Genomic DNA, 55394 nt, shown 5'->3' with positions numbered 1-55394 from the left:
GCTCGGGCACGGTCGACATCGTCTTTGCCAATGAGAGCGAGGCGCTGGCGCTGTACGAGACCGAAGACCTCGCCTTGGCCCTGCAGCGGATCGGCGAGGATTCCAAGCGCCTGGCCGCGGTCACCCGCAGCGAGAAGGGCTGCGTGATCGTCGAGGGCGGGAAGACGACGGAGGTCGCGGCAGCGCCCCTGGCGCGGCTGCTCGACACCACCGGCGCCGGCGACCTCTTCGCCGCCGGCTTCCTGCGCGGCTACACCGCCGGGCTGCCGCACCAGCAGAGCGCGATCCTCGGGACGATCGCCGCCAGCCACATCATCGAGCAGATCGGCCCGCGCCCGCAGCAGCAGCTGCAGCGCCTGCCGGCCGCCCGCGCGATCCTCGACACCATAGCGCCGGCATAAAGCCGGGATCACGATAGCGCCAGAACGCTTGGCATCGGCCGTGACCGGACAGAGGTAGGAAGGACCAGCCCCTTTCAGGAGACCTCGATGACCCGGTTCCTTCTCCTCGCCCTCGGTGCCACCGCGCTGTCCGCTGTCCCGGCCGCTGCCGTCGACCGCTCGGTCGACAGTGCTGCGGGAACCCTGCGGGTTACCACGCTGACCGAAGGCTTGACGTCGCCCTGGGGCATGGAGTTTCTGCCCGGCGGCACGCTTCTGGTGACCGAAAAGGGCGGGGCTCTGCGCCTGGTCTCGCAGGAGGGAGCCGTCGGCGAGCCGATCGGCGGCCTGCCAGAGATCGATGCGGGCGGTCAGGGCGGGCTTCTCGACGTCGCCCTGGATCCAGACTTCGCTGACAACCGCTTGGTCTATCTCAGCTATTCCGAAGCGGGCGACGGCGGCAACTCGACCGCGGCCGGCCGCGGCACGCTGTCTACGGACGGCACCCGGATCGAGAACTTCCAGAAAATCTTCACCCAGCTGCCGAAATACGAGGGCAGCAAGCATTTTGGCTCGCGCATCGTCTTCGGTCCCGAGGGCCACCTCTTTCTCGGCCTCGGCGAACGGTCCGACACGCCAATCCGCGAGGGGGCACAGAGGCTCGACAACCATCTCGGCAAGGTGGTGCGGATCAACCGCGACGGCACGGTGCCAAATGACAACCCGTTCGTCGCAACCGAGGGTGCCCTGCCAGAGATCTGGTCCTACGGGCAGCGCAACATCCAGGGCGGCGCCCGCCATCCCGAGACCGGGGCCATCTGGTTTTCCGAGCACGGCCCGAAGGGCGGCGACGAGGTGAACGTCGTGGAGCCCGGCCGGAATTACGGCTGGCCGGTCGTCTCCTACGGCGTCAACTACAACGGCACGCCCGTCGGCTCCGGCCAGGCGACCGGCGAAGGCTTCACTCCGCCCATCCACCAATGGACCCCGGTGATCGGCGCGTCCGGCATGGAATTCTACACCGCCGACACGATCCCGGCCTGGAAAGGCAGCGCCTTCTTCGGGGGCCTCGCGAGCACCGACCTGGTGCGCCTCGGGCTCGACGGCACGACCGTGACGGGCGAGGAGCGCCTGTTGAAGGAACTGGGCCTGCGCATTCGCGATGTGAAGCAGGGTCCGGACGGTGCGCTTTACGTGCTGGCCGAGGACAGCGGCGAAATCCTGCGCATTGCGCCGGAGAACGCTGGCTAGCCCGGCAAGGGACCGTGTCCCGGGATGTCGGCAGGAGGATAACGCAGCCTCTCCCTGCCGGCGCCGGGCAATGGTTGACGCCGGTGTTCCGGCCCGCTGATCGATAAAAAGCTTCGTATTCGTAGGGCTTTCACCATTGTGGCAAGAGGGTGGCGGCACGATACGCTGCTTTAATATCGGGAAGGCAAAAAGGGCAGGTTCGCTGCTCAGGACCCCGATCCCATGCCCTCCCCGATCAATGCCATCGTCGCAGATCTCAGTCCCTCCGACCTCCTCGGCGCGCTCAGCCACGCGCTCGATCTGACGGAGGGTCAGCCGATCGGCCACTGCGTTCGCGCGACGTGGATCGGCATGAACGTCGGGCGGGAGATGGGATTGTTGGAAGCCGAGCTCTGGGAACTCTACTACGCCGTTATGCTGAAGGACCTCGGGTGCTCGTCGAACGCGGCGCGCATCTGCGAACTCTATCTCGCCGACGATATCGGCTTCAAGCGCGACTTCAAAACGGTCAGCGACAGCCTGCCAAAAGTCCTTGGCTTCGTCTTTTCGCATACGGGCCTGAATGCTGGTTTGACCGAGAGGCTGCGGACCATTCTGAGGATCATGAAAGGCGGCGGCGAGATCGCCAACCGACTGATCGAGACCCGCTGCCAGCGCGGTGCGGAGATCGCGGCGCAGTTGCGCTTTCCCGAGCCCGTGTGCCGGGCGATCCACTCGCTCGACGAACACTGGAACGGGGCGGGCCGTCCGGATCATCTGGCCGGCGATGCGATCCCGGTCTATGCGCGGATCGCCCTCCTCGCCCAGGTCGTCGACGTCTTCCACCGCTCCGACAGCCGGGCGGCGGCGATCGCCGAGGTCACGGCACGCACCGGCACCTGGTTTGATCCCACGGTGGCCGCCGCCTTTGCCCGGGTCTCCCGTTCGGAGGACTTCTGGGCCATGCTGGACGCGCCCGACGTCGATGCAGCGGTCCGCCGGCTGGAGCCGCGCCGGGCGGTGATCGTCGTCGACGAGGACTATCTCGACGACATCGCCCGCGCTTTCGCGCAGGTGATCGACGCCAAAAGTCCCTTCACGTCGGGGCATTCCGAGCGGGTCGCCGTCTATGCCGACATGATTGCCACCGAGATGGGCAAGCCTGCCGGCGAGCGGCGCTGGCTGAAGCGAGCGGCGCTTCTGCACGACATCGGCAAGCTCGGCGTCTCCAACGCGATCCTCGACAAGAAGGGCCCGCTCGACGAAGCCGAGTGGCGGTCGATGCGAGACCATGCCGCCATGTCCGAGAACATCCTGCAACGGGTTCCCGCCTTCGCCGCGATGGCGCGGATCGGCGGCGCCCACCACGAGCGTCTCGACGGCAAGGGTTACCCCCGCGGCCTTGCTGGCGCCGAGATCGATATCGAGACCCGGATCGTCAGCGTCGCCGACGTCTTCGACGCCCTGACGGCGCACCGCCCCTACCGCGCGGCGATGGCGATCGACGCCGCGCTCGCGTTGATGCGCCGCGACGTCGGCACCGCCTTCGACCCGGTCTGCTTCGCCTTGCTCGAACGCGCCCTGGCCGGCATCGAGAACGATCTGGCGCGCGCTGCCTGAGCTGGGGGCAAACGCTGTCGCACTCGTGCCAGCATTTCGGTCGGTCCAAGCGATAAAGGCTGCAGGGCTGTTTTTGCTGGTGCGTCCGACGTCTCTCGCGTAGCGCGGGTAGGACACACCGCCGCTCACGCTGCCGCCCTCAGCCGTTCGCCGGCAACGCGGTAGGAGATCGCCTCGGCGAGGTGCACGCGGCGCACGGTTTCGTCGCCATCGAGATCGGCAAGCGTCCGGGCGACTTTCAGGATGCGGTGATAGGCGCGGGCCGAGAACTTCATCTGCTCGGCCGCATCGCGCAACAGACGGGCACCCGGCTCGTCCGGCGCGGCGACGGTCTCGATGAGCGCCGCCGAACAGGTTGCGTTCACGGTGGCGGCGGCCATTCCGAGCCCCTCGTATCGCTCCCTCTGGATCAGGCGGGCGGCTTCGACGCGCGCCTTCACGGTCGCCGAATTTTCCGCTGGCGCAGGGCGGATCAGATCGAAGGCGGTGACCGCCGGCACATCGACGCGCAGGTCGATCCGGTCGAGCAGCGGCCCGGAGAGGCGCGCCTGGTAGTCCGCCGCGCAGCGCGGGCCGCGGGCGCAGGAATGTCCGGGCTCCCCCGCCATGCCGCAGCGGCAAGGGTTCATCGCCGCCACCAGCTGGAAATGGGCGGGATAGGTGACGCGGTGATTGGCCCGGGCGATGACGCTCTCGCCGCCCTCGAGCGGCTGGCGCAGCGAATCCAGCACCACCGGCGAGAACTCCGGCAGCTCGTCGAGGAAGAGCACGCCGCGGTGCGCCATCGACACCTCGCCCGGCCGCGCCCGCAGCCCGCCGCCGACCATGGCGGCCATCGAGGCTGAATGGTGCGGCGCGCGGAACGGCCTACGGTCCGACAGCTTGCCGCCGGCAAGCTCGCCGGCGATCGAGGCGATCATCGACACTTCCAGGAGTTCGCGCGGCGTCAGCGCCGGCAGGATAGACGGCAGGCGCTGCGCCAGCATCGACTTGCCAGAGCCCGGGGGCCCGATCATCAAGAGGTTGTGGCCGCCGGCGGCGGCGATCTCCAGCGCCCGCTTGGCGACGATCTGCCCCTTGATCTCGCAGAGGTCGGCGAGATTGTCCGGCGCGGCGCGGATCGCCGGCGCCGGCCGCGATAGAACCTGGGTACCCCGGAAATGATTGGCGAGCTGGATCAGGCTGCGCGGCGCGAGGATCGCCATGTCGGCGCTGGCCCAGGCCGCCTCCGAACCGCAGGCGGCCGGACAGATCAGCCCGAGACCGAGGGCATTCGCCCCCATCGCCGCCGGCAGCACGCCGGCGACCGTCGCGATCATACCGTCCAGCGAGAGTTCGCCGAGCACCATGAAGTCCGCCAGCGCATCGGACGGGATGGCGCCGAGCGCCGCCATAAGCCCGAGCGCGATCGGCAGGTCGTAGTGCGAGCCCTCCTTCGGCAGGTCGGCCGGCGCCAAGTTGACGGTGACCTTCTTCGGCGGCATCGAGAGGCCCGAGGCGTGCAGTGCTGCCTGCACACGCTCGCGGCTTTCGGCCACCGCCTTGTCCGCGAGCCCGACGATCTGGATGCCGACCTTGCCGGGCGCGATCATCACCTGGACGTCGATCGGGATCGCCTCGACACCCTGGAATGCCACCGTCCTGACCCGAGAGACCATGCCGCGCCCCACCGGAAAGGCGCCGGCCGAGGTTACAACCCGCCGCGATCACCACAACCCGAACGCTAGCTGAGATCTACCAACGCAACAAGAACAGGAAGGGAACAAAGACGGTGGCCGGCCACCGAGATCGCATAGGCCTCGGTGGTACGCATGTCGCCTGCCCTGATCCGGCGCGCGGGCGCTCAGCTTCGGGTGGCGGAAACCTTGGTCTCGATCGCGTCCCAGAGGAGGCTGGCGATATCCGCTCCCCCAAAAGCCTTCACCTCGCGGATGCCGGTCGGCGAGGTGACGTTGATCTCGGTCAGATAGTCGCCGATCACGTCGATGCCGACGAAGAGCAGGCCGCGCTCCTTCAGCGACGGTCCGATCCGCGCGCAGATCTCGCGCTCGCGTTCCGTCAGTTCGGTCGCCTCGGCTCTTCCGCCGACATGCATGTTGGAACGCGCATCGCTCTCGGACGGCACGCGGTTGATCGCGCCAGCAAACTCGCCATCGACCAGAATGATGCGCTTGTCGCCCTTGCGCACGTCTTTCAGGTAGCGCTGGACGATGAAGGGCTCGCGGAACAGGAGGCCGAAGGTCTCCATGAAGGAGGTGAGGTTGCGGTCCTCCTTGGTGATGTGGAAGACGCCGGCGCCGCCATTGCCATAGAGCGGCTTCATCACGATCTCGCCGAACTCGGCGCGGAACGCGGCGACCTCGAGCGGATCCTTGGTGATCAGCGTTTCCGGCATCAGGTCCGGGAATTCGGTGACGAAGATCTTCTCCGGCGCATTGCGCACCGAGGCGGGATCGTTGACCACCAGCGTCTTCGGGTGCACCCGCTCGAGGATATGGGTCGAGGTGATGTAGGCCATGTCGAAGGGCGGGTCCTGGCGCAGCAGCACCACGTCGGTGTCGGCGAGGTCGATGCGCTCGACCGGCCCGAGGGTGAAGTGATTGCCCTCCTCCTCGCGCAGTTCCATCCGCTCGGCGCGCGCCGTCGCCCGGCCGTCGCGCATCGACAGGCGCTCTGGCGTGTAGTGGTAGAGGCTATGGCCGCGCCGCTGCGCTTCCAAGGACAGCGCAAACGTGCTGTCTCCCTTGATCGAGATCGACGAGACATGGTCCATCTGGACCGCGACGGTAAGGGCCATGGGGCACTCCTTCGGGCATGGTTCGCAGCGGAGGTAGCGGGGAAGCGGCCCGCTGGCAATCGCGGCAGCGGTGAACAGGCCGGGATGTGCTACACTGGCCCCGTCCGCGGCAAGGAGTCGAGATCATGGACTGGCGCATTGAAGATGCCGAGAACCAGCTTGGAACGGTCATCGACCGTGCCCTCAGCGAGGGACCGCAGACGATCCGGCGGGAAGACGCGGCGGTGGTGGTGGTCAGCGCCGCGGAATACCAACGGCTGTCGGAGAAGAGATCCCCCATCAAACGGGTCTTGTTCGAAGGCCCATCACTCGAAGGTCTTGATCTCAGCCGGGACAAGTCGCTGCCACGGGATATCGACTTCGGCACCCGATAATGGCTTGTATCCTCCTCGATACGTGCGTGTTGTCGGAAATTCGGCATCCCCAAGGCAATTCCGGTGTGAAGTCGTCGGTCGAGCAGATCGTCGACAGCGATATCTTCGTCAGCGTCATCAGTTTCGAGGAAATTCGCAGAGGCATCCTATTGATGCCGGCGGGACGCCAAAGTGCAGAACTTGCCGATTGGCTAGCCGATCTCGAAGCGACGCTCGCACGGCAAACTTTATCGGTCGACCTCTACGTTGCCAGGAGATGGGCCGAACTGACGGTTTCATGCCGGAAGAAAGGACGCCAAATCGCCACGGCGGACGGGCTCATTGCTGCAACTGCGCTCGAAAACGGCCTAACCGTCATGACCCGCAACGTCCGCGACTTCGAGCCGACGGGGGTCGCGCTCGTCAACCCCTGGCTTCCGACGCCCGGCTGATCCTCACCGCCCTCGCCAGGCATCCTTCACGTGCACCGGCCAGCGCCGCGGCAGCACGGCGACGATGTCGAAGCGCAGGCTGAGGCGGGCGTGGTCGCGCTGGCGGGCGAGCCAGAGGTCGGCGGCGGCCTCGATGCGGCGCTGGGCGGCGGGCCCGACCGAGTCCATCGCGGCCGTGAGGGTCGCGCGGGCCTTCACCTCGACGATGGCGATCAAGTCGCCGCGGCGGGCGATGAGGTCGATCTCGCCGAGCGGCGTGCGGTGGCGGACGGCGAGGATGCGGAAACCCTTGAGCCGGAGTGCCCAGGCCGCCAGCCACTCGCCGCGATGGCCCTTGCGGAACCGTTGCCGCCGCTCGCCCTTGCCCGGCGACGCAGGCGCAGGCGCGGGCGAGCGACGGCCGGCGGGCGGGACGGGTTTCATCCCGGCGTCTTCAGCTGCAAAGCGCGGGCGTAGAGGTCGCGGCGGGACAGGCCGGTCAGACGGGCCGCTTCCTGCGCCGCCTTGGCCGGCTTCATCTCCGCCATCAGCCCGGCGAGGATGGTGTCGGCGTCGGCCTCGCTTGCTGCCGCCTCCGCGGCCGGCGGGGCGATGCAGACGACGATCTCGCCGCGCACCCGCTCCATCGACTCGAAATCGGCGGCCAACTGTGAGAGCGCCCCGCGGTAGATCGTCTCGAAGGTTTTCGTCAGCTCTCGGCAGACCGCCGCCTGGCGCTCAGCACCGAAGACCATGGCCATGTCGGCGAGGCTGTCGGCGATGCGGTGCGGCGCCTCGAAGAGCACGATCGTGCCGGGAATGCGCGTCAGCTCCTCCAGCCGCGCGCGACGGGCCCCCTGCTTCTGGGGCGGGAAGCCGGCGAAGAAAAAGGCATCGGACGGCAAGCCCGAGGCGAGCAGCGCCGACAGCACGGCGGACGCGCCGGGGATCGGGATCACCGGAATGCCGGCCTCGATCGCCTGGCCGACGAGCCGGAAGCCGGGGTCGGACACCAGCGGCGTGCCGGCATCGGAGACCAGCGCGACGCTCTGCCCGGCCTGGAGGTCGGCGAGCAAGGCCGCGCCGGACTCCTCGGCATTGTGCTCGTGATAGGCGAACATCCGCCGCTTGATGCCGTAGCGCGACAGCAGCGTCGCCGTGACGCGGGTGTCCTCGCAGGCGAGACGGTCGGCGCCGGCGATGATCTCCAGTGCCCGCAGCGTGATGTCGCCGAGGTTGCCGATCGGCGTCGCCACGAGATAGAGGCCGGGCTCAGGCTTCTGGCCGGCAAACCGGTGGTCGCGGACGCTGAAACCGCGCTCCGGCGTATGGTCGGGATCGATGCTCATTGCCGGAGCCTAGCAGAGATCGGCGACGACGGCGTCGAGCACCAGCATTCCGGCCGGCGTCGCGCGCAGCCGGTCGGGCCCGAGCCGCTCGACCATGCCGTGGGCGCGGAGGTCCGCCTCGCTGACCGGGTCGATGTCGCGGCCGGTGAGCCGGCGCCAGCGCTTGAGGTCGATGCCCTCGGTGAGGCGCAGGCCCATCAGCAGCAATTCGTCGGCCTCCTCGCTGGGCGTCAGGAGGTCGTCGGTGACGACGCCGGAATCCCAGTCCTCGACCATCTTCAGCCAGGTCTCGGGGTGCCGCTCGGTCGCTACCGCGTACCGGCCACCCTCGCCCATCAGCCGTCCGTGCGCGCCCGGCCCGACGCCGGCATAGAGGCCATAGCGCCAGTAGGTCAGGTTGTGCCGGGACTCAGCGCCGGGCACCGCATGGTTGGAGATCTCGTAGGCCGGCAGGCCGCGTGCGGCGGTCAGCTGCTGGGTCGCTTCGTAGAGCGCCGCCGACAGCTCGCCGTCCGGCACCGGCAGCTTGCCGGCCTTGCGCAGGGCGTGGAAGGGCGTGCCTTCCTCGATGGTCAGCTGGTAGAGCGAGAGGTGGTCGGCGGCGAGGTCGATCGCCTCGGTCAGCTCGGCCTCCCAGCCCTCGACCGTCTGGCCCGGCCGGGCATAGATCAGGTCGAAGGACAGCCGCGGAAAGATCTCGCGGGCGAGTGAGATCGCTCCCTTGGCCTGGTCGACATTGTGCAGCCGGCCGAGGAATTTGAGATCGCGGTCGTTCAGCGCCTGGACGCCGAGCGAGACGCGGTTGACGCCCGCCGCGCGGTAGCCGCGGAACCGCTCGGCCTCGACGCTCGACGGGTTGGCCTCGATGGTGATCTCGGCGTTCGCGTCGACCGGCCAGGCCTTGGCGATGGCATCGAGGATCGCGCCGACGGTCTGTGGGCGCATCAGCGACGGCGTGCCGCCGCCGAGGAAGATCGAGGTGACGCGCTCACCGGACGAGCGCCTCGCCATCTCGGCGATCTCGCGGACGAAGGCGGCGGTGTAGCGCTCCTGGTCGATCGCCTGGTGACGGACATGGCTGTTGAAGTCGCAATAGGGGCATTTGGCGGCACAGAACGGCCAGTGCACGTAGACGCCGAAGCCCGGCTCGCGTGCTACCGGCGGAAACGTCCGGACGTTCCCCATCGCCAGCCATTCGGTCATTCGGCAGGCTCTCCCGCCGGCCGGACGCCTTCCGGAAACGCCTCGGCGACGAGCTTCTGCACCGAACGCGCGCGGTGCGAGAGCGGGCCGGGCGCCGTCCAGATCGAGCCGTGCTTCTCCTCGGCGTTCATCTCGCCGAAGGTCTGCGTGCTGCCGTCCGGCATGAACACCGGATCGTAGCCATAGGCGATCTCGCCGCGGCGGCCGGGCCAGACGAGGGTCCCCTCGCACTCGCCGAGATATTCCTGGGTATGGCCATCCGGCCAAGCGAGGCAGAGCAGCGAGACGAACTTCGCCCGGCGCTGGGCCGGCTCCAGCGCGCCTTTCTGCTGTAGCTTCTCCTCGACGAGGCGCATCGCCATGTCCCAGTCGCGGTCCGGGCCGGACCAGTCGGCGGTGTAGACGCCCGGCTCCCCGCCCAGCGCTTCGACGCAGAGGCCGGAATCATCGGCGAGCGCCACTTCGCCGGCTGATGTCGCCGAGGCAAGGGCCTTGATGCGGGCGTTCTCGACGAAGGTCGTGCCGGTTTCGTCCGGCTCGGGCAGGCCGAGTTCGCCAGCCGTCACCAGTTCGATCGGAAGGCCGCCGAGCAGGAAGTCGAGCTCGCGGATCTTGCCCTTGTTGTGGCTGGCGACGAGCAGGCGCCTGCCGTCGATCCTGCGCATCCCGGTGCTCATCGCCGTCTCCCTTACGCGATCGCCTGGCGCTGCAGCTCGACGAGCGTCGCGATGCCGGATTTCGCCAGGCCGAGGAGGCTCGCCAGTTCAGCCTCGCTGAACGGCTCCTTCTCGGCCGTGCCTTGGATCTCGACGATGCCGCCGCGGCCGGTCATGACGAAGTTGGCGTCGGTGTCGGCGGCGGAATCCTCGAGATAGTCGAGGTCGAGCACCGGCTCGCCCTTGTAGATGCCGCAGGAGATCGCCGCGATGTGGTCCTTCAGGACCTTGGAGCGCTCGACCATGCCGCGGCCCTCCATCCAGGCGAGGCAGTCGTTCAGCGCGACGAAGGCGCCGGTGATGCCGGCGGTGCGGGTTCCGCCATCGGCCTGGATGACGTCGCAGTCGATGGTGATCTGCCGCTCGCCGAGCGCGCCGAGGTCGACGATGGCGCGCATCGAGCGACCGATCAGGCGCTGGATCTCCTGGGTGCGGCCGGACTGCTTGCCGCTCGCGGCCTCGCGCCGCATCCGGTCGCCGGTGGCGCGCGGCAGCATGCCGTACTCCGCGGTGACCCAGCCCTTGCCGGAATTCTTGAGGAAGGGCGGCACCCGCTCCTCAAGGCTGGCGGTGCAGAGGACATGGGTGTTGCCGAACTTGACGAGGCAGGAGCCCTCCGCATGGAGGGAGACGCCGCGTTCGAGCGAGACGGCGCGCAACTGGTCATTGGCGCGTTTGGAAGGCCGCATGGGTAAATCCTGTCATGGGATGTGTCGCAGATGCGCCGAAGCGCGACTGGCGTTAACCGGCTTTTAACCGGCGAGGGGGCGGGGCGCAAAATAATTCCTGCGAGGAGCCGCGCGATCCCCGACCATCGCCCCTCCGGAAGCGACCAGAGAACGTGCAAAGAGCTGCCTTCGACGCTTGATAGAGGCGCTTGGCCCTTATGCTTCATGGCCTTATACTCCGCAGCCGATGCAGAGAGAACGTGCGATGAACGACTTCAGACAGCCGGCACCGGAATTCCCCGGCATGCTCGACGAGCGGTCGCGCGACATTTTCAAGCTGCTGGTCGAATCCTATCTCGACATCGGCGAGCCGGTCGGCTCCCGCGTGCTGTCGAAGCTGCTGACGACCTCGCTGTCGCCGGCCTCGGTGCGCAACGTGATGAGCGATCTGGAAGCGCTCGGGCTGATCTATTCGCCGCACATCTCCGCTGGGCGGATGCCGACCGAACTCGGCCTGCGCTTCTTCGTCGACGCTTTCCTCGAGGTCGGCGACCTGCCGCAGCGCGAGCGCGAGGCGATCGAGGCGAAGGTGCAGGCGACCGGCGACCTTCGGCCGATGGGCACGCTGCTGACCGAGGCGAGCCAGTTGCTCTCCGGCTTGTCGCGCGGCGCCGGCCTGGTACTGACGGCGAAGTCCGATCTCCGGCTGAAGCACATCGAGTTCATCCGGCTGGAGGCGACCAAGGCGCTGGCGGTGCTGGTCGGCGAGAACGGCGACGTCGAGAACCGCGTCGTCGACCTGCCGTCGGGCGTCACCGCCTCGCAGATCGTCGAGGCCTCGAACTTCCTCAACGCCCACATCGTCGGCCGAACCCTCGGTGAGGCGCGCGACCGCGTGCAGGCGCTGAAGGACGAGACCTCGACGGCGCTCGATCTCCTCAGCCAGGGGCTCGTCGAGGAGGGTCTCGCGGTGTGGTCGGGAGCGGCGATAGGCCAGCCGGCGCGGCTGATCGTGCGCGGCCGCGCCAACCTCCTCGAAAACGTCACGGCGTCCGAGGACCTCGAGCGGCTGCGCATGCTGTTCGACGATCTCGAGAGCAAGAGCGGCATCATCGAGTTGCTGGACCTTGCCGAGACCGGCAATGGCGTGCGGATCTTCATCGGCTCGGAGAACAAGCTGTTCTCGCTGTCGGGCTCTTCTCTCGTCGTCGCGCCCTATAGCGACGGCGACCAGAAGGTCATCGGCGCGGTCGGCGTGATCGGCCCGACGCGGCTCAACTACCGGCGCATCGTGCCGATGGTCGACTATACCGCGAGGCTGGTATCGCGTCTCCTGACGCAAGGCTCGGTCGGCCGGCGATCTTGATTTTCGCGGCCCGGCATTCGATATGCGGGCGACATCTACATTCACGTACCGGTGACCGCCGGGCTTCGGCCTGGCACGACCGGCGCGCCGGCGGATTGAAAGAGGAATGATGAGCGACACCGACAAGCGCGACGCCGAGATCGACGAGACCCTGGAGAACGAGGCCGAAGCCTCTCCGTTCGCCCGCGGGGACTATTCCGACGCCGACGCCGAGGCCTTCATCGCGCGCGCCGCCGCCGAGCGGATTGCCGATCTCGAGGCCGAGACCGCCGAGGTCAAGGACCGCATGATGCGGCTCGCCGCCGACATGGAGAACCTGCGCCGCCGCACCGAGCGCGAGGTCAAGGACGCCCGCACCTATGCGGTGACCAATTTCGCCCGCGAGATGCTGTCGGTGATGGACAATCTGCGCCGCACCGTCGCGGCCGTCCCCGCTGATTCCCGCGAGAATGGCGATGCCGGTCTTGCTGCCCTGATCGACGGCGTCGAGTTGACCGAGCGCGGCATGCTGGCGACGCTGGAGAAGTTCGGCGTCAAGAAGCTGGAGCCCGAGGGCCAGCGCTTCGACCCGAACTTCCACCAGGCTATGTTCGAGGTCCCGAACACCGAGGTCACTAACAACACCGTCGTCCAGGTCGTCCAGGACGGATACGCCATCGGCGACCGCGTGCTGCGCCCGGCCATGGTCGGCGTCTCCAAGGGTGGCCCGAAGGTCGCCGCGGAGCCGAAGCCGGCGGAGACCGAGGGCGGCGAGGGCTGAGGCGCTCAACTCGATTCTTGGCTCAGCCTATGGCATGCTCCGCGGAAGATACTCTGAGGAGCATGCCATGGGTACTCAAGTCGAAATCGACGAAGCCCTGCTCCGGGAAGCGATGGCCGCGACCGGCTTGACATCTGGTCCCGCCACCGTCGCGGAAGCGCTTCGATACGTTATCGAGAACAGAAAACTTCGAGCAGCCCTCGGTGAAATCAGCGGGATGGGCTGGGAAGGCGACTTGGACGCCATGCGTCTGGACCATGTCTACGAGCGGACGTGATCGTCGTCGACAGCTCCGTCTGGATCGACAGCGTTCGAGGCGCCTCGACACCTGAGGTAGCCCAACTGCACAGGAGTTTCAGGGCGGACGAGATTCTGGTTGGCGATCTCGTGATGCTGGAGGTGCTGAGGGGCGCCCGGCATGACAGGGACGCTCAGCGGCTGGAGCGGACCCTGCGCCAGTTCGCCATCGTCCCGATGATGAACGAGACCATCGCGCAGGAAGCCGCCCGCATCTACCGCACCCTCCGCGCCGACGGCATCACCATCCGCAAGACGGTCGACCTCATCATCGCGACCTTCTGCCTGTTGGGCGACCATCATCTCCTGCACAGCGACCGCGACTTCACCCCGATCGCTGAGCGCTTCGGGCTCAGGCTGGCCTGACCGGCCCGATCAGAACCGCGGCGGCTTCATTCCCGCGTGCCGATAGGCCGAGACCGCCGTGTTCGCCATCAGCAGCGCGATCGTCATCGGGCCGACGCCGCCGGGCACCGGCGTGACCGCTGCGGCGACGGCTGCGACTTCTTCATACGCCACGTCGCCGACAAGCCGCGTCTTGCCCTCGCCCTTCTCCGGCGCGTCGATGCGGTTGATGCCGACGTCGATGACCACGGCACCCGGCTTCACCCAGTCGCCGCGGACCATTTCCGACCGGCCGACCGCCGCCACCAAAATGTCGGCGGTGCGGCATACCGCCGGCAGATCCGCCGTACGCGAATGGGCGATGGTCACCGTCGCGTTGGCGGAGAGCAGCAGCTGCGCCATTGGCTTGCCGACGATATTGGAGCGGCCGACGACCACCGCGGTCTTGCCCGACAGGTCGTCGCCAAGGATTTTCCGGATCAGCAGCATCGAGCCGGCCGGGGTGCAGGGCACGAAGGCCTCGTCCACCGCGCCGGTGCCGAGCCGGCCGACATTGAGGAGGTTGAAGCCGTCGACATCCTTGTCGGCCGAGATCGCGTGGATCACCCGGTTGGCGTCGATCTGCGGGGGCAGCGGCAGCTGCACCAGAATGCCGTGGATCGAGACGTCCGCATTGAGGTCGTGGATGAGGTCGAGCAGCGCGGCCTGCGATGCGTCGGCGCCGAGCACGTGCTTGACCGACTTGAAGCCGCACTCCTCGGCCATCCGCGCCTTGGAGGCGACGTAGACCTGGCTGGCCGGGTCTTCGCCGACGATCACGACGGCAAGCCCCGGAGCAATGCCCGCCCGTTCCAGCAAGGCCGCGCTCGCCGCCTTCACCGCGCCGATGATGTCGGCAGCCGCCGCCTTGCCGTCGATCCTGATCGCTTCGCTCATCTCATCTCCAGCACGCCGGTCCTTGCCCGCCGTCTTTCTATCGCGCTGGAAAGCGGACGGAAAGGCCGGCGGGCGTCAGGCGACGTCAGGCGACGTCGCGCGCCAAGGCTGGCACGCGGCGGGCAGCGGCGTTGGCGAGACGCGAAAGTCGATCAGGCGGCGAGGCCAAGCTCCTTCAGGAGTGAGGAGACGCGCGTCTGTTCCGCAGCGAGGAAGGTCGCGAACTCGGCCGACGGCATATAGAGGTTCTGCCAGCCGCGGTTCTCGCAGATCTTGTTCCACTCGTCGCTCTTGGCCATCGCGCCAAAGGCCTCGTCCATCGCCGCGAGGTCTTCGTCCGTCAGCTTCGCGGTGCCGACGAGGCCGCGCCAGTTGACCAGCTCGGTATCGACGCCTTGCTCGCGGAAGGTCGGCACGTCGATGCCCTTCAGCCGCTCCGGCGAAGAGATGCCGAGCGCCCGCAGCTTGCCGGTAGTGATCATATCGGCAAACTCGTTGTAGCCGCCGGTGGCGACCGTCACCTGGTTCGACAGCACCATCGGCAGCATTTCCGAGCCGGCGCCGACGACGATGTAGTTCATTTCCTTGACGTCGCCGCCGGTCGCCTTGACCACCTGCCCGGCCAGAAGATGGTCGGGGCTGCCGAGGCCGAAGCCGGCCCAGGACACCGCGCCCGGCTCGGCCTTATAGGCCTTCACCAGATCGTCGAGCGACTTGATCGGCGATTCGGCGGCGACCACCAGCGGCTGGTATTCGCCCTGCAAGCGGGCGACGGGCTTTGCCTGCGCCAGCGAGACCGGCGACTTGTTGATGATGACGGCGCCGACCATGCCAAGGCCCGCGGTGAGGAGCGTCGAGCGCTTGCCGCCGCCGATCAGCTGGGCGAGGCCGATCGTGCCGCCGGCGCCGGGAACGTTCATCACCTCGACATTGCCGACCAGCTTCTCGTTCTGCAGCAGCATCTGTGCCGTACGCGCCAGGGTGTCGTAGCCGCCGCCGGTGCTGGCTGCCGCAATGATCGTCAGCTCTTCGAGCGCGGCGGCTTCTGCCGGCGACGTCCGCAGCAGCGGCAGCGCAGCGCCGCCTGCGAGCGCTGCGAGGGCCATGGAAAAGTCGCGCCGGTTGATGGTCATGGTGTGTTCCTCCCGAACATGATGACGCCTGCCATTCTCCCGACGGCAAACGAAACGGGAGGCTACCGCCCGGTGGCTGTCGAAAACCTGTCGCGCCGGTTGCACGGCGTCGCCATTACGCCCTCGCGTTGGCACGATCACCGCGCCTTCCGGCACCACGAACGTCACTGAATCCACACGGCGAGCCATAATCCATTTGGTTGCATCGCCCGGAAAAATTCCCTCACAAGTACGGGCTTCTTAATTTTCGGAAGGCATACGGTAGCTTGCTAAGCTTCTGAAGCGGTGGTTCGCCGCTCAGCCTTTTCGCTCGGAGATTTCCCCTCGCTCGGCCGACCCCCGGACCGATCGCAAAAAAACAGGTGCCCCCATGTTTCGCACGTTTTCCCTGCACGCCAAGGTCTGGATGATGGTGATGGCGAGCCTCGCCGTGCTGACGGTGTCGTTCGGTATCGCCAACGAGATCGTCCTCCGCGAGGACGGAGTCCTCCGCGCAGCCGAGAGGCAGGAGAGCAACATGCGCGTTGCCTGGGAAGTGCTGGACAGGCTCGGCCCGATGCGGCGCGACGGCGACGCCCTCTATGCCGGCAGCCAGCAGCTGAACGGCTTCTTCGGTCCGGTCGACCGCATCAAGGACCTCGTCGGCGGCACGGCGACGATCTTCATGGGCGACCTGCGCATTGCCACCAACGTCAAGAAGCCGGACGGCAGCCGCGCGGTCGGGACGAAACTTGCCGCCGGCCCGGCCTATACCGAGGTCTTCGCCGGCAAGCCATATCGCGGCGAGGCCGATATTCTCGGAACCCCCTTCTTCACCGCCTACGACCCGATCAAGGACGCAGCCGGCAAGACCATCGGCGTCCTCTATGTCGGCGTTCCCAAGGCCGACTTCTTCTCCTCGATCAACAGCCTGCAGATCCGGCTTGGCCTCTTGTCGGTCCTGGCGGCCGCAATCCTCGGCATGCTGGTGCTCTGGATCTCCAAGCGGATGTTCGCCCCGCTGCGTGATCTCACCGAAACCGTCGCCGAGGTGGCCGACGGCAAGACCGACCGGACGGTGGTCGGCACCGACCGGCAGGACGAAATTGGCCGGATGGCCGGCTCGGTCGAGCATCTGCGCCATGCGATGATCGAGCAGAAGCGCCTTAAATCGGAGTCTGCCGAGGCAGCGGCAGAGCGGGAGGCCGGCCGCCGCCGGCAGGCCGAGACCAGCGCGGACACCGCCGAGGCGCAAGCCTTCTTCGCCACCGAGGTGGAGGCGGGCTTCGAGCGGCTGGCCAACGGCGACCTGACGGTGCGGCTCGAGCAGCCGTTCGCGACCGAATACGAAGGCGTGCGCGGGCTGTTCAACCAGAGCGTCGCGCGGCTGGAGGAGGCGATGGCACAGGTCATCCGCTCGACCAGCGCGCTCCGGACCGGCCTCAGCGAGATCGCGGTCGCGTCCGGCGACCTCGCCCAGCGCACCGAACAGCAGGCCGCGAGCCTCGAGGAGACCGTCGCGGCACTCGGCGAGGTGACCTCCGCCGTCGCGAGGACCGCCGACGGCGCCGCCAACGCCCAGCGCGCGGCCGTCGCGGCCCAGACCAATGCCGAACGCGGCGGCGAGATCGTTGGCCGGGCAGTGACCGCCATGGCGGCGATCGAGCAGTCCTCGGACAAGATCGGCAAGATCATCGGCGTCATCGACGAGATCGCCTTCCAGACCAACCTCCTGGCCCTCAACGCCGGCGTCGAGGCGGCGCGGGCGGGCGAAGCGGGCCGTGGCTTTGCCGTCGTCGCCCAGGAGGTGCGCGGCCTGGCCCAGCGCTCGGCCGAGGCGGCGAAGGAGATCAAGGAACTGATCTCGACCTCGTCGGCACAGGTCGGCGAGGGCGTCGATCTCGTCACGGCGTCCGGCAAGTCGCTGGAGGAAATCGTCACGCAGGTCGCCGACATGAGCGTCATCGTCGGCAAGATCGCCAGCAGCGCCCGCGAGCAGGCGACAAGCCTCAAGGGCGTATCGGCCGCGGCCGACCAGATGGACAAGGTCACCCAGCAGAACGCCGCGATGGTCGAGGAAACCACGGCGGCAGCGCAGACCCTGTCGACCGAGACGGCGGAACTGGCGGGGCTCGTCGGCCGCTTCCGCACCGCGGACGGAGCCGCGCCGCATGCCGCCAGCCGCCCTGCCGCAAGCCTTCCTGCCACGGGCCGCCCTGCCGCGGGCCGCGCGGTGGTCCAGATGCGCAGCACCGGCCGCGGCGGCGCGGCGATGAAGCCGGAAACCGACGGCTGGTCGGAGTTCTGAGCGCCCGCTCCGTGAACCATCCCCCCTCTGTGACAGGCCGGCCCAGTTGCCGGCCTGTTGCGTTTCAGTGCGCCCCTGCGGAATAGTCGGCACCGATCGCCGCTGTGTCGGCCCGTGGGAGCACTGCCCGTGAAACTTCAGAACAACGTCGCCGTCATCACCGGCGCGGGCTCCGGCATCGGCCGCGAGATCGCGCTGGCCTTCGTGCGCGAGGGCGCCCGGATCGCCGTCTGCGACATCGACCGGCCCGCCGCCGAGGCGAGCGTCGCTGAGATCGAGGCGGCCGGCGGCGAGGCGCTGGCGATCGAGATGGACGTCTCGGACGAGGCCGCGGTCGAGGCCGGCGTCGCAGCAGCAGCAGCACGCTTCGGGCGGATCGACACGATGATCGCCAATGCCGGCATCCAGATCGTCCACCCGGTCGAGGATTTTCCCTATGCCGAGTTCCAGAAGGTGGTGAACGTCCACCTCGGCGGCGGCTTCCTCCTGACCAAGGCCTGCATCAAGGTGATGTACCCGCAGAAGTCGGGATCGCTGATCTATATGGGCTCGGCGCACAGTCATGAGGCGTCGCCCTTGAAGAGCGCCTATGTCGCCGCCAAGCATGGGCTGCTGGGCCTCGGAAGGGTGATGGCCAAGGAAGGCGCACAGCATGGCGTGCGGTCCAACGTGATCTGCCCCGGTTTCGTGAAGACCCCTCTGGTGGCCAAGCAGATCCCCGAGCAGGCCGAGCGGCTCGGCATTTCGGAAGACGAGGTCGTCAACCGCGTGATGCTCGGCAATACCGTCGACCAGGAGTTCACGACCATCGAGGACGTCGCCGACGTCGCCGTGTTCCTGGCGGGCTTTCGCTCGAACGCGTTGACCGGCCAGTCGATCACCGTCAGTCATGGCTGGCACATGTCCTGATTCCCCGGACGGATAACTCGGAAAAGCCCTTATGCAGATTCTCCAGATCCAGCCGATCGTCGCGCTGATCGCCGGCGTGCTCATCCTTCTGATGCCGCGCTTGCTCAACTACATCGTCGCGCTCTATCTTATCTTCATCGGCATCACAGGCCTGGTGGGCACCTACGGCTGATCGACCGCGCGATGACACGGGGTGGAGGGCGATGCCCCCTCCCGTTAGAAGCGCGAGCGATGGAAAGAGGACGTGCGCCGCCGGCAAGGCGGCAGCGTCCGGCAAGGGTGATCGCATGCTACAATCCAGACACCGTATCCTCGTGCTCGGTGGCGGGGCGGGTGGGCTCGAGCTCGCCGCCGCCCTGTCGGGGGACCGGTCGCTCGACGTGGCCCTCGTTGACCGCGTCAGCTCGCATATCTGGAAGCCCCGCCTGCACGAGTTCGCCGCCGGCACGGTGAACTCGACGCTGACCGAGATCAGCTTCTACATGCTGGCCCGAATGCGCGGCTTTCGCTTCGAGCAAGGCAGCGTCGTGTCAATCGACAGGGCGGCCAAATGCGTCCGGCTCGCCCCCGTCACGTCCGCGAGCGGGCAGACGATGGCGCCGGGCCGCAGCGTCGGCTACGACACCTGCGTCATCGCGCTCGGCGGAATCACCGCGGATTTCGGCATACCCGGCGTGCTCGACCACGCCGTCCGGCTCGACGCGAAGGCCGATGCCGACGCCTTCCGCGAACGCTTCATCGGCCTGATGATCAATGCGCGCGAAAGCGGCAGGCCGGCGCATGTCGTCATCGTCGGCTCGGGCGCCACCGGCACCGAGCTCGCCGCACACCTGCGCGTTTCCGAACAGGCCTTCTTCGAGCGCCCGGCCAAGCGGCCGCAGGCCAAGCTTCTCGACCTCACCATCCTCGAGGGGGCACCGATGTTGATGCCCGGCGCCGACGCGGGCCTGCGCGCCGGCGTCCTCAAGCGGCTGGCCGCCCTCGACGTCTCCGTCGTGACGAACGCCAAGATCAATGCCGTCCATGCCGATGCCGTGGGCTCGGCCACCGGCGACAGCTGGCCGGCCGACATCACCGTCTGGGCCGCGGGCCTCGTCGGCTTGCCGGTTCTGAAGCAGCTCGGCGACTTCGAGACCGACCGCAAGGGCCGGATCGTCGTCGACGCCTATCTGAGGACCGCCGACCCCGCCATCTATGCCATGGGCGATGCGGCCAGCCTCACCCCCCAGGGTGCGGAGATGGCGCTGCCGCCGACAGCGCAGATCGCCAGCCAACAAGGACGCTACCTCTGCGGCGCGCTACCGGCCGCCATTGCCGGAAAGCCCGTCGAGCCTTTCGCCTTCAAGGACAAGGGCAAGCTGATCTCGCTCGGCGATGCCGGCACCGTTGGCCTGATGGGCTTTGCCCGGCGCGACGACTTCTTCATCGACGGACAGTTCGCCAAGGCCGCCTACCACGCGCTGCAGCGCCAGCATCAATGGTCGGTGCTCGGCACCTTGCGCGGCTCCGTGGCGATCCTCGCCGATGTCATTTCGCCGACGAAGGGACCCGCCCTCAAGCTGCACGGCTGAGGCTAGACGGAAAGAGGCGGCAGAACCTGCGCTCCGCCGCCTCTTGGATCAGCCTATCGCTTTAGCCGGTCGGCTCAGGCGGCCTTTGGCTTCGTCCAACCCGCCAGGACCTTGTCGAGCGTCATCGGATAATCGCGCACCCGAACGCCGGTGGCGTTGTAGATGGCGTTGGTGATCGCGGCCCCGACGCCGGAGATCGCGAGTTCGCCGATGCCCTTGGAGGCCAGCGGGCTCGCCGCATGGTCCCGCTCCGGCAGCATGATGACCTCTAGCTGCGGCACGTCGGCATTCACCGGCACGTGGTATTCGGCCAGATCGTGGTTGACCATCAGGCCGGTGCGCGGATCGACTACGAGCTCCTCGGTCAGCGCCGTGCCGATGCCGAAGATCTGTCCGCCATAGCACTGCGACGTCGCCGTCTTCTCGTTGAGGATACGGCCGGCCGCCGCCACCGTCAGCAGCCGGCGGATGCGGGTCTCGCCGGTCACCGCGTTCACCGCCACTTCGCAGAAGTGCGCGCCGTAGCTCGCCTGGTGGGTCTCCTTGAACGCCTTGCCCGGTGCGAAATTGCCGAGCATGACGATCGGCTCGCCCGAGAGAACGACGGTCAGCGGCGTCTGCTTGTTGCCGGCGATCGCGGTGCCGTCCTTGAGGGTGAGATCATCGGACGACACGCCGAGCTTCTCGGCCAGTTGCTCGATGATGCCCTCGCAGGCGGTGTAGACCGACGAGCCCGAGGAACTGGCGCCCCAGGAGCCGCCTGAGCCGGGTGCCGGCGGCAGCGAACTGTCGCCGAGCTTCACCGACACCTTCTCGACCGGCAGGCCCAGCATCTCGGCCGCGATCTGCTGCAGGATGGTGTAGGTGCCGGTGCCGATGTCGGTCATATCCGTCTCGACCGTCGCCGAACCGTCGGCCAGCAGGGACACGCGGGCCGATGCCTTCTGCAGGATGTTCTTGCGCGACGCCGTCGACATGCCCGTGCCGATGAACCATTCACCTTCGCGCCGGGTACCCGGAACCTTGGAGCGGTCGTTCCAGCCGAAATGCCGGGCGCCCTCGTCCATGCACTCGACCATCATGCGCGAGGAAAACGGCAGGCCTTCCTGCGGATCGGTCTCCGGCTCGTTGCGCTTGCGGAACTCGATCGGATCGAGGCCGAGCTTCTCGGCCATCTCGTCCATGGCGTTTTCGAGCGCCAACATGCCCACCGCCTCACCCGGCGCCCGCATCGAGGACGACAGGAGGATGTTGACGTCGACCTTGCGGTGCGTGATCTGCCGGTTGTCGCCGGCGTAGAGGAACACGGTCGAGATGCCGGCGGGCTCGAAGAAATCGTCGCCGGGCGTGTTGCCGGTGATGGTGTCGTGCGCGATGGCGGTGATGATGCCGTCCTTCGTCGTGCCGATGCGCACCCGCTGGATGGTATCGGTACGGCGCGAGGTCGTCTGCATCACCTGCTGGCGGGTGAGCGCGATCTTGACCGGACGGCCGGTTTCCTTGGCGCCCATCGCGGCGAACACCGACTCCGGACCGATGCCGAGCTTGCCGCCGAAGCCACCGCCGATGAACGGGTTCAGCAGGCGGACATGCTTCTTGTTGACGCCGAGCGCCTTGGCGAGCTGGCCGACATTCGTCTGCACCAGCTGGTAGCAGCCGTACATCGTCAGGTCGTCGCCGTCCCAGACGGCTACCGCCGCGTGTGGCTCCATCGCCGAATGGCTCTGGCTGGGCGTCGTATAGGTCGCCTCGAACGTCACCTCTGCCTTGGCGAAGGCCTTGTCGAAGTCGCCCTTCACCACCGTCGACGGCATAACGCCATCGCCCGGATCGTAGGCGCCCGCCTTGCCCTCCTCAAGGTCGTAGTGACCTTCGGAGGCCTCGTAGCGAACGTCGACCAGCTTGGCGGCCGCGCGTGCGACCTCGAAGCTCTCGGCAATGACGAGGCAGATCGGCTGGCCGTAATGGGTGACTTCGCCGCCGATCGGTGTCGGTGCGGGATCGCCCGGGTCGGCCGCCGCGCGCGGACCGTTCTCATCGGTGATGACGGTAAGAACACCGGCCGTCGACAGTGCCTGCATCGTGTCGATCTCGACGATCTTGCCGGAGCCGATGGTCGAGGTGACGAGATAACCGAAGGCCACCTCCCGCCCGTGCAGGTTCTCGTAGGCGTAGGTCGCCTTGCCCGACACCTTCAACGGGCCCTCGAACCGGTCGATGCCCTTGCCGATGACGCCCTGCACACCGCGGTCGAGACGCGTCTCGCCGATCGGCTTGTCCATCTGGTAGTCGTAGGACTTGCTCATGCCGTCACTCCCGTCGCCTCGCTGAGGACCGCGGGCAAAGTCCGCCGCATCAGCTCGATCTTGAAATCGTTTTCGCCCTGGCCCTTCGCCTCGGCGAGCAGCAGGTCGGCCGCCTTCTCGAACAGCGCCTGCGACGGCGCCTGGCCGTTCAGCATGGCCTCCACCGCGCCATCGCGCCATGGCAGGTGGGCGACGCCACCGAAGGCGAGGCTGACGCCTTGCATCTTGCCGTCCTCGACCTTCACCACCGCCGCGACGGAGATCAGCGCGAACGCATAGGACGCGCGGTCCCGGACCTTCCGGTAGACATGCTTGCCGCCCGGCGCCTTCGGCAGGTGCACGGCCGCGATGAGTTCGCCTGCCTCGAGATTGGTGTCGAGGTCCGGCGTATCGCCGGGCAGGCGGTAGAAGTCGGACAGCGCGAGGACGCGGGACGATCCGTCGGCCTTCATCGTCTCGATCTTGGCGTCCAATGCCCGCATGGCCACCGCCATGTCGGACGGATGGGTGGCGATGCAGTGCTCGCTGGCGCCGAGGATCGCATGGATACGGTTGAAGCCGCCGATCGCGTCGCAGCCCGAGCCCGGCTCGCGCTTGTTGCAGTTGGCGGAGGTCTCGTAGAAATAGCCGCAGCGCGTGCGCTGCAGGAAATTGCCGCCGGTGCTCGCCTTGTTGCGGAGCTGCCCGCTGGCGCCGGCGAGGAGCGCGCGACTGAGCAGGGGATAGCGCTCGCGGATGATGTCGCTGGCGGCAAGGTCGCTGTTGGTGACGAGCGCGCCGATGCGCAGGCCATCATCCGTCTCCTCGATGTCCTTCAGCGGCAGGCGGCTGATGTCGACGAGGCGGTCGGGATGCTCGACCTGCAGCTTCATCAGGTCGAGCAGATTGGTGCCGCCGGCGATGAACTTGGCACCGACGACGGCGGCTTCGGTCGCGGCCTGCCGGGCGTCGCTCGCCCGGACGTAATCGAACGTCCTCATGCTGCGTCCTTCCGGCGGGTGTCTGCGGTGTCGACCTCGCGGATGGCATCGACGATGTTCGGATAGGCCGAGCAGCGGCAGAGATTGCCCGACATGCGCTCGGAGATTTCGGCATTGGAGAGTTCGGCGCCGCCCTCGACGTTTTCCGTCACATGGCTCGGCCACTTCGCCTCGACCTCGCCGAGCATGCCGACCGCCGACATGATCTGGCCCGGCGTGCAATAGCCGCACTGGTAGCCGTCATGGTGCAGGAAACTTTCCTGCATCGGGTGGAGATTGCCGGGCTCGCCGAGGCCCTCGATGGTGGTGATCTCGTCGCCGTCGTGCATCACGGCGAGAGTCAGGCACGAATTGACGCGCCGGCCGTTGACCAGGATCGTACAGGCGCCGCACTGGCCGTGGTCGCAGCCCTTCTTGGTGCCGGTGAGGGCCAGATGGTCGCGCAGAGCATCGAGCAGCGATGTCCTCACGTCGATGTCGAGCGAATGCTCGGTTCCGTTCACGGTCAGTGTCAGCACAGGCTGCTCCTTATAACGATTCTAGGCTGCAACGCAGACGGCGGCGAATGGGTTCAGTCAAAAATGAGAAGCCGCGCCACCGCGGGACGATCGGCCGCAGCGGAGATGTCGGGGCGCGATCACGCCATCGTCTGCCCGTGAACCGAACGACCCGTTGTGGGGCCGCTCTGACGGGCAAGGGAGAAGTTTCATGCTGAAGACCATCGCCGCCGCAGCACTGATATCGGCCATCGGCACCGGCGGGGCCGTCGACGCCGCGACCATCGCCAGCCTCCGCTGGGAGAAGCGCATCGTGATCGTGTTTTCGTCTGACCGGAACGGCCTGCTCTCCGAACAGCGGCGGAGCCTTCTGGCGGACGAGGCGGCGCTTGCCGATCGTGATCTCGTCGCCTTCGCCGTGGTGGGCGATCAGATCCTGCCGATCTATGGTGAAGCCCCCAAAGGAGAAACCGCCGACGGGCTGCGGGACCGTTACGACGTTGCCGCCGCGACCGCTTTCTCCGCGCTGCTGATCGGCAAGGATGGTGGGGTCAAGTGGCGCGGGAGCAAGCCGATTGGGCTGGCCGAGCTCAACGGCCTGATCGATGCAATGCCGATGCGGCGAAGCGACCGCTGACCAGTATTCCGCACTATCGTGCGCCTCGGCTTGACAGTTTAAAACTCTTCTAATCTAGCAGAAGGATGGACGAGCGCAGCGGGACTCTTCCGATGGAGGGTTCCTGGGCGGATAAGTTACATTAAGGCAACACTGGATCGAAGCGTATCTGGCGCCCGAAAATATGACTCGATTTATCAGCTTAACGCACCTAGGCGGAATGGGTCCCTTCATGGAGTCCCATCGATGCCTTCTGTCGTCCGTTCCTGCCAGACCGTGCTGCGCGTTTCCTGCGCCCTTGGAGCGCTCGCGGGCGCTGCCGCCGCACAGGATACGATCGTGCTCGACGCGGTCACGCTCGAGGGCGGCGCCAGCAACGGCACGGCTGCCGGCGGCAGCAGCCTTGCCGGCGACAGCGAGCGCGTCGTCCCCCGCCAGAGCGTCAGCGGCACCAAGGGCGCCGGTTCCCGGCTGGCCAGCCCCCAGCCGGTCTCGGTCATCGGCGAGGATCAGCTCGAGGTCCGGAACGTCCAGAGCGTCGACGAGGCGACACGTTATTCCTCGGGCGTCCAGGGACAGAAGTTCGGCAACAACAACCGGCTCGACTGGTTCAACATTCGCGGCTTCCCGGCCAATGAGGACGGCCTCTACCTCGATGGCCTCGCGCTGTTCTCCTCGGCCTTCGCGACCTTCCAGGTCGATCCCGTGCTGCTCGAGCGGGTGGAAGTCCTGAAGGGCCCGGCCTCGGTGCTCTACGGCGGCAGCTCTCCGGGCGGCCTCATCAACCTGATCTCGAAGCGCCCGACCACGACGAAGCAAGGCTCGGTCGAGGTTGGCGTCAACGAATACGGTCAGGGCTACACCGCGCTCGACACCAGCGGCCCGCTCGACGACGAGGGCGTCTGGACCTACCGGCTGAACGCCAAGCTGTTCGGCGGCAACGACTATGCCGATGAAGGCGACGAGTTCCGCGGCCTGATCGCCCCGACCTTGACCTGGGCGCCCGATGCCCAGACGAACGTCACCGTCTACGGCTCCTACCAGCGCGACGACAGCAACAACGTACCGGGCTTCCTGCCCTATGTCGGCACGGTGCGGCCGGCCGCGTTCGGCAAGATCGACCGCGACGTCTTCACCAGCGACACGTCGATCGACGAGTTCACCCGCGACCAGACGATGATCGGCTACGAGGCCGAGCACGCGTTCGACGAGACCTTCACGGTGCGCCAGAACGCCCGCTACGCGCATCTGGAGTCGACCTATGCGCTGGCCTACGGCAACGGCTACGTGACGCCCGGCGGCTCGGAACTCGCCCGCATCAACTTCCGCACCGATCCGAAGGTCGACACCTTCACCATCGACAACCAGGTCGAGGCGAAGTTCGCCACCGGCGCCATCGAGCACAAGGCGATCGCCGGGCTCGACTACCGCTATTACAGGCTCGATCAGTCTCAGGCGGTCTCGGCATTCGACGGCCCCGGCGGCCTCGGCACGCCGCTCGACCTCGTCAACCCGGACTACAGCACCGGCCAGCCGCCGCTCGGCGCGCCCTACATCGACAACACCCAGACGCTGAACCAGACGGGGCTCTACGTCCAGGACCAGATGACCCTCGACAAGCTCGTCGTCACGGCGAACGCCCGCTACGACTTCTTGAGCACCGAGCTCGACAACCGCATCGGCAGCGATGCCGACGACGACGAGGGCGCCTTCTCGGGCCGGGCGGGCCTCGCCTATCTCTTCGACAACGGCATCACACCCTATGTCAGCTATTCCCGCTTCTTCACCCCGGTGCTCGGTCTCGATGCGAACGGCTCGCCGTTCGAGTCCGGTGACGGCGACCAGTATGAGGCCGGCGTGAAGTACCAGCCGACCGGCTTCGACGGCTTCTTCACCGCATCGGTCTTCGACCTGACCCGCGGCAACGTGCTGACCAACGACGTCGCCGGCGGCAACCCGTTCCAGCAGGTCCAGACCGGCGAGATCACATCGAAGGGTTTCGAGTTCGAGGGCAATGTCGGTCTCGGCAATGGCTTCAGCCTGATCGCCGCCTACACAAACTTCGATCTCGAGGTAACGAAATCCAACGACATCGACCTCGGCAAGGTACCGGTCGCCATCCCCGAGCAGTTCGCGTCGCTCTGGCTCGACTACGCCTTCCGGTCCGACGCGCTGACGGGCCTGCGCCTCGGCGGCGGCGTCCGCTGGAACGGCGAGAGCTATGCCGACAAGGCCAATGCGCTGGAAGTGCCGGATTACACCGTCGTCGACGCATCGATTTCCTACGAGAAGAACAACTGGAAGGGCCAGATCAACGCGTCCAACCTGTTCGACAAGAAGGCCGTCGCCTCGTGCCAGGATGCCAATTCCTGCTTCTACAACGAGCCGCGCAAGGTGACGGCGAGCCTCAAATACTCCTGGTAGGCGTCTAGGAACAAGGCAGGCGCGGCCTGCAGCATGGACCGGAAGGGTGCGTAGAAAAGCAGCGGCAGGCGAAAGCCTTGCCGCTGCTTTTCTTTAGGGTTCCGCGCCGCGCTACTCCGCCGTGAAAATCCCGTCCTGCGCGCCGATCAGCCGGGCATAGGCCCCGCCGCGGGCGAGCAGCACAGCGTGCGGGCCTTCCTCGACGATCCGCCCGTCGGCGATCACGACGATGCGGTCGGCGTGGCGGATGGTGGACAGGCGGTGGGCGATGATCAGCGTCGTGCGGCCGCGCGCGAGTTCGGCGAGCGAGGCCTGGATCGCCCGCTCGGTCTCGGTGTCGAGCGCCGAGGTCGCCTCGTCGAGGATCAGCACCTCCGGGTCCTTCAGGAACATCCGCGCGATCGACAGCCGCTGCTTCTGGCCGCCGGAGAGTTTCACGCCGCGCTCGCCGATCACGGTGTCGAGGCCGTCCGGCAGCGCCGCCAGCGTCGCGGTGAGGTGCGCCTTGTCGACGGCGGCGACGATCTCCGCCTCGCTGGCGTCGAGCCGGCCATAGGCGATGTTCTCGCGCACCGTGCCGCCGAACAGGAAGACGTCCTGCTGGACGACGCCGATATGGCGCCTGAGCGCGGCGAGCTGCATGTCGCGGATGTCGATGCCGTCGACGAGGATCGCGCCCTCCGTCACGTCATAGAAGCGCGGCACCAGCGAGCAGATCGTCGTCTTGCCTGCGCCGGACGGGCCGACGAAGGCGACGGTCTCGCCGGGCGCGACGTGGAAGTCGATGCCGTCGAGCACCGGCCGGCCCTTGGCATACGCAAAGTGCACGCCGCGAAACGCGATGTCGCCGCGCAGCGCCAACGGCGCGACGGCCCCCGGCCGGTCGACGATATCCGGCACGGTATCGAGGAATTCGGTGTAGCGGCGAAAGCCCGCAATGCCCTTCGGATAGCTCTCCAGCACCGCGGCGATCTTCTCGACCGGGCGGAAGAAGACGTTGACGAGGAGCAGGAAGCCGATGAAGCCGCCGATGCTGAGGTCACCGGAGATGACGAACCAGGTGCCGGCGACCATGACGATCACCTGCGTCAACCGCATCGACAGGTAGTTCAGCGACTGGCTGGCGGTGATGATGCGGTAGGCATCGAGCTTGCGGGCGCGGTAGCCTGCATTGTTGACGGCGAACAGCGCCCGCTCGTGGTCCTCGTTGGCAAAGGATTTCACCACGCGGATGCCGCCGACGTTCTCCTCGATCCGGGCGTTGAAATCGGCGACGGAGCCGTAGATCGCATGCCAGGTCTTGGTCATCCGCCCGCCATAGCGGGTCGTCAGCCAGGTGCCGAAGGGCACGATGACCGCGGTGATCAGCGCGAGTTCCACATGCACCGTGACCATCAGGATGAAAGCGCCGATGAAGGTCATCACGGCGATGAACAGGTCCTCCGGCCCGTGATGGGCGACCTCTCCGATTTCCTCCAGATCCTTGGTCAGCCGGCCGACGAGATGGCCGGTCTTCTGGTTGTCGAAATAGCCGAAGGATAGCTTCTGCAGGTGGTCGAAGGCCCGCCGGCGCATCTCCGTCTCGATGTTGATGCCGAGCATGTGGCCCCAGTATCCGACCACCGCCATCAGCCCGGTGTTCAGGATGTAGACGAGGAGCAGGCCGGTGGAGGCGACGAGGATCAGCGCCAGATCGCCGCTCGGCAGGAGATCGTCAACGAAGAGCTTCACCGCGATGGGAAAGCCGAGCTCCAGGAGACCCGCGACGACTGCGCAGCCGAAGTCGAGGAGAAACAGGCCGCGCCAGGGGGTGTAGTAGGCGAAGAAGCGGGAAAGCATCGAGGATCCTGTCCTGACCGGCCGCTGGCACGGACGGTTGGTTTCGGCGAAGCGGCAGGGCATGCGCCGTTCGCGATGGCAGCGTGGGATGGCGGAGCGCGATGGCGGAGCCGCAGTGGGCGGCGCCGCCCGCCTCAGGCGTCGGTGCGCGCCGCGTCGCCCGCTGCGCCCTTGCGCCAATAGGCGACGACGAGGTGCCTGTCACGCGGCAGTTTCCAGTCGGAGCGCAGGCGGCGGCGCATCCGGCGGAAATCCTCGAACTCGCAGCCGGCCCAGACGAAGGTGTCCGGCGAAAGGTCTTCCGGCGCGAGACAGTCGAGGACGTCGGCCAGCCGGCCGGTGCCGCCCGGCTCGCCCGCCCCGCGGTACAGCCATTCGAGACGCACCGATGCCGCCGAGGGCATCGGCTGCCGATCTTCCGCCCTGCCGACCTCGATCACCGCCCGCGCCGTGGCGCTGGCCGGCAGCGCCGCAAGGATCCGGGCGATCGCCGGCAGCGCGGTCTCGTCCCCGAGGAGCAGCAGCGAAGAGGCGCCCGGCATGCCGCCGCCGCCCGGCCCGGTCATGCCGACACGGTCGCCCGCCCGCGCTGTCGACGCGAAATCCGAACCGGGCGTCGCGTCGCCGTCATGCAGGAAGATGTCGATGGAGACCTCGCCGGCAACAGGATCGACATGGCGGAGCGTATAGACCCGCGCGGTCACGGCATCGGCGCCCTCCGGCCAGACCGGGCATCCGTCGGCCCCAAGGCTCGGCCAGACCGGCACGCGGCCCTTCGGCGGAAAGATCAGACGCACGTGCAGGCCGCCCTCGGCAAACCGCTCGAGCCGCTCCCCTGCCAGCACCATGCGGCGCATGTGCGGGGTCACGTCGAAGGCGTCGACGACGCGCATCTCGCGGAAGAAGGCAGGCACCGTCTCGCCCGTCCCGTCGCCATTCCAGCCGATGTTGGGCGTCTGCGGCGCGGCGAAGGCACGGACGTGATGGACGACGCCCATCTTCATGTACGAAAGGCCGGTCGCATCCGACGCCGAGACGACGACCTCAAGGCTGTCGCCGGAGATCGAAAGGTCGGCGCGGCCATAGTCGAGGCTGATCGTCGCGGTCCCCGGCGCCTGCTCGACCTCGCCATGCCCGCGCATGTGATCGCAGAGGAGGTCGAGGACATGGCCACCGTCGCGGAGCGGGATCGACGAGCAGGCAGTCAGCATGCGGAAAAGCCTTCCGTTCCGGCGGAGCGACAGATGCACCGTCGCTTCCGGCTATAATTCATGACTATTATTGTCAAGTTTGAAGGCGAAAGCGGCGCTTTCAGGCGTCGGAATCAGCTCTGGCGGGCGCAAAAGCGACGCAATCCGGAAACATCCCGCGGCGCACGCGTTACCCCCCGGATTTCCCGCAAACGGAACCTCTTCATGACAAAACCATCCCAGGACTCGGTCGACGCCCTCGTCGAGATGTCGATGCTGCACCAGGCGCGCAGCCGCGCCGAGACCTATGGCGGCAAGGGTCGGTTCTGGCAGAGACCCTATGCCGAGACCCGTCCCCGGATCGCCTCGGCGGTCGCGCCGGTCTGGTTCACCGCCTATCCCGGCGCGATCATCACCCGCGAGGGCGACTCCGTCCTGAAGACGCTGGGCGATGCGAAGCTCTGGTCAGCGCTGTCCTCGATTGGCGTTCGCGGCATCCATACCGGGCCGATGAAGCGCGCCGGCGGCTGGAAGAACGGCCGCTACACGCCGACCGTCGACGGCAATTTCGACCGTATCGGCTGGGACCTCGACCCGGCCTATGGCACGCATGACGAGTTCGTGGCGATCGGCCGCACGGCCGCGGCACACAACTCGGTCGTCATCGACGACGTCGTTCCCGCCCACACCGGCAAGGGCGCCGATTTCCGCCTCGCCGAAATGGGCCATACCACCTATCCCGGCCTCTACCACATGGTCGAGATTCCGGAGGCCGACTGGGAGCACCTTCCGGAGCTGCCGGAAGGCCGCGACGCGGTCAATCTCGACCCGGCGACCGTCGATCTCCTGCGCGACAAGGGCTACATCGTCGGCCAGCTGCAGCGGGTGATCTTCTTCGAACCGGGCGTCAAGGAAACCGACTGGAGCGCCACCGGCCCGATCACCGGCGTCGACGGCACTGTTCGGCGCTGGGTCTACCTGCACTATTTCAAGGAAGGTCAGCCGAGCCTCAACTGGCTCGATCCGTCCTTTGCCGCCCAGCAGATGATCATCGGCGACGCGCTGCACTCGATCGATCAGATGGGCGCACGCGGCCTTCGCCTGGATGCCAACGGCTTCCTCGGCGTCGAGCGCCGCGCCGAGGGGCCGGCATGGTCGGAGAGCCATCCGCTGTCGATGGTCGGCAACCAGCTGCTCGCCGGCATGATCCGCAAGGCCGGCGGCTTCTCGTTCCAGGAGCTGAACCTCACCGTCGACGACATCGCCTCGATGTCGAAGGGCGGCGCGGACCTCTCCTACGACTTCATCACCCGCCCGGCCTACCAGCATGCGCTCCTGACCGGGGATACCGAGTTCCTGCGGATGATGCTGCGCATGGTGCACGAATTCGGGATCGACCCGGCCTCGCTGATCCACGCGCTGCAGAACCATGACGAGCTGACGACCGAGCTGGTGCATTTCTGGACGCTGCACGCCAACGACATCTACACCTTCCAGGGCCAGACCTGGCAGGGCCGCACGCTGCGCACGCATCTGCGCGAGACCATGTACCAGAAGCTCAGCGGACCGGCGGCGCCCTACAACCTGCGCTTCGTCACCAACGGCATCTCCTGCACCACGGCCAGCATCATCACCGCGGCGCTCGGCATGGACGACATCTCGGAGATTTCCGACGAGCAGGTGGCGACGATCCAGAAGATCCATATTCTCCTGGCCATGTACAACGCCTACCAGCCGGGCGTCTTCGCGCTCTCAGGCTGGGATCTCGTCGGCGCGCTCCCGCTCGATGCGAGCGAGGTCCAGCATTTGATGGGCGATGGCGATACCCGCTGGATCGAGCGCGGCGGCTACGATCTCGTCGGCGCCGACCCCGAGGCGACCGTTTCGTCCGGCGGCATGCCGAGGGCACGTTCGCTCTACGGCTCGCTGACCGACCAGTTGCAGCGGCCGGACTCCTTCGCCTCGCAGCTGAAGCATCTCCTGGCAGTCCGCGAATCCTACGGACTGGCGGCGGCCAAGCAGGTGTCGATCCCCGACGTCGTCGCGCCGGGTCTCCTCATCATGGTGCACGAGCTGCCGAACGGCCGGGGAACGCAGATCACCGCGCTCAACTTCAGCGCCGAGCCGATCGAGGAGACCATCGTCCTCGCCAATGTCGGGTCCGGACCAGTCGTCGACATGATCGCCGAGACGGTCGAGGGGGATCTCGGCGAGGACGGCGTGCTGCACATCTCGCTGGAGCCCTATGAGGGCCTGTCGCTGCGCATCGTCGGCTCGCTTCCGACGTTGTAAACGACGAGCGGCGGCTTCGACGGAAGCCGCCGCTGCGCCTGCCTCTCTTATCGTGGCATGCGCTCTTTCAGGCTCGACGGACGGCCTGTGTATCAGCCGCCCGCCGATGCCGGATTTTTCGCCCGAACAGAATACCCCGATCCCGAAAGTCTTTGGAAACTGATGCTTGGCGGCATCCGCGGCATCGGCTTATCTCCCGGGTCTACCGAGGAGCCGCCATGTCCACGCTGCCAATCGCCACGCCCCGCGCAACGGCGCCCGTCCACTTCGGCGCAGCGGGGTTTGTCTCGCTGGCCGTCCTCCTTGTCGGGACAATTGCACTCGGCCTGGTTTTTGGACCCTCGCACGGCGCGCTCTTCCTGGTCGGCGGCGGGCTCGGGATCGCGCTCTATCATGCCTCCTTCGGCTTCACCGCGGCATGGCGTGCCTTCATACTGGAAGGCCGTGGCCGAGGCTTGCGGGCGCAGATGGTTCTGCTGGCCGTTGCAGTCGTGCTGTTCTTCCCCGCGCTCAGCGCCGGCACGCTGTTCGGCAACCCGGTCACCGGCCTCGTCCAGCCGCTGAGCCTTTCCGTCGTCATCGGCGCCTTCATGTTCGGCCTCGGCATGCAGCTCGGCGGCGGCTGCGCGTCCGGCACGCTCTTCACCGCCGGCGGCGGCAATGCCCGCATGCTGGTGACGCTGCTCTTCTTCGTCATCGGCTCGGTTCTCGCCACGGTCCATTTCGACTGGTGGGTTGCGCTGCCGTCCTTCCAGCCGGTGACGCTGGTCTCGCTCGGAGCACCCCTCGGCATCGCCGTCTCGCTGGCGCTGTTCGCCGCGATTGCCGGGTTGACCATCGTCATCGAAAAGCGCCGCAATGGCACGCTGGAGGCGGCCCCGCCCTCGCCGCGCCACGGCCTGTCGCGCTATCTTCGCGGTCCCTGGCCGATGGTGGCAGGCGCGATCGTTCTGGCGCTGCTGAACTTTGCGACGTTGGCTCTGGCTGGACGCCCCTGGGGCATCACCTCCGCCTTCGCCCTCTGGGGCGCCAAGGGCGCTGCGCTCATCGGCTTCGATCCCGCCGCCTGGGCATACTGGCAGACCCCCGGCAACGCCAAGGCTCTAAGCCAGAGCGTCTTTGCCGATGTCACCTCGGTGATGGATTTCGGGATCATCGCCGGCGCCATGCTGGCGGCCGCGCTGGCGGGGCGCTTTGCCCCAAGCCTGCGCATCCCGCTTCGCTCGGTCGTGGCGGCGGTGATCGGCGGACTGATGCTCGGCTACGGCGCCCGCATCGCCTACGGCTGCAATATCGGCGCCTACTTTTCCGGTATCGCTTCCGGAAGTGTGCACGGCTGGCTCTGGGCCGTCGCTGCCTTCGCCGGCAACGTGCTCGGCGTCAAGCTTCGCCCGCTGTTCTTTACGACGCCGGCGACATCCGCGGCCGCTGCTGGTCCGGCCTAAAGCAGCGTGGCCTCAACGAGGAGCCATCCCTTCTCAGGGATAGCTGGCCTCCGCTGCAGACGTAAGTCTCCTCTGACGCAGCGTTTGCCCTTGTGTCAGCGGGCGGCCAGATGCCGAAGCGGCACCCCCAGCGCCTGGCTGATGTCGCGCAGTTCGCTCTCGGTTGCGACGGCGCCTTCCTCGATCTGAAGAAGACGTTCGGCGGAGATGTCCGTCGACTGTGCGAGATCGCTGGGACTGATTGCCCGCGCCTCGCGAAAGGCCAGAGGTGGCGATATGCCTGCCTCGATCGCCGCCGCTGCCTTCGGGGGAATTTCGAAATTCTCAGCCGATCCTTGCCCTCCCTGCGCAACTCTATCGGCATCTGGAACGGCGTTGGTGCCGCTCCGTCCTCTCGAGCCCGCAGCGCCTTGGCGTTGCCTGGAAAACCCCGCGTCATGGCTACCCCTGGCGTGCGCTGGTCTGTCCGCGCCGGGGTCCTGGCCAATCCCGCTCAGTCGAGTGCTCCTACTGCGCGGTCGAGCTTCTCGTCCTCGGCCCCGTCGGCTTCCTCGATCTCCTCCTGCACTGCGGCATCCGCGCCAATTTCGGCCGTGTCCTTAGGCAGTTTGCCGTTTGCATCCGGATGATCGGAAACGACATCGCCCTTTTTAGGGGTCTTGGCATTTGTATCGGACATGGATGTGCTCCTGGTATCCTTGCACCGCCTATCGTGGGAGGCCGCAAGAAGGTCGTCAGTGTTCTAGCCGGTGACGCGGTTTGGGCTGCAATAGTGAACGGTCTAGAGGCTGCCGTCCGGCGACGGGTCCCGCTTCTCGCCGGCACCGAGCGGGCGCTGCCGGCCATCCGGAACGTCGGGCTGGCGGGGCATGTCCGGCTGGGTTCCGCCGTCGCTGCCAAGCCCTTCATCGGCCTCGTCGCCGAATTGCCCCATGTCGACCAGATCATTGTCGAGGCCGCTGAATTCGGCATCGACCACGGCCTCGTCCCGCCCGACGGGCCGTACCGGCGCGCTTCCTTCGGTCAGCGAGCCGGGCTGCTGGTGGTTGTCATGAATGCGGTCGCCCTCGAAGCGGGGAGCATCGTCGGTACGATCGTCGGGGATCCTGTCGCTCATGTTTCTCTCCCTGTTTCAGAGGAGAAGGGCGGCCGCGAACAGACGGTTCCGAGAGGCTGGGGTAATCGACGTTCAAGCCCTTGTTTTCCCCTGCAATCCGCGGCTGGAAACGGTGGCTTGCCCGCTCGAGACCCCGGACGCTACGGCCGGTCCGCAACCAGCGCCCGTCGCACGACAGGGCTCAGCCCGGCGATGGGGTTCATGCTAAAGGCATCGACAGAAGGTAGGGAGCCTGCGCCGGCCCGTCCCGCCAGCATCCGTGCCTGGAGCCGACCGAAATGACGACAGACCGATCAGCCGAGCCGGAAGGGCTTGCCGCAGCGGGTTCGGCGCGGGAGGTATTTACGATCTTCCTCGGGCTTGGCCTGACCTCCTTCGGCGGACCCGTCGCCCATCTCGGCTATTTCCGCGATGCCTTCGTGACGCGACGCCGCTGGATCTCCGATCGGGCCTATGCCGACCTCGTCGCGCTCTGCCAGTTCTTGCCGGGCCCCTCGTCCAGCCAGGTCGGGATGGCGATCGGGCTGCACCGCGCCGGCTATGCCGGGATGGCTGCGGCGTGGATCGGCTTCACGCTCCCGACGGCCTTGCTGCTCGTCGCCTTCGCCTACGGCGAGGCGCCCTTGCGCGCGGTTTTCGGCGGCGGGTGGCTCGACGGGCTGAAGGCGGCGGCGGTCGCCATCGTCGCCCATGCCGTCCTCGGCATGGCGCAGACCCTCGCCGCCGGCCACGAGCGGGCGAGCATCGCCGTCGCCGGCCTGGCGATCACCACCCTCTTTCCCACCGCCTGGTCGCAGATCGCCGCGATCGCGCTGGGCGCGGCCGCCGGATCCGCCTGGCTTGCCCCCGCGCCGCCGGCGGCCGCATCCGAGGCGAACGAGCCCGCCCTCTCGGTGCCCGTCGGACGCAGGACAGCGGTAATGGCGCTGCTGATCTTTGCCGGGCTGCTCGTCGCCTTGCCGCTGGTGGCTGCCGCGGAAGGCGGCGTGGTGTCTGCGCTGGCCGACAGCTTCTACCGCTCCGGGGCGCTGGTGTTCGGCGGCGGGCATATCGTGCTGCCCTTGCTCCAGTCGGCGACGGTCGATACCGCGCTGGTCGGCCGCGACGCCTTCCTCGCAGGCTACGGCGCGACGCAGGCCATGCCCGGACCTCTCTTCGCCTTCGCGGCTTATCTCGGCGCCGTCGTCGGCGGGCCGCTGCTGGCTTTTGTCGCCCTCGTCGCCATCTTCGCCCCCGCCGCCTTGCTGCTGGTCGGTGCGTTGCCCTTCTGGCAGCGCCTGCGGTCGACGCCCGCGGCGGTGCGGGCGCTGGCGGGGGTGAATGCCGCCGTCGTCGGCATCCTCGCCGCCGCCCTCTACGATCCCGTCTTCACCGAGGGCATCACCTCGCGCGAAGCCCTGGTGATCGCCGCCATCGCCTTCGTGGCGCTGGCCGCATGGAAGGCGCCGGCCTGGGCGGTGGTGATCGGGGCCGGAGCGGCCGGCTGGCTCCTGCTCTGAGCGGGCCGCTCGTTGGGGGAACGGGGGGAGCGCGCAAGCGCGCCGGGCGACGAAGCTGAGCCGGGCGGATCGTGCGCGGCCAAGGCGCCTCGATTTGCGGACGCAGCTTGATCTCGATCAAGCCGGCCATCGGCTCCGGGGTCTAGCGTCGCCCTCTGGACGCGCGTGCGTACCCTCGCCGGCATCGCCCGGAATTTCCGTGACAATGAGGCCCGCGTCTAGAGCGTCGTGGGTCCGGAAGGACGCACAGAGGACGCTCTATCTTATTGAATCTATGGCATCTTTCTTTGATGGGGTGGGTCCACCCGATCGCCGGATGCTCCAACCCATGGGGGACGCGGATGCACTCGGACCTGTCTCTCCCCAGTCCGACGCCAGGGCCGTCCCCGCTCGACAGGCTCCGGCAGTTGCACCGGCGGCAAAGCGAGCTCTGCGATCTCCTGGAAGCATTGGCGGACGCCCTGCCGGCGATCCGGCCGAAGGCGTGCCTTGAGGCGGCCTGGGCGATCACCACCCTCATCGGCCCGCTCCAGGCGCTCGAGGAATCCACGTTCTTTCCGCTGCTCCGACGCCGGCTGTGGTCCTCGACCACCATCGCCGCCAGCATCGGCACCTCCTGCTTCGAGCATGCCGAGGACAGGGACGCTGCGCTGGATCTCGTCGTCAGCCTGAAGCGGTTGGCGGAAGGCTGCTCGCGCCAGGAGATCGACCTCGTCTCCTACCAGCTGCGTGCCTTCTTCATGGCGATCCGCCGGCACGAGGCTCGCGAGATGGAGGTGCTGTTTGCGCAGGCGGCGGAGGCGTTCACGGCCGAAGACCAGGCGGCCCTGCTGGCCGCGCTCACCAATGGGCCCGGCTGGCCGGCCGGGACCAGCGTCCCCTTCCCGGTTCAGGTTCCGGACACCTGACGCAGGCCCGACGGCGACAGGATGCGGATCGACGCCGCGGACTGGAACGCGATGACGCCCATCTTGCGCAGCTCGGTCATCTTGCGCGAGACCGTCTCGATGGTCAGGCCCAGGAAGTCGGCGATCTCCCCGCGCGACAGCGGCATCGCGATCTCGGCCGAGCCGCCCGCCGGGGCCAAGCGGGCATGCGAGGCCAGCATGGCGAGATAGGTCGCGACGCGCTCGATCGCGGTCTTGCGGCCGAGCGCGATCAGCCAGTCGCGGCTGTCGTCCAGCTGGTTCAGGGTTTCCGTCAACAAGCGGTGCTCGAGCGCCCGGTTGTGCGAGAGCATGGTCTCGAACCGTCCGCGCGGGAAGGCGCAGATCCTCACCTGCCCCGAGGCATTCAGCTCGGTGTCCTCGGTTTCCCGGAACGGCCTTCCGATGAAGCTCGGGGCGAACTGCAAGGCGACGATCTGGTGCCGGCCGTCGGGCAGGCTCTTGGACAGGCTAACCGCACCGCTGAGAACGACGCCGAAAGTGTCGCTGCGCGAACTCCCCCGCCCGATCCGGCTACCCGCCGGGATGCTGCGGCGTTGCGACATCTGCGACAGCTCGGACAGTTCGCTGCCGGCCAACGCACCGCAAATGCCGAGCGTGCGGGACCCGCAACCGACGCAGCCCAGCGGCAGGTCTTCGACCGCCGCTCGGTTTATCGGAGATAGGGTCGTCGGCATTGGGCAAACCTCGCGGAAAGAGCTCCAGCTGACCGTTCCGTCAACGCGCGCCGATCTGCTCGACGGGGCCACTCGACGGGGCCGCCCTACAGGGCCGCTCGACGGGAAAGGAATTCCTGTGGGTGCAGGCGCCATCCTAGTCCGGCTTGCCGACCGGTGGAAGCTGAATGGCGAATATCGGTAGTCGACCCCATAAGTATTTGCTGCGCCTGTCGGGACCGGCCCTCGGCCAATCCACCGCGGCGTTGATGGAGATCAATCCTGGCTGGCGGGGAGAGGAGCATGCTGGCTCCATCGCGGCAGAGTGCCGCCAGAAGGAGGATATCCCATGAACGCTTCTGCCATGGCCAAGGCGGCCGAGACGGCTGGCGATTCCGTGATGATCGCGGCGTCCGGCGGCGCCATCATGGACCTGCTCGTGCATCTCGACGGGTCCGCCCAGGACGAGCGAAACATCGTGCTCGCCGAAACGGTGGCGACGGCGTTCGGCGCCCATGTCCGCGGCGTCTTCACGCACGAGATCCCGAGCACCATGCTGGCGCTCGGACCCGGCGGCGAGGGCATCGCCTACGACTTCTGGGAGGCGGACGGCAAGGCCGCCGATGCGGCGGAGCATCAGGCCCGCCAGCGCCTCGACCGGATCGATGCCACAACCGACTTCATCCGAACCGACGGCATGCGGCACGAACTGAACACCGGCATGACGACGCTCGCCCGCTCGGTGGACCTCGTGGTGATCGGCCGCCCCTATGGCCAGGGCGGGGGCGAAGGCAAGAGCAAGGGCTGGCCGGAGCTTTTGGAAGCGGCGATGTTCGGCGCGGGGACCCCGGTCCTAGCGGTCCCGCCGACGGTAATCCGGCCCGCCGAGATGAAGGCGATCCTGATCGGCTGGCGCGACACGCGCGAGTGCGCCCGTGCCATCGCCGCGGCCTTGCCGCTGCTGCAGCGCGCCGAGCGGGTCTACCTGGTGTCGGTGGCCGAGTCGGAGAGCCGCGACGAGAACCTCCGCGAGCCGGCGGCCGACATGGCGCGGCATCTCTCGCGCCACGGCGTCGGGGTGGAGGTGCGGCATTTGCCCGAATGGCCCGACGCCTCGGCGGGACTTCTCAACGAGGCCGTCGTGGTTGATGCCGACATGATCGTCATCGGCGCCTATGGGCGATCCCGTCTGCGGGAGTTCATCCTCGGCGGCGTGACCCGCGATCTCCTGACCGCCAGCCCTCTGCCGGTGCTGATGGCGCACTGACCGCCGGCCAACTCGGTCCGATACGAATATGGGCTGAAACGAAAAAAGGCGTCGCTCCCTGGGGAGCGACGCCTTCAGTCTGAAAGCTGCGAGCGATCAGTTGTCGTGGTCGGGGAACACGGTGTCGAGGTCGACGTCCGGCGCCGACGTCAGGGTCTCCTTGGTGAACTCCGGCACCGCGACGCGCATCTTGTTGCCGTCCATCGTCATCTGCAGGGCGGAGAAGTTCACGAGAACGTCCTTCTCGCCGAGGCCGAGGAAGCCGCCGACTTCGACAACAGCCGCTGCGACCGAGCCGTCCGAGTTGACCACCAGATCGTCGATCTCGCCGATCTTCTCGTTGTTCGCGCCGTAGACGTCGAGGTCCATCAGGTCGCTGGCGAGGTGGCTCATCGGCATCGTGCCGGCAGCGCCGGCGGCAGGCAGCGTGTAGAACGCGCCGTTGACGGGCGTGTCCGAACCGGTGGTGGTGACCGCCGTGGTGGTGCTGGTCGTGGCCGGGGCAGCCGGGGTCGCGGTCTGCGCGATGGCGGCGCCGCCCAGAAGCGTTGCAATACCGGCGGCGAGAATGAGGGTCTTCATGATATGCCTTTCGTGAGGAGGAGCCGCTGGGTGCGACACCTTGTCATGGCATCTGAAAGCATCTCGTCCGCCATCGGTTCCGCTAAAACGACAATCTCTTCGGCAGGAAAAGCGATGGCGAGGGCGCTGTTTCGACGGCCGCCGGACCGCCGCCAGCCACCTCCGCCGCGGCTTCCCCAGCGGTATCTCAACAGGCGCAAAGCTCTGCGGTGAATGGGTTTCCGCGCCGTCGAGCCGCGACGATCGTACCCGGCGGCCCCTCAGGATCAGTGGTCGACGGCCAGCATCTGCCGCGCGATCACCCGCTCCTCGTCGGCCGGGATGACAAGGACGCTAACGCGGCTGCCGCCGGCCGAGATGCACGGCGCGTGGCACTCGTTCGCCGAGGCCTCGAGCCCGATCCCGAGCCAGGCGAGACGCGCGCAAACGCCGGCGCGGACCTTCGCCTGATGCTCCCCGATCCCGCCGGTGAAGACCAGCCGGTCGATGCCGCCGAGGGTGTTGGCCATCAGCGCCACCTGCCCCGATACATGGTGGACGAACAGCTCGGTCGCGGCGATCGCCCGAGGATCCCCGCTGTCCACGAGGTCCCGCAGATCGCCCGAGATGCCGGAAACCCCGAGCAGTCCCGACTGGTGGTAGAGGATATCCTCGAGCGACTGGACGGACAGGCCGAGATGGCGCTGCAGATAGAGGATCGCGCCGGGGTCGACCGAGCCGCAGCGGGTCGCCATCGGCAGCCCGTCGAGCACGCTGAAGCCCATGCTGGTGTCCTGGCTCTCGCCGTTCGCGAGCGCGCAGAGGCTGGCGCCGCTGCCGAGATGGGCGACGACCGTCCGCGATGCCCCCTCGCCCATCGCCGCCAGGCGCTCGGCGATGTGCGCGTAGGAGAGGCCGTGGAAGCCGTATTTGCGGATGCCCTCCTCCGCCTCGAAGCGCCACGGCAGAGCGTAGCGCCGGGCGGTCGCGCCGATGGTGCGGTGGAAGGCGGTGTCGAAGCAGCCGACCTGGACGAGATCCGGGCGTAGCGCGGTGATCAGCCGGACCGGCAGCAGGCACCGCGGCTGGTGCAAGGGCGCCAGCGGGGTGAGCCGGTCGAGCGCATCGAGACAGGCCGGGGTCAGCACCACCGGGTCGGAGAACGCCGCGCCGCCGTGGACGATGCGTTGGCCGACGGCCACCAGCCGGCCGGGCCCGCAGAACGCATCGATCCAGTCGAGCAGGCCGGCGAAGAGCGACGCCGGCGCCGTTCCCGCCGGGCTCTCGGCCTCGACGAGGACCGCGCCCGCCGCATCCAGCGCGGTGAAGCCGCAGCGGGCAGCGTCGTGCAGGGTCCCGCGGGCGAGGAGGACCGGCTCCGGCATGCCGCTCTCGAACAGCGCGAACTTGATGCTCGACGAGCCGCTGTTGATCGCGAGGACGCATCCCGCCCTCATCGACTTGCCGCCTTCATCGACCGGCCGCCATCAGACGCCTCCCGCAGCGCGCGTCTCGGCGCCCGCCGGAGCTGACAAGTCTGCCGGCGCGGACCAGTCCGCCGGGGCCGACCAGCCCCAGTTGCGGATGTCCGGCATGTCCTCGCCGTGTTCGGCGATGTAGCGCCGGTGCTCGGCCAGCCGGTCGCGGAAGCCCTGCTTCACCGCCGCCGCGCGCTCGTTCAGCCCCGGCACCCGCTCGATCGCCTCGATGGCGAGGTGGAAGCGGTCGAGCTCGTTCAGCACCACCATGTCGAAGGGCGTGGTCGTCGTGCCCTCCTCGATGAAGCCCCGGACATGGAAGTTGCCGTGGTTCGTGCGCTTGTAGGTCAGGCGGTGGATCAGCTGCGGATAGCCGTGGAAGGCGAAGACGACAGGCTTGTCGCGGGTGAACAGCGCATCGAAATCGGCATTGGAGAGGCCGTGCGGGTGCTGGTCGGGCGATTGCAGCGCCAGGAGATCGACGACGTTGACGAAGCGGATGCGCAAGTCCGGCAGCGCCTGCCGGAGAAGGCCGGTCGCGGCCAGCGCCTCGAGCGTCGGCACGTCGCCGGCGCAGGCCATTACGAGGTCCGGCTCCAGTCCGGTCTCATCGGTGCCCGCCCACGGCCAGAGACCGATGCCGGCCGCGCAATGCGCCCGCGTCTCGGCCAGCGACAGGTATTGCGGCGCCGGCTGCTTGCCGGCGACGATGACGTTCACCCGGTCGTAGGTCTTCAGGCAGTGGTCGGCGACCCAGAGCAGGCTGTTGGCGTCCGGCGGCAGGTAGATCCGCACCGTATCCGCCTTCTTGTTAGCGACGAGGTCGATGAAGCCCGGATCCTGGTGGCTGAAGCCGTTATGGTCCTGCCGCCAGACATGCGAGGTCAGGAGGTAGTTGAGCGACGCGATCGGGCGGCGCCACGGCAGTTTCCGCGAGACCTTCAGCCATTTGGCGTGCTGGTTGAACATCGAATCGACGATGTGGATGAAGGCCTCGTAGCACGAGAACAGGCCGTGCCGCCCGGTGAGGAGATAGCCCTCGAGCCAGCCCTGGCAGAGGTGTTCGCTGAGAACCTCCATCACCCGCCCGTCCGCCGACAGAGCGACGTCGTAGGGCTCGACCGCCTCCATCCAGGCCCGGTCGGTCGCCTCGAACACGGCGCCGAGCCGGTTGGAGGCGGTCTCGTCGGGGCCGAAAAGGCGAAAGTTGGCCGCCCCGGCGTTGAGCTCGATCACCCGCTGGAGGTAGCGGCCGAGCGCCATCGTCCCGCCGGCCGTCGTCGAGCCGGGCAGGCCGGTCTCGAGGGCGAAATCGGCGATGTCCGGCAGCAGGAGCGCGCGGCGGAGAACACCGCCATTCGCCTGCGGCACCATCCCCATCCGCCGCTCGCCGGTCGGCGCGAGCGCGGCCAGCGCCGGATCAAGCCTTCCGGCGGCATCGAACAGGGTCTGCGGCTGATAGCTCCGCATCCAGGCCTCGAGCTGCTGCAGATGCGCCGGATTGGTCTTCGGATCGGCGATCGGCACCTGGTGTGCCCGCCAGAACCCCTCGACCCGCTTGCCGTCGACCTCGGCCGGCCCGGTCCAGCCTTTCGGGCTGCGCAGGATGATCATCGGCCAGCGCGGGCGGGTGCGGTCGCCGCCCTCGCGCCAGCCGCGCTGGATGTCGGCGATCCCGGCGAAGCATCGGTCCATCGCCGCGGCCATGGCGAGGTGCATCGGCATGGGGTCGCTGCCTTCGACGAAGATCGGCTCATGGCCATAGCCGCGGAAGAGATCGGTCAGCTCCCCGTCCGCCATCCGCCCGAGAACGGTCGGGCCGGCGATCTTGTAGCCGTTGAGATGCAGGATCGGCAGCACCGCGCCGTCCCGCGCCGGGTTGAGAAACTTGTTGGAGTGCCAGGAGGCCGCCGTCGGCCCGGTCTCGGCCTCCCCGTCGCCGACGACGCAGGCGACGACGAGGCCGGGATTGTCGAAGGCCGCGCCATAGGCATGCAGCAGCGCATAGCCGAGCTCGCCGCCCTCGTGGATCGACCCCGGCGTCTCCGGCGCGACATGGCTCGGAATGCCACCGGGAAACGAGAACTGCCGGAACAGACGCTGCAGCCCCGCCGCGTCCTGGCTGATGTCGGGATAGATCTCGCTGTAGCTGCCCTCGAGATAGGTGTTCGCCACCATTCCCGGGCCGCCATGGCCGGGGCCGCAGACATAGAGCACCGAGACGTCGCGCTGCCGGATGACCCGGTTGAGATGGGCATAGACGAAGTTCAGCCCGGGCGTCGTGCCCCAGTGCCCGAGCAGCCGTGGCTTGATGTGCTCGGGCTTCAACGGTTCCAGCAGCAGCGGGTTGTCGAGGAGGTAGATCTGGCCGACCGACAGGTAGTTGGCGGCCCGCCAGTAGCGGTCGAGCAGCGCGAGCCCATCGGTGCCCGGAAAGGTTTCGGCGATCATGCGGGGACGTCCTTCGATCGGCTGGGAGCACGCCGGCGCGGGGGTAGCGGGGCGTGACGGGGCGGGGCGGGACAGTCCCCGGACAAAGCCCGGCGGAATTCGTTTCAGAAAGACCGCTGCGGCCGGCGCTTAGGGCTGCGGCGCAACGTCCTCGTCACCCCGGCAAGGCGGGACCACAGACGGCGGCCGAGACGCTCGATGCCGAATTTCAGCCGGGCCTCCCCATCCTCGACGGCATCGACGAAGTCTTCGGCGACGTCCTTGGCGATGCTGGCTTTGTCATCGGTCGGCATGGCGATCTCCTCCGCTGCTCGCCACGACATGATCCGAGAAGACCGGCGGCCGCATTGATCCAGCGCAAGGCCGTGTGCGTTTTTGCCAGCGCCACGGCGCCGCGACTGCCCGCCGGCAAAGGGCACCGTCCTTCCGGTGACGGGCGCGGCGCTACGGCTTCACCGCCAGATGGCTCGCCACGCCCTCGACCCCGCGAATGGTCTCGACGACGACGCGGGCCGCCTCGACCGCCTCGCGCGACGGCGCGTCCCCCCAGAGATGCACCACGCCGTTCGCAAGGGTCGCCGTGATGTCTGCGCCGGCGAGACATGCGGTCTCGCGCAGGCGGGCGAGGACGCCGCAGCGGACTGCCGCCTCGCCGGGCGCCATGTCGCCGAGCCCCGCCGCCGCGATGAGCGGCAGGAGATCCGCGCGGCTGACGATGCCGACGAGACGCCCATCCCGGAGCACCGGAAGGCGCTTAATCGCATGCAGCGCCATCAGCTCGGCGATGCGGCTGACCGGCGTCTCCGCATCGACGACGATCGGATCCTTGCGCATCACGTCGCCGACGCGCCAGCCGTTCGCCTTCACATAGTGCCGCGCCACGGCGGCGCTCTTGCGATCGGGGCCGGCGAGCGCGGCGATGCCGAGTTCGCTTCGGCTGAGGAGGTCCCCTTCGGTGAGGATGCCGACGACACGGCCCGCGTCGTCGACCACCGGAAGCCCGCTGATCCTGTGCTCGAGCATGATCTGCGTCGCATGCCGGACGGCATGGTCGGGCGACACAGTCACCGGATCGCGGCTCATGATATCGCTGGCCTTCATCGCCGTGCTCCTTGCCGTTTCGGTGGACTGGCCGCGGCTGCCCGCTGGCGCGGAACGGCGGGGCGTGGCGCCAGCGAGAGCAGAGACAAAGGTCTCGAGCTCCCGAAACGGAACCGCCGAAGCGCGCGTCCTTATTGCCGCAGGGCGGCGCGGGGGATGTTGATCCAGGTCAAGCCGTCCGGTTTTTTGCCAGCGATCGGCCGGGGTTCCGGCCTTAAGCCTCGCCCGCGCGATAGCCGACGCCCGGCTCGGTCAGGATCAGCACCGGGTTGGCGGGGTCAGCCTCGAGCTTGGCGCGCAGCTGGCCGATATAGACGCGGAGGTACGGCGTGTCGTTCTCGTGCGGGGCGCCCCAGACCTCGTGCAGGATGTGGCGGTGGGTAACCACCTTGCCGGAATGGCGGACCAGCAGCGACAGGAGGTCGAACTCCTTCGGCGTCAGCTTCACCTCCGTGCCGGACTTGAGCACGCGGTGGCGGGGGAGGTCGATCTCGATCTCGCCGTGTTTCAGGACCGAGGTTTCGCCCTTGGCCTGCATCTGGCTGCGGATCGTCGCGCGGATCCGCGCCATCAGCTCGCCGACGCCGAAGGGCTTGCTGACGAAGTCGTCGGCGCCGAGATCCAGCGCCTCGACCTTGGTGCTCTCCCGGTCGCGCGCGGAGAGGACGATGATCGGCACGTCCGTCCACGCCCGCAGCCGCCGGATCACCTCCGCCCCATCCATGTCGGGCAGGCCGAGGTCGAGGACGACGACGGCGGGCTTGCGGCTGGCGACCATGGCCAGCCCCTGCGCCGCGGTGTCGGCGCGCAGCGGCACGAAGCCGTTGGCCTCGAGCGCCGGGGTCAGGAAACGGTGGATGGCGGGTTCGTCGTCGACGACGAGAATGGTGGCACCGATCACGGCATGGATCCTTCGCGGGGGGACAGGCGGATGGGCAAGCGGATGAGGAAGGACGCGCCCCGGGGCTGGCCGGCCGGCGGGCTGGTGGCATCGACCGTGCCGCCATGCGCCTCGACGATACCCCTGGTGATGGCGAGACCAAGGCCGGAGCCCTCGCCGCCGTCGGCCGCGCTCGACGCGGCCCGGACGAATTTCTCGAAGACATGCGGCAAGACGTCGGCCGGGATGCCCGGACCGTCGTCGGCGATCTCGATCTCCAGCGCATCCGATGCCGTGCGCACCGACAGCGCGATGGTCGCCGCAGCTCCGGCATAGCGCACGGCATTGCCGATGACGTTCGCCAGCACCTGGTCGATGAGGCTCTGGTCGGCGAAGATCAGCGGCAGGTCTGGGGCGATGGAGACGGTGAAGTGCTGCGGCGCGCCGCGCTTGCGGGCGAGCGCGACCGCCCGGTGCACCGCCTCCTCGGCGTCCAGCCAGTCGCGGCGGATGTCGAGCCCGCCGGCCTCGAGCCGGGTCATCGACAGGAGGTTGCGGACCATGCCGTCGAGGTGCTCGGCCTCCTCGCGCATCTGGACGAGCAGGTCCCGCTGCCCCTCCGGCGAGATCTGGCCGCCGTACTCGAGGAGGCTCGTCGCCGCGCCCAGCACCGAGGCGAGCGGGGTGCGGAAATCATGGCTAATCGAGGCGAGGAGGATGTTGCGCACGCGCTCGGTCTCGGCCGCCGTGCGCGCCGTCGCGACCTCGGTGGACAGGGCGGTGCGCGCGAGCGCGGCGGCGGTCTGCTCGGCCAGCGTCTCGACCAGCACCATCGCCTCGCCGTCGAGCGCCGCGTCGGCCGGGCCGCGCTCGACGCCGAGCACGCCGACGCGGCGGCCGGGCACCCGCAGCGGCACGAACAGCCAGGGCGCGTTCGGCAAGGTGCCGGTATCGGCGCCGGCGTTCTCGTCGTGCAGCAGCGCCCAGTGCGCGGCGGTCATCGAGGCGGTGTCCAGCCGGTCCTCCGGCGGCCAGGCCGCGGCGATCGCCAGCGCGTCCGCCGCCGGATCGCGGACACCGGCATCCTCCGCGCCGGCTGCCTGCACCCGGCCGCGCGCGCCGCCTTCGCTGGAGGCCGGCACGAGCAGGATCACCGTCGCCCGGTTGGTCGCGGCGTGGACTTCGGCCACCGCCGCGTCCGCCACCGCCTGCTCGCCGGCCAGCGCCGACAGCCGGCGGGTGAACTCGTAGAGCCGCCGCGTGGCGCGGGTGAGCCGGACGGTCGCCTTCGCCTGCTCGCGCGTCTGCCCGGCGATCGCTGACATCGCGGCGGCGATGCCGAGGAAGATCAGCAGCGTCACCACCTCGTGCGGCCGGGCGACGGTGAACGAGAAGGTCGGGGCGATGAAGAAGAAGTTGTAGGCGAGAAAGGCGAGCCCCGAGGCGAACACCGCCGGCCAGACGCCGAAGCGGAAGGCCGGAATGACCACGGCGATGAGGTAGAACATCGACATGTTCGGCAGCGCGATCACCCGCGACAGGCCTTGGCCGACGAGGGTGGCGAGCGCGACGCCGACGGCCGCCACGCCGTAGCCGCGGAGTTCGCCGAAAGGCGGGACGACGAACCGCGCCGCCGGCGTGCCGTCCACCGCCTCGGCGGTGACGATGTGGATGGCGATGCCCCGCGCCTTGTGGGTCAGGGCGTCGGCGAGGTTGCGGCGGAACCAGCCGAAGGCCCCGGCACAGCGGGCCTGGCCGATGACGATCTGGGTGACGTTCTCGAACCGCGCGGTGCGCAGGAGTTCAGCCGGCAGATCGTCGGCGACCAGCGACCGGGTTTCCGCCCCGAGGCTCTCGGCCAGGTGCATGCCCGCCTGCAGGAGCCGCCGCGCCTCGGCGGGGACACTGACGCCCGGGCGTTCGATCGTCACCGCCATAAACGGCGCGTCGAGGAGGTCGGCGAGGCGCTTCGCCTGGCGCACCACCCGCTCGGCCATCCGGTTCGGCCCGACGCAGACGAGGATCTTCTCGCCGGCGGCCCAGGGACCCTCGATCGCGCCGCCCTGCATGCGCTCCAGCAAATCGGTGTCGACATGCGCGGCGACGCGGCGCAGCGCCAGCTCGCGCAGCGCCCTGAGGTTGCCGGGCTTGAAGAAGCTCTGGATGGCGCGCTGCGCGGTGTCCTCGACGTAGATCTTGCCGTCCGCGAGGCGCTTCAGGAGTTCGTCCGAGGGCAGGTCGACGAGGATGATCTCGTCCGCCTTCTCCAGCGCGGTATCCGGAACGGTCTCGCGCACCCGGACGCCGGTGATGCGCTGGACGACGTCGTTGAGGCTCTCGACGTGCTGGATGTTCAGCGTCGTCCAGACGTCGATCCCCGCGGCGAGGAGGTCGCGCACGTCCTGCCAGCGCTTCGGGTGGCGGCTGCCGGGGACGTTCGAATGCGCGTACTCGTCGACCAGCAGCAGCGCCGGGCGGCGCGCCAGCGCGGCGTCGACGTCGAACTCGGGAACCAGGCGGCCGCGATAGGGCACGCCCTTCTTGGCGATGACGTCGAGCCCGGCGACCATCGCCTCGGTCTCCGCGCGGCCATGCGTCTCGACGAGACCGACCACCACGTCGGCGCCATCCACCCGCGCCGCCTTCGCCGCCTGCAGCATCGCATAGGTCTTGCCGACGCCCGGCGCCGCGCCGAGGAAGATGCGCAAGCTTCCCCGTCCCTCGCGCTCGGCGGCGGCGATCAGCGCATCGGGCGAGGCCCGCAAGGGTTGGTCGGCACTCATGGCTCTGCCTTACGGCTTTGGCACTTCCCGGTCGAGCGCGAGGTTGAGGGCGAGGACGTTGACGCGGGGCTCGCCGAGGATGCCGAGGGTGCGGCCGGCGGTGTTGGCGGCGACGAGAGCCGAGACGTCGGCCGGGCTCATCCTGCGGGCGGCGGCGACGCCCGGGACCTGCGCCATCGCGAAGGCCGGCGAGATGTCGGGGTCGAGGCCGCTGCCGGAGGTGGTGATCGCATCGGCCGGGAGCGGACCGGCGATACCCTCGGCGCGCAAGGCGGCGGCGTCGGTCTTCAGGCGCTCGGCGAGCTTGGCGGAAGTCGGTCCGAGATTGGTGCCGGACGAGGCGCTGGCATCATAGCCGGTGCCCGCGGCCGACGGGCGCGGCTTGAAATATTCCGGCCGGGTGAAGGCCTGGCCGATCAGGCTGGAGCCGACCACCTTGCCGTCGCGCAGGACGAGGCTGCCGTTCGCGGCGTCCGGAAAGACGACGCCGGCGACGCCGGTCATGGCGACGGGATAGGCGAGGCCCGTCAGAGCGCTGAGGATGACGAGAAGCGTCAAAGCGGGGCGAAGTTGGGAGAGCATCGGAGTTCCTTTGGGATTTGGACTGACGGGACGTTGGTGCGGTTCGCTCCCCTCTGGGCTGCCGCCCATCTCCCCACCTGAGGGGGAGATGCCCGGCAGGGCAGAGGCGGGTGCGCGCCGAAAACTTGGCAAAAGGCGCGCTGCGGCCTCGACGGAAAACGCGCCGCCGCTGCGCTACACCAGCCCCAGCCCCGCCACGACCATGTCGATCAGCTTGATGCCGACGAACGGCACGAGAATGCCGCCGAGGCCGTAGATCAGGAGGTTGCGGCGCAGGATCGAGCCGGCGTCGCCGGGCGTGTACTTCACCCCCTTCAGCGCCAGCGGGATCAGCGCGACGATGACCAGCGCGTTGAAGATCACCGCCGAGAGGATCGCGCTTTCCGGCGAGGCGAGGCCCATGACGTTGAGGAGGCCGAGCTCGGGGATCGCCGCGATGAACAGCGCCGGGATGATCGCGAAGTATTTCGCGACGTCGTTGGCGATCGAGAACGTCGTCAGCGCGCCGCGGGTCATGAGGAGTTGCTTGCCGATGCCGACCACCTCGATCAGCTTGGTCGGATCCGAGTCGAGGTCGACCATGTTGCCGGCCTCGCGGGCGGCCTGGGTGCCGGTCTGCATGGCGACGCCGACATCGGCCTGGGCCAGCGCCGGGGCGTCGTTGGTGCCGTCGCCGCACATCGCGACCAGCCGGCCCTGCCGCTGCTCGTTGCGGATGTAGTTCAGCTTGTCCTGCGGCGTCGCCTCGGCGATGAAGTCGTCGACGCCGGCTTCCGAGGCGATCGCCGCGGCGGTCACCGGGTTGTCGCCGGTCACCATGACGGTGCGGATGCCCATGCGGCGAAGCTCGGCGAAGCGCTCCTTGATGCCGGGCTTGACGACGTCCTTGAGGTGGATGACGCCGAGCAGGCGCGCTCCCTCGCAAAGGCCGAGCGGCGTGCCGCCGGAGCGGGCGATGCGCTCGACCGCCTGGGTGAAGGCGGCCGGCTCGGCCGACGTGTTGCCGGCGTCCGCCACGAACTTGCGGATCGCGTCGATCGATCCCTTGCGAAGCTGCCGCCCGCCGACGTCGACGCCGGAGAGACGGGTCGCAGCGGAGAACTCGATGAACACGGCGCCCGCCTCCGGGGTGGCGGGGACGTCGACGCCGTATTTTTCGCGAGCAAGCGTCAGGATCGAGCGGCCTTCCGCCGTCTCGTCGGCAAGGCTCGCCTGCACCGCGGCGGCCGCAGCCTCCGCATCGGTGACGCCGGGGACGGCGACGATCTCGGACGCCATGCGGTTGCCGAAGGTGATGGTGCCGGTCTTGTCGAGGAGCAGCGTGTCGACGTCGCCCGCCGCCTCCACCGCGCGGCCGGACATGGCGAGCACGTTATGTCGCATCAGCCGGTCCATGCCGGCGATGCCGATGGCCGAAAGCAGGCCGCCGATGGTGGTCGGGATCAGCGTGACGAGGAGCGCCACGAGGATCGGCACCGGCACGATGGCGCCGGCATAGCGGCCGAGGCCGGCGAGCGTCACGACGGCGATCATGAAGATCAGCGTCATGCCGACGAGGAGGATGGTCAGCGCGATCTCGTTCGGCGTCTTCTGCCGCTCGGCGCCTTCGACCAGCGCGATCATCTTGTCGAGGAAGCTCGAGCCGGGCGCCGCGACGATGCGCACGACGATCCAGTCGGACAGCACCGTGGTGCCACCGGTGACGGCGGAACGGTCGCCGCCGGCCTCGCGGATCACGGGCGCGGATTCGCCGGTGATCGCCGCCTCGTTGACCGAGGCGATGCCCTCGACGATCTCGCCGTCGCCCGGCACGATGTCGCCGGGCTCGACGACGACGAAGTCGCCGACCTTCAGGTCGAGCGCGGAGACCTCGGCAAAGCCTGCCCGGTCCTTCGGGCTGGTCAGGCGCTTGGCGATGGTGTCCGTCCGCGCCTTGCGCAAGCTGTCCGCCTGCGCCCGGCCACGGCCTTCCGCGACGGCCTCGGCGAAGTTGGCGAACAGCACGGTGAACCAGAGCCAGGCCATGATCTGGCCGGTGAAGGCCAGCGGGTTGCCGGCGAGGATGTCCCGCACGAACAGCACGGTGACGAGGAGGGCGACGATCTCGGTGACGAAGATCACCGGGTTCTTGGCGAGCTGGCGCGGGTCGAGCTTGCGGAACGCGTCGACGACGGCGCGGCCGAGAAGGTCCGGCGAGGCGATGGCGGATGCCGTTGAGGCGGCCATGGGTTTACTCCGAGGGTTCTGGGGGAGCCGGCGCGGGGCGCTGGCATGTCATTTCAGGCGACGGCGGGTACGCGGCTCCTTGCCGCGCACCCCCGGGGGCGGGGGAGGATCAGAAGGTCTTGCCGCCGATCATCTGCACGTGTTCGGCCAAGGGTCCGAGCGCCAGCGCCGGGAAGAACTGCAGGCCGCCGAGGATCAGGATCAGGCCGGCGAGCAGGCCGACGAACAGCGGTCCGGTGGTCGGGAACGTGCCCGAGGAGGCGGCAAGCCGCGTCTTGCCGACCAGCGAGCCGGCGATCGCCATCATCGGCACGATGTAGGCGAAGCGGCCGAGCAGCATGGCAAGGCCCAGCGTCGTGTTCCACCAGGGGCTGTTGGCAGAGAGGCCGCCGAAGGCCGAGCCGTTGTTGCCGGCCGCCGAGGAGTAGGCGTAGAGGATTTCCGACAGGCCGTGCGGTCCGGCATTGCCGAGGCCGGCGAGCGCGGTGGGGAGCACCGAGGCGACGGCGGAGAAGCCGAGGATCGCGGTCGGCAGGATGAGGATCGCGAGCACCGCCATCTTCACCTCCTTGGCCTCGATCTTCTTGCCGAGATATTCCGGCGTGCGCCCGACCATCAGGCCGGCGACGAAGACCGCGATGATCGCCATCACCAGGATGCCGTAGAGCCCCGAGCCGGTGCCGCCCGGCAGGATCTCGCCGAGCTGGATCAGGAACATCGGCACCATTCCGCCGATCGGCGTCAGCGAGCCGTGCATGGCGTTGACGGCGCCGTCCGAGAGACCGGTGGTCACACCGGCGAAGAGGGCCGAGGCGGCGAGGCCGAAGCGGACCTCCTTGCCCTCCATGTTGCCGCCTGCGGGATCGAGCCCGGCGGCGACGAGCGAGGGCGTGCCGGCGGCCTCCGCCCAGTAGGCGATGCCGACGCCGACGACGAGAAGGATCGCCATGGTGGCGATGATCGCCCTCGCCTGCCGGCGGTCGCCGATGAGGTGGCCGAAGGCGAAGACCAGCGCCGAGGAGACCACCAGCATCTGCCAGATCGTCAGGAAGTTGGAGAGCGGCGACGGGTTCTCGTAAGGGTGGGCGGCGTTGGCGTTGTAGAAGCCACCGCCATTGGTGCCGAGCTGCTTGATCGCGATCTGCGAGGCGACGGGCCCGAGCGCCAGCGTCTGCTGGCTGCCCTCGAGCGTCGTCGCGGTAACGGAGGCCTCAAACGTCTGCGGGCTGCCCATCGCGACCTGCGCGAGGCCGGTGACGATGGCGAGCGGCAGCAGCACGTAGAGAACGGCGCGGGTCATGTCGACGTAGAAGTTGCCGACCGTCTGCAGGCCCGAGCGGGCGAAGGCCCGCACCAGCGCCACCGCCAGCGCGATGCCGGTCGCCGCCGACAGGAAGTTCTGCACGGCAAGACCCGCCATCTGGCTGAAATGGCTCATGGTGGTCTCGCCGCCATAGGACTGCCAGTTGGTGTTGGTGACGAAGCTGACCGCGGTGTTGAAGGCAAGGTCCGGCGAGACGCCGGCAAAGCCCTGCGGGTTGAACGGCAGCACGCCCTGCAGGCGCAGCATCGCGTAGAGGAGGACGAAGCCGAGCCCGTTGAACATCAGCATGCCGACGGTGTAGGCGAGCCAGCCTTGCTCCTTGGCCGGGTCGATGCCGGACAGTTTGAAGAAGCCGCGCTCGAGGGGCCCGAGCACCGGCGATAGGAAGTTTCGCTCGCCGGCGAAGACGCGCGCCATGAACGCGCCGAGCGGCACGGCGCAGACGAGCACCGCCGCGAACAGAAGGACAATCTGAAGCCAGCCGATCGCTGTCATCGCTATGGTTCTTTCGATGGGAGATCGCCGCAGCCGCGCGTGGGCATTCCCCGGGCCAGGCGGCCCCAGGATGCGGACGAACGACGTGTCGGCGCGGGATCAGAGCGCCGTGCATCCAGTCGGATCCACAAATGACGCTCTATCTGTTTGAAGCTAGGGCATCTTTACTTGACCGGGTGAGTCCACCCAATCGCCGGATGCTCTAGAATTTCTCGGGACGCACGAGGGCGAAGACGAGGTAGCCGAGAAGCCCGAGGGCGACGGAGGAGCCGAGGATGAGATCCAGCATGGCTCAGGCCTTCGCGGCCCAGCGGGCATAGCCCGCCATCACGGCGAAGAAGCCGATGCCGACGGCGAGATAAACGATGTCCATGTAACGGGTTCCTTGATGCGGTCCCCGATAGCTACGCCGTCCCGCATAAGCTCTCGATACGGAATGTGGGGGCCCGGCATAAGGAAACCGTAAGGATCGACGAAACGGCCCGCCATCCGTCGTTGACCGCCGGCGACGGGTGGATTTCACGATCCCCGGAGCGCTGTGCGCCGGATCGTGATGCAGAGAGAATGCTTATCGCCTGAGCGTCCGGATCAGCGAGCGCATCGTCGAGAGAAGACGGAGGACAAGCCTCGGCCGCGTCACGGCGTCACGCGCGCGGCCGGCACGGGGCCGACCATCGCTATTACGTTTCCCCAGGTCGAGGGCGCTTCAGGCGGCCTGCGAGGGGGCGTCGATCTCGACCGTCAGGTGGGACAGGTCGTGGATGTGCGCGAGCTTGGCGCGGTAGGCACCGAGCGGGCGCGGGCGCGCCGTCGCGATCGAGACGATCGCCGCGTGATGGCCGGGCCCGACCTGCCAGACGTGGAGGTCGGTGATCTTGTCGCCGTCCACCTCGATCGCCTCGCGGATTTCCTCCGGCAGGTCCTCGCCCTCCGGCACATAGTCGAGCAGCACGCCGCCGGCGTCGCGCACGAGGCCCCACGACCAGCGGGCGATGACCAGCGCCCCGACGATGCCCATCACCGGATCCAGCCAGATCCAGCCGTAGACGCTGCCAAGACCCAGCGCGGCGATCGCGAGTACCGAGGTCAGCGCGTCCGCCAGCACGTGGACGTAGGCGGCGCGAAGGTTGTTGTCGTGCCCGCCGCCGCCATGGGCGCCGTGGCCCTCGCCGTGCCCGTGCTCCTGACCATCACCATGCCCATCACCATGCCCATGCCCATGCCCGTGCCCGTGGTGATGATGCGCGTGGTCGTCCTTCAGGAGCCAGGCCGAGACGAGGTTGACCGCAAGGCCGAGCACGGCGACGCCGATCGCCGACCCGAACGAGATCGGCACCGGGTTGGCGAGGCGCAGGAAGCTCTCATAGGCGATGAACACCGCGATCAGCGCCAGGATCACCGCGCTCGCAAAGCCCGCGAGATCGCCGAACTTTCCCGTACCGAAGGTGAAGCGAGGGTTGGCAACATGCTTGCGGGCATAGAAATAGGCGCCGGCCGCGATCAGCATGGCGACCGCATGCGTCGACATGTGCAGCCCGTCGGCGACCAGCGCCATCGAGCCGTAGGCGACGCCCGCGGCGATCTCGACCACCATCATGGCGACGGTCAACGCGATCACCGCGCGCACGCGGCGCTCGTTGCGCCCGTGGTTCTCGCCGAGGAAATCATGGCGGTGGGTGGCGGTTGAAACCGGCAGGTCCGTCATGGCGTGCTTCCTCACTTCAAATAGGTCCTGAGCACCACCAGGAGATCGGCGGCGCCCCGCGCCTTGTCCGGATCGGTCTCGGCGTCGGGATCGACCACGTGGTGGCGCACATGGTCCTCGATCAGTTCCACGGTCAGCCCGTTCACCGCGCCGCGGATCGAGGCGACGAGCTGGAGGACCTCGCCGCAGGGGGTGTCGTTCTCGAGCGCCCGCGCCACGGCATCCAGTTGTCCCTGGAGGCGGCGGATCCGGGCGACGAGCTTTGCGGGGTCTTTCGAGAGGTGTGCCATAGGGTACCCCCTACCCTATATCACCGAAAACGTCTATGGCGTCCCGGCACCGTCGCGCCGTCGACGGCAACGAGGTCGATCACTCCCATGCC

The 55394-nt window shown here is 68.1% G+C and carries 52 protein-coding genes (1 of these 52 running past the window's edge); 21 read left to right on the top strand and 31 right to left on the bottom strand.

Annotation, left to right across the window (positions count from 1 at the left end):
* From ACZL02_RS22880 to ACZL02_RS22870, 3 genes are all read left to right on the top strand, one after another.
* Nucleotides 1-401, top strand: partial view of an adenosine kinase gene (locus ACZL02_RS22880; protein WP_472941016.1) — the 3' portion only. 613 nt of this gene lie to the left of the window's left edge; only the last 401 of its 1014 coding nucleotides appear in the window; its start codon lies beyond the left edge, outside the window; it ends in the stop codon at nt 399-401.
* A gap of 87 nt (nt 402-488) precedes the next feature.
* The gene (locus tag ACZL02_RS22875) at nt 489-1631 is read left to right on the top strand and encodes a PQQ-dependent sugar dehydrogenase (RefSeq protein WP_472941015.1); all 1143 of its coding nucleotides are present in this window, start codon (nt 489-491) and stop codon (nt 1629-1631) included.
* A 222-nt stretch (nt 1632-1853) separates the two neighbouring features.
* Nucleotides 1854-3230, top strand: a complete 1377-nt coding sequence (locus tag ACZL02_RS22870) for an HD-GYP domain-containing protein (protein ID WP_472941014.1) — start codon at nt 1854-1856, stop codon at nt 3228-3230.
* A gap of 125 nt (nt 3231-3355) precedes the next feature.
* Here ACZL02_RS22870 and ACZL02_RS22865 read toward each other — a convergent pair whose 3' ends face one another.
* Together ACZL02_RS22865 and gshB are read right to left on the bottom strand one after the other, a co-directional pair.
* The gene (locus tag ACZL02_RS22865; RefSeq protein ID WP_472941013.1) at nt 3356-4888 is read right to left on the bottom strand and encodes a YifB family Mg chelatase-like AAA ATPase; all 1533 of its coding nucleotides are present in this window, start codon (nt 4886-4888) and stop codon (nt 3356-3358) included.
* Between the two features lie 185 nt (nt 4889-5073).
* Nucleotides 5074-6027, bottom strand: coding sequence for a glutathione synthase (gene gshB / locus ACZL02_RS22860; RefSeq protein ID WP_472941012.1), 954 nt, complete (start codon nt 6025-6027; stop codon nt 5074-5076).
* A 125-nt stretch (nt 6028-6152) separates the two neighbouring features.
* Between gshB and ACZL02_RS22855 the strand changes: the two genes are divergently transcribed.
* The gene (locus tag ACZL02_RS22855) at nt 6153-6401 is read left to right on the top strand and encodes a type II toxin-antitoxin system prevent-host-death family antitoxin (RefSeq protein WP_472941011.1); all 249 of its coding nucleotides are present in this window, start codon (nt 6153-6155) and stop codon (nt 6399-6401) included.
* Nucleotides 6401-6832, top strand: coding sequence for a type II toxin-antitoxin system VapC family toxin (locus ACZL02_RS22850; protein ID WP_472941010.1), 432 nt, complete (start codon nt 6401-6403; stop codon nt 6830-6832). The genes ACZL02_RS22855 and ACZL02_RS22850 overlap by 1 nt, the downstream gene beginning before the upstream one ends.
* A 3-nt stretch (nt 6833-6835) precedes the next feature.
* On the opposite strand, the gene ACZL02_RS22845 is transcribed toward ACZL02_RS22850, so the two are convergent.
* From ACZL02_RS22845 to rph, 5 genes are read right to left on the bottom strand one after another with little or no spacing between them, the layout of a single operon-like run.
* A complete protein-coding gene (locus tag ACZL02_RS22845; protein ID WP_472941009.1) occupies nt 6836-7255 on the bottom strand; it encodes a YraN family protein in 420 nt (139 codons plus the stop codon).
* Nucleotides 7252-8160, bottom strand: coding sequence for a 16S rRNA (cytidine(1402)-2'-O)-methyltransferase (gene rsmI / locus ACZL02_RS22840; protein ID WP_472941008.1), 909 nt, complete (start codon nt 8158-8160; stop codon nt 7252-7254). The genes ACZL02_RS22845 and rsmI overlap by 4 nt, the downstream gene beginning before the upstream one ends.
* A gap of 9 nt (nt 8161-8169) precedes the next feature.
* The gene (gene hemW / locus ACZL02_RS22835) at nt 8170-9345 is read right to left on the bottom strand and encodes a radical SAM family heme chaperone HemW (RefSeq protein ID WP_472941129.1); all 1176 of its coding nucleotides are present in this window, start codon (nt 9343-9345) and stop codon (nt 8170-8172) included.
* Between the two features lie 14 nt (nt 9346-9359).
* Nucleotides 9360-10028, bottom strand: coding sequence for a non-canonical purine NTP pyrophosphatase (locus ACZL02_RS22830; protein WP_472941127.1), 669 nt, complete (start codon nt 10026-10028; stop codon nt 9360-9362).
* A 23-nt stretch (nt 10029-10051) separates the two neighbouring features.
* Complete coding sequence (gene rph, locus ACZL02_RS22825) at nt 10052-10768, bottom strand: ribonuclease PH (protein WP_472931990.1); 717 nt, start codon at nt 10766-10768, stop codon at nt 10052-10054.
* 226 nt (nt 10769-10994) lie between these two features.
* Between rph and hrcA the strand changes: the two genes are divergently transcribed.
* From hrcA to vapC, 4 genes are all read left to right on the top strand, one after another.
* A complete protein-coding gene (hrcA, locus tag ACZL02_RS22820; protein ID WP_472941007.1) occupies nt 10995-12113 on the top strand; it encodes a heat-inducible transcriptional repressor HrcA in 1119 nt (372 codons plus the stop codon).
* A gap of 106 nt (nt 12114-12219) precedes the next feature.
* Complete coding sequence (gene grpE, locus ACZL02_RS22815; RefSeq protein ID WP_472941006.1) at nt 12220-12873, top strand: nucleotide exchange factor GrpE; 654 nt, start codon at nt 12220-12222, stop codon at nt 12871-12873.
* A 67-nt stretch (nt 12874-12940) separates the two neighbouring features.
* Nucleotides 12941-13150, top strand: coding sequence for a type II toxin-antitoxin system VapB family antitoxin (locus tag ACZL02_RS22810; RefSeq protein WP_472941005.1), 210 nt, complete (start codon nt 12941-12943; stop codon nt 13148-13150).
* Complete coding sequence (vapC, locus tag ACZL02_RS22805) at nt 13147-13536, top strand: type II toxin-antitoxin system VapC family toxin (protein ID WP_472941004.1); 390 nt, start codon at nt 13147-13149, stop codon at nt 13534-13536. The genes ACZL02_RS22810 and vapC overlap by 4 nt, the downstream gene beginning before the upstream one ends.
* 9 nt (nt 13537-13545) lie before the next feature.
* Here the strand turns inward: vapC and folD are convergent, their stop codons facing one another.
* Entirely contained in the window at nt 13546-14451 is a 906-nt protein-coding gene (gene folD, locus ACZL02_RS22800; RefSeq protein ID WP_472941003.1) for a bifunctional methylenetetrahydrofolate dehydrogenase/methenyltetrahydrofolate cyclohydrolase FolD, read from the bottom strand.
* 152 nt (nt 14452-14603) lie between these two features.
* Nucleotides 14604-15584, bottom strand: coding sequence for a tripartite tricarboxylate transporter substrate binding protein (locus tag ACZL02_RS22795; RefSeq protein ID WP_472941002.1), 981 nt, complete (start codon nt 15582-15584; stop codon nt 14604-14606).
* A 370-nt stretch (nt 15585-15954) separates the two neighbouring features.
* Between ACZL02_RS22795 and ACZL02_RS22790 the strand changes: the two genes are divergently transcribed.
* The 4 genes from ACZL02_RS22790 (at nt 15955) to ACZL02_RS22775 (ending at nt 20351) form a co-directional block, all read left to right on the top strand.
* A complete protein-coding gene (locus tag ACZL02_RS22790; protein ID WP_472941001.1) occupies nt 15955-17871 on the top strand; it encodes a methyl-accepting chemotaxis protein in 1917 nt (638 codons plus the stop codon).
* A 129-nt stretch (nt 17872-18000) separates the two neighbouring features.
* Complete coding sequence (locus tag ACZL02_RS22785; protein ID WP_472941000.1) at nt 18001-18780, top strand: 3-hydroxybutyrate dehydrogenase; 780 nt, start codon at nt 18001-18003, stop codon at nt 18778-18780.
* Nucleotides 18781-18811: 31 nt separating this feature from the next.
* Nucleotides 18812-18952, top strand: coding sequence for a DUF3096 domain-containing protein (locus tag ACZL02_RS22780; protein WP_472931981.1), 141 nt, complete (start codon nt 18812-18814; stop codon nt 18950-18952).
* A 115-nt stretch (nt 18953-19067) separates the two neighbouring features.
* A complete protein-coding gene (locus ACZL02_RS22775; RefSeq protein ID WP_472940999.1) occupies nt 19068-20351 on the top strand; it encodes an NAD(P)/FAD-dependent oxidoreductase in 1284 nt (427 codons plus the stop codon).
* 74 nt (nt 20352-20425) lie between these two features.
* On the opposite strand, the gene ACZL02_RS22770 is transcribed toward ACZL02_RS22775, so the two are convergent.
* From ACZL02_RS22770 to ACZL02_RS22760, 3 genes are read right to left on the bottom strand one after another with little or no spacing between them, the layout of a single operon-like run.
* A complete protein-coding gene (locus ACZL02_RS22770; protein ID WP_472940998.1) occupies nt 20426-22657 on the bottom strand; it encodes a xanthine dehydrogenase family protein molybdopterin-binding subunit in 2232 nt (743 codons plus the stop codon).
* Nucleotides 22654-23637: an FAD binding domain-containing protein gene (locus ACZL02_RS22765; RefSeq protein WP_472940997.1), complete on the bottom strand. Its 984-nt coding sequence runs from the start codon at nt 23635-23637 to the stop codon at nt 22654-22656. Before ACZL02_RS22765 ends, ACZL02_RS22770 begins: the two co-directional genes overlap by 4 nt.
* Complete coding sequence (locus tag ACZL02_RS22760; RefSeq protein WP_472940996.1) at nt 23634-24155, bottom strand: 2Fe-2S iron-sulfur cluster-binding protein; 522 nt, start codon at nt 24153-24155, stop codon at nt 23634-23636. The genes ACZL02_RS22765 and ACZL02_RS22760 overlap by 4 nt, the downstream gene beginning before the upstream one ends.
* 190 nt (nt 24156-24345) lie before the next feature.
* Here ACZL02_RS22760 and ACZL02_RS22755 point away from each other — a divergent pair, with 190 nt between their 5' ends.
* Nucleotides 24346-24771 (top strand): DUF4174 domain-containing protein, encoded by a 426-nt coding sequence (locus ACZL02_RS22755; RefSeq protein ID WP_472940995.1) that lies wholly within the window; start codon nt 24346-24348, stop codon nt 24769-24771.
* A gap of 225 nt (nt 24772-24996) precedes the next feature.
* Nucleotides 24997-27174, top strand: a complete 2178-nt coding sequence (locus ACZL02_RS22750) for a TonB-dependent siderophore receptor (protein WP_472940994.1) — start codon at nt 24997-24999, stop codon at nt 27172-27174.
* 111 nt (nt 27175-27285) lie between these two features.
* Here the strand turns inward: ACZL02_RS22750 and ACZL02_RS22745 are convergent, their stop codons facing one another.
* Both ACZL02_RS22745 and ACZL02_RS22740 read right to left on the bottom strand, forming a co-directional pair.
* A complete protein-coding gene (locus ACZL02_RS22745) occupies nt 27286-29013 on the bottom strand; it encodes an ABC transporter ATP-binding protein (RefSeq protein WP_472940993.1) in 1728 nt (575 codons plus the stop codon).
* Between the two features lie 134 nt (nt 29014-29147).
* Nucleotides 29148-30224: a DUF2218 domain-containing protein gene (locus ACZL02_RS22740; RefSeq protein WP_472940992.1), complete on the bottom strand. Its 1077-nt coding sequence runs from the start codon at nt 30222-30224 to the stop codon at nt 29148-29150.
* 204 nt (nt 30225-30428) lie between these two features.
* Between ACZL02_RS22740 and treS the strand changes: the two genes are divergently transcribed.
* Entirely contained in the window at nt 30429-32495 is a 2067-nt protein-coding gene (gene treS / locus ACZL02_RS22735) for a maltose alpha-D-glucosyltransferase (protein WP_472940991.1), read from the top strand.
* Nucleotides 32496-32713: 218 nt separating this feature from the next.
* On the top strand, nt 32714-33940 hold the full coding sequence (locus ACZL02_RS22730; RefSeq protein ID WP_472940990.1) for a YeeE/YedE family protein: 1227 nt from the start codon (nt 32714-32716) through the stop codon (nt 33938-33940).
* Between the two features lie 95 nt (nt 33941-34035).
* Here ACZL02_RS22730 and ACZL02_RS22725 read toward each other — a convergent pair whose 3' ends face one another.
* From ACZL02_RS22725 to ACZL02_RS22715, 3 genes are all read right to left on the bottom strand, one after another.
* Nucleotides 34036-34206 (bottom strand): helix-turn-helix domain-containing protein, encoded by a 171-nt coding sequence (locus tag ACZL02_RS22725; protein WP_472941126.1) that lies wholly within the window; start codon nt 34204-34206, stop codon nt 34036-34038.
* Between the two features lie 227 nt (nt 34207-34433).
* Nucleotides 34434-34619, bottom strand: a complete 186-nt coding sequence (locus tag ACZL02_RS22720) for a hypothetical protein (protein ID WP_472940989.1) — start codon at nt 34617-34619, stop codon at nt 34434-34436.
* A 102-nt stretch (nt 34620-34721) separates the two neighbouring features.
* On the bottom strand, nt 34722-35057 hold the full coding sequence (locus ACZL02_RS22715; RefSeq protein ID WP_472940988.1) for a hypothetical protein: 336 nt from the start codon (nt 35055-35057) through the stop codon (nt 34722-34724).
* Nucleotides 35058-35335: 278 nt separating this feature from the next.
* Between ACZL02_RS22715 and chrA the strand changes: the two genes are divergently transcribed.
* Together chrA and ACZL02_RS22705 are read left to right on the top strand one after the other, a co-directional pair.
* Nucleotides 35336-36556 (top strand): chromate efflux transporter, encoded by a 1221-nt coding sequence (chrA, locus tag ACZL02_RS22710; RefSeq protein ID WP_472940987.1) that lies wholly within the window; start codon nt 35336-35338, stop codon nt 36554-36556.
* Between the two features lie 341 nt (nt 36557-36897).
* The gene (locus ACZL02_RS22705) at nt 36898-37464 is read left to right on the top strand and encodes a hemerythrin domain-containing protein (protein WP_496258575.1); all 567 of its coding nucleotides are present in this window, start codon (nt 36898-36900) and stop codon (nt 37462-37464) included.
* On the opposite strand, the gene ACZL02_RS22700 is transcribed toward ACZL02_RS22705, so the two are convergent.
* Nucleotides 37446-38180 carry a Crp/Fnr family transcriptional regulator gene (locus ACZL02_RS22700; protein ID WP_472940985.1) on the bottom strand — a complete coding sequence of 245 codons (735 nt, stop codon included), beginning with the start codon at nt 38178-38180 and terminating at the stop codon, nt 37446-37448. The genes ACZL02_RS22705 and ACZL02_RS22700 overlap by 19 nt on opposite strands.
* Nucleotides 38181-38347: 167 nt before the next feature.
* Here ACZL02_RS22700 and ACZL02_RS22695 point away from each other — a divergent pair, with 167 nt between their 5' ends.
* Together ACZL02_RS22695 and ACZL02_RS22690 are read left to right on the top strand one after the other, a co-directional pair.
* Nucleotides 38348-38512, top strand: a complete 165-nt coding sequence (locus tag ACZL02_RS22695; RefSeq protein ID WP_472940984.1) for a hypothetical protein — start codon at nt 38348-38350, stop codon at nt 38510-38512.
* Nucleotides 38509-39426 (top strand): universal stress protein, encoded by a 918-nt coding sequence (locus tag ACZL02_RS22690; protein ID WP_472940983.1) that lies wholly within the window; start codon nt 38509-38511, stop codon nt 39424-39426. Before ACZL02_RS22695 ends, ACZL02_RS22690 begins: the two co-directional genes overlap by 4 nt.
* Nucleotides 39427-39522: 96 nt before the next feature.
* Here the strand turns inward: ACZL02_RS22690 and ACZL02_RS22685 are convergent, their stop codons facing one another.
* The 13 genes from ACZL02_RS22685 to ACZL02_RS22625 form a co-directional block, all read right to left on the bottom strand.
* Nucleotides 39523-40008, bottom strand: coding sequence for a PRC-barrel domain-containing protein (locus ACZL02_RS22685; RefSeq protein WP_472940982.1), 486 nt, complete (start codon nt 40006-40008; stop codon nt 39523-39525).
* Between the two features lie 266 nt (nt 40009-40274).
* Entirely contained in the window at nt 40275-41444 is a 1170-nt protein-coding gene (locus tag ACZL02_RS22680; protein WP_472940981.1) for an acetate/propionate family kinase, read from the bottom strand.
* Between the two features lie 30 nt (nt 41445-41474).
* Nucleotides 41475-43916 (bottom strand): phosphoketolase family protein, encoded by a 2442-nt coding sequence (locus tag ACZL02_RS22675; protein WP_472940980.1) that lies wholly within the window; start codon nt 43914-43916, stop codon nt 41475-41477.
* Between the two features lie 104 nt (nt 43917-44020).
* On the bottom strand, nt 44021-44209 hold the full coding sequence (locus ACZL02_RS22670) for a hypothetical protein (RefSeq protein WP_472940979.1): 189 nt from the start codon (nt 44207-44209) through the stop codon (nt 44021-44023).
* A 151-nt stretch (nt 44210-44360) separates the two neighbouring features.
* On the bottom strand, nt 44361-45017 hold the full coding sequence (locus ACZL02_RS22665) for a CBS domain-containing protein (protein ID WP_472940978.1): 657 nt from the start codon (nt 45015-45017) through the stop codon (nt 44361-44363).
* Nucleotides 45018-45231: 214 nt separating this feature from the next.
* On the bottom strand, nt 45232-45918 hold the full coding sequence (locus ACZL02_RS22660; protein WP_472940977.1) for a response regulator: 687 nt from the start codon (nt 45916-45918) through the stop codon (nt 45232-45234).
* Nucleotides 45915-48680: a DUF4118 domain-containing protein gene (locus ACZL02_RS22655; RefSeq protein WP_472940976.1), complete on the bottom strand. Its 2766-nt coding sequence runs from the start codon at nt 48678-48680 to the stop codon at nt 45915-45917. Before ACZL02_RS22655 ends, ACZL02_RS22660 begins: the two co-directional genes overlap by 4 nt.
* Before the next feature lie 9 nt (nt 48681-48689).
* Nucleotides 48690-49262, bottom strand: coding sequence for a potassium-transporting ATPase subunit KdpC (gene kdpC, locus ACZL02_RS22650; RefSeq protein WP_472940975.1), 573 nt, complete (start codon nt 49260-49262; stop codon nt 48690-48692).
* Between the two features lie 174 nt (nt 49263-49436).
* On the bottom strand, nt 49437-51488 hold the full coding sequence (kdpB, locus tag ACZL02_RS22645; protein ID WP_472940974.1) for a potassium-transporting ATPase subunit KdpB: 2052 nt from the start codon (nt 51486-51488) through the stop codon (nt 49437-49439).
* A 109-nt stretch (nt 51489-51597) separates the two neighbouring features.
* Entirely contained in the window at nt 51598-53307 is a 1710-nt protein-coding gene (kdpA, locus tag ACZL02_RS22640) for a potassium-transporting ATPase subunit KdpA (protein ID WP_472940973.1), read from the bottom strand.
* Nucleotides 53308-53509: 202 nt separating this feature from the next.
* Nucleotides 53510-53596 carry a K(+)-transporting ATPase subunit F gene (gene kdpF, locus ACZL02_RS22635; RefSeq protein ID WP_472941125.1) on the bottom strand — a complete coding sequence of 29 codons (87 nt, stop codon included), beginning with the start codon at nt 53594-53596 and terminating at the stop codon, nt 53510-53512.
* 417 nt (nt 53597-54013) lie between these two features.
* A complete protein-coding gene (gene dmeF / locus ACZL02_RS22630; protein ID WP_472940972.1) occupies nt 54014-55012 on the bottom strand; it encodes a CDF family Co(II)/Ni(II) efflux transporter DmeF in 999 nt (332 codons plus the stop codon).
* Between the two features lie 11 nt (nt 55013-55023).
* A complete protein-coding gene (locus ACZL02_RS22625; protein WP_472940971.1) occupies nt 55024-55302 on the bottom strand; it encodes a metal/formaldehyde-sensitive transcriptional repressor in 279 nt (92 codons plus the stop codon).
* Between the last annotated feature and the right edge of the window lie 92 nt (nt 55303-55394).

It is taken from the genome of Mesocryomonas fontinalis, from assembly GCF_055730125.2.
Note: the sequence above shows the minus strand (reverse complement) of the source record. Positions and strands in the feature narration are given on the sequence as shown.

What these genes read in the sequence shown, in the direction of transcription:
- ACZL02_RS22750 (WP_472940994.1), top strand. Translation starts at nt 24,997, where the DNA reads ATGCCTTCTGTCGTCCGTTCCTGCCAGACCGTGCTGCGCGTTTCCTGC.
- kdpC (WP_472940975.1), bottom strand. Translation starts at nt 49,262, where the DNA reads ATGCTCTCCCAACTTCGCCCCGCTTTGACGCTTCTCGTCATCCTCAGC.
- ACZL02_RS22690 (WP_472940983.1), top strand. Translation starts at nt 38,509, where the DNA reads ATGAACGCTTCTGCCATGGCCAAGGCGGCCGAGACGGCTGGCGATTCC.
- ACZL02_RS22715 (WP_472940988.1), bottom strand. Translation starts at nt 35,057, where the DNA reads ATGAGCGACAGGATCCCCGACGATCGTACCGACGATGCTCCCCGCTTC.
- rsmI (WP_472941008.1), bottom strand. Translation starts at nt 8,160, where the DNA reads ATGAGCATCGATCCCGACCATACGCCGGAGCGCGGTTTCAGCGTCCGC.
- ACZL02_RS22730 (WP_472940990.1), top strand. Translation starts at nt 32,714, where the DNA reads ATGTCCACGCTGCCAATCGCCACGCCCCGCGCAACGGCGCCCGTCCAC.
- ACZL02_RS22720 (WP_472940989.1), bottom strand. Translation starts at nt 34,619, where the DNA reads ATGTCCGATACAAATGCCAAGACCCCTAAAAAGGGCGATGTCGTTTCC.
- ACZL02_RS22685 (WP_472940982.1), bottom strand. Translation starts at nt 40,008, where the DNA reads ATGAAGACCCTCATTCTCGCCGCCGGTATTGCAACGCTTCTGGGCGGC.
- ACZL02_RS22780 (WP_472931981.1), top strand. Translation starts at nt 18,812, where the DNA reads ATGCAGATTCTCCAGATCCAGCCGATCGTCGCGCTGATCGCCGGCGTG.
- ACZL02_RS22670 (WP_472940979.1), bottom strand. Translation starts at nt 44,209, where the DNA reads ATGCCGACCGATGACAAAGCCAGCATCGCCAAGGACGTCGCCGAAGAC.
- grpE (WP_472941006.1), top strand. Translation starts at nt 12,220, where the DNA reads ATGATGAGCGACACCGACAAGCGCGACGCCGAGATCGACGAGACCCTG.
- ACZL02_RS22775 (WP_472940999.1), top strand. Translation starts at nt 19,068, where the DNA reads ATGCTACAATCCAGACACCGTATCCTCGTGCTCGGTGGCGGGGCGGGT.
- kdpA (WP_472940973.1), bottom strand. Translation starts at nt 53,307, where the DNA reads ATGACAGCGATCGGCTGGCTTCAGATTGTCCTTCTGTTCGCGGCGGTG.
- ACZL02_RS22695 (WP_472940984.1), top strand. Translation starts at nt 38,348, where the DNA reads ATGGCGAATATCGGTAGTCGACCCCATAAGTATTTGCTGCGCCTGTCG.
- ACZL02_RS22675 (WP_472940980.1), bottom strand. Translation starts at nt 43,916, where the DNA reads ATGATCGCCGAAACCTTTCCGGGCACCGATGGGCTCGCGCTGCTCGAC.
- ACZL02_RS22705 (WP_496258575.1), top strand. Translation starts at nt 36,898, where the DNA reads ATGCACTCGGACCTGTCTCTCCCCAGTCCGACGCCAGGGCCGTCCCCG.
- ACZL02_RS22795 (WP_472941002.1), bottom strand. Translation starts at nt 15,584, where the DNA reads ATGACCATCAACCGGCGCGACTTTTCCATGGCCCTCGCAGCGCTCGCA.
- ACZL02_RS22790 (WP_472941001.1), top strand. Translation starts at nt 15,955, where the DNA reads ATGTTTCGCACGTTTTCCCTGCACGCCAAGGTCTGGATGATGGTGATG.
- ACZL02_RS22850 (WP_472941010.1), top strand. Translation starts at nt 6,401, where the DNA reads ATGGCTTGTATCCTCCTCGATACGTGCGTGTTGTCGGAAATTCGGCAT.
- ACZL02_RS22740 (WP_472940992.1), bottom strand. Translation starts at nt 30,224, where the DNA reads ATGCTGACTGCCTGCTCGTCGATCCCGCTCCGCGACGGTGGCCATGTC.
- ACZL02_RS22765 (WP_472940997.1), bottom strand. Translation starts at nt 23,637, where the DNA reads ATGAGGACGTTCGATTACGTCCGGGCGAGCGACGCCCGGCAGGCCGCG.
- rph (WP_472931990.1), bottom strand. Translation starts at nt 10,768, where the DNA reads ATGCGGCCTTCCAAACGCGCCAATGACCAGTTGCGCGCCGTCTCGCTC.
- ACZL02_RS22875 (WP_472941015.1), top strand. Translation starts at nt 489, where the DNA reads ATGACCCGGTTCCTTCTCCTCGCCCTCGGTGCCACCGCGCTGTCCGCT.
- chrA (WP_472940987.1), top strand. Translation starts at nt 35,336, where the DNA reads ATGACGACAGACCGATCAGCCGAGCCGGAAGGGCTTGCCGCAGCGGGT.
- ACZL02_RS22755 (WP_472940995.1), top strand. Translation starts at nt 24,346, where the DNA reads ATGCTGAAGACCATCGCCGCCGCAGCACTGATATCGGCCATCGGCACC.
- ACZL02_RS22745 (WP_472940993.1), bottom strand. Translation starts at nt 29,013, where the DNA reads ATGCTTTCCCGCTTCTTCGCCTACTACACCCCCTGGCGCGGCCTGTTT.
- ACZL02_RS22665 (WP_472940978.1), bottom strand. Translation starts at nt 45,017, where the DNA reads ATGAAGGCCAGCGATATCATGAGCCGCGATCCGGTGACTGTGTCGCCC.
- ACZL02_RS22830 (WP_472941127.1), bottom strand. Translation starts at nt 10,028, where the DNA reads ATGCGCAGGATCGACGGCAGGCGCCTGCTCGTCGCCAGCCACAACAAG.
- ACZL02_RS22870 (WP_472941014.1), top strand. Translation starts at nt 1,854, where the DNA reads ATGCCCTCCCCGATCAATGCCATCGTCGCAGATCTCAGTCCCTCCGAC.
- ACZL02_RS22625 (WP_472940971.1), bottom strand. Translation starts at nt 55,302, where the DNA reads ATGGCACACCTCTCGAAAGACCCCGCAAAGCTCGTCGCCCGGATCCGC.
- dmeF (WP_472940972.1), bottom strand. Translation starts at nt 55,012, where the DNA reads ATGACGGACCTGCCGGTTTCAACCGCCACCCACCGCCATGATTTCCTC.
- treS (WP_472940991.1), top strand. Translation starts at nt 30,429, where the DNA reads ATGACAAAACCATCCCAGGACTCGGTCGACGCCCTCGTCGAGATGTCG.
- ACZL02_RS22855 (WP_472941011.1), top strand. Translation starts at nt 6,153, where the DNA reads ATGGACTGGCGCATTGAAGATGCCGAGAACCAGCTTGGAACGGTCATC.
- kdpB (WP_472940974.1), bottom strand. Translation starts at nt 51,488, where the DNA reads ATGGCCGCCTCAACGGCATCCGCCATCGCCTCGCCGGACCTTCTCGGC.
- hemW (WP_472941129.1), bottom strand. Translation starts at nt 9,345, where the DNA reads ATGGGGAACGTCCGGACGTTTCCGCCGGTAGCACGCGAGCCGGGCTTC.
- ACZL02_RS22770 (WP_472940998.1), bottom strand. Translation starts at nt 22,657, where the DNA reads ATGAGCAAGTCCTACGACTACCAGATGGACAAGCCGATCGGCGAGACG.
- ACZL02_RS22845 (WP_472941009.1), bottom strand. Translation starts at nt 7,255, where the DNA reads ATGAAACCCGTCCCGCCCGCCGGCCGTCGCTCGCCCGCGCCTGCGCCT.
- ACZL02_RS22680 (WP_472940981.1), bottom strand. Translation starts at nt 41,444, where the DNA reads ATGAGGGCGGGATGCGTCCTCGCGATCAACAGCGGCTCGTCGAGCATC.
- folD (WP_472941003.1), bottom strand. Translation starts at nt 14,451, where the DNA reads ATGAGCGAAGCGATCAGGATCGACGGCAAGGCGGCGGCTGCCGACATC.
- ACZL02_RS22655 (WP_472940976.1), bottom strand. Translation starts at nt 48,680, where the DNA reads ATGAGTGCCGACCAACCCTTGCGGGCCTCGCCCGATGCGCTGATCGCC.
- ACZL02_RS22810 (WP_472941005.1), top strand. Translation starts at nt 12,941, where the DNA reads ATGGGTACTCAAGTCGAAATCGACGAAGCCCTGCTCCGGGAAGCGATG.
- gshB (WP_472941012.1), bottom strand. Translation starts at nt 6,027, where the DNA reads ATGGCCCTTACCGTCGCGGTCCAGATGGACCATGTCTCGTCGATCTCG.
- ACZL02_RS22700 (WP_472940985.1), bottom strand. Translation starts at nt 38,180, where the DNA reads ATGCCGACGACCCTATCTCCGATAAACCGAGCGGCGGTCGAAGACCTG.
- hrcA (WP_472941007.1), top strand. Translation starts at nt 10,995, where the DNA reads ATGCAGAGAGAACGTGCGATGAACGACTTCAGACAGCCGGCACCGGAA.
- ACZL02_RS22865 (WP_472941013.1), bottom strand. Translation starts at nt 4,888, where the DNA reads ATGGTCTCTCGGGTCAGGACGGTGGCATTCCAGGGTGTCGAGGCGATC.
- kdpF (WP_472941125.1), bottom strand. Translation starts at nt 53,596, where the DNA reads ATGCTGGATCTCATCCTCGGCTCCTCCGTCGCCCTCGGGCTTCTCGGC.